Origin of the sequence: Frigoribacterium sp. CFBP 13707 (assembly GCF_014842245.1) — a bacterium.
Lineage (GTDB): Bacteria > Actinomycetota > Actinomycetes > Actinomycetales > Microbacteriaceae > Frigoribacterium > Frigoribacterium endophyticum.
The window spans coordinates 55,063-108,222 of sequence record NZ_JACYVL010000007.1 but is presented as its reverse complement, the minus strand read 5'-3'; the positions used below and the strand labels follow the sequence as shown (position 1 = coordinate 108,222).

Sequence of the window (53,160 nt, the reverse complement as noted above, 5' to 3'; positions counted from 1 at the left end):
CCGACAAGCCGTGGTCAACATGAACGTGTTGATCGTCAACACCGAGTGCTTTAAGACCGTCACGTTGTGCTGCGAGATCCTGTCCAGAGGTCGACACACGCGCGTATCCGATGAGCATCCGCCGACTGTAGCGTTTAAACCCCCCGTCACCGGGCATTTTTGCGGGACAGGCATACGCGAATCCGCAGGCCAGGCATCACTTGACCTCCCGCGACGTTAATGGGCCCGAGAAGGTGTCCCGATGAACGACCGCTCATTGAAACGGCAACAGCCGCCCCGGGGCAGTACTCGTTCGGCATCGGCGGAAGACGACTACGGGTGGCCTGGAAACAGGGCCCCCGGCACTCAGCCGCGCGCGACCGCGTCCGGGCCGAGGAGCTTCCGCAGGGCGATCAGGGCGTCGCGCGTGCGCGTCTTCATCGTCCCGAGCGGCACACCCGCCTCGCCGGCCGCCTCGGAGTGGCTCAGGCCGCCGAAGTAGGTCAGCTCGAGCGCCTGCCTCTGGGCAGCGGTGAGGCCCTTCATCGCCCGGCTCACCCGCGCGTGCTCGATGTGCACGGCAGCGGTCTCGGCGACGTCGTCGCGGACGTCGTCGAGGTCGCGGATGCCGACGGTCATGTCACGCACCCGGCTCGCCTGCGCCGAGCGGACCCGGTCGATCGCACGACGACGAGCGCGGACGAGCAGCCACGACACCGCCCTGCCCTTCGCGGGGTCGAACTGCGCCGCCTCCTGCCAGGCGGAGAGGAAGACCTCCTGCGCGACCTCCTCCGACTGCGCCGGGTCGACGAGGATGCGCCGCACCAGCCCCAGCACCCGCGACGACGTCATGTCGTAGAGCTGGGCGAAGGCCCTCTGGTCACCCTGCGCCGTCGCGAGGACGAGGTCGTCCTCGCTCGGGTCCTGCCGGAGCAGGAGTTCTGAGGTGAGGGTCACGGGGGCCGTCCGGTCTGGGCGTGGGGGCGAGGAGTACAGGAATGCTCCCCCCGGCGCTGTGGCCACTGTATGCGCCTGCATCCTCTCCGGTACCCCCACTTCGGGCCGCCGCCGAGCCCCCGGCGGCCCGACCGGGTCAGATCGCCGACCAGCCGCCGTCGGAGGGCAGCACGACCCCGTTGACGTTCGTCGCGTCGTCGCTCGCGAGCCAGGTGATCGACGCGGCGAGCACGTCGGCCTCGACGGGCGTCGGCACGGTCGTCTGCATGATCGGGCCGAGGGCCGCCGCGGCGACCTGCGACTTCATCGGGGCCTCGATGTTGGTGATCGTGGCCCCGGGTGCGACGGCGTTGGTGCGGATGCCGTGCTTCGCGTAGACGACTGCCGTGTTCTTCGTGATGCCCGCGACGGCGTGCTTCGAGGCCGTGTAGGCCACCCCGGCGGCTGAGCCGCGGAGCGCCGCCTCCGACGCGACGTTGACGATCGCACCCGAGCCGGCCTCGATCATGAGGGGCAGCACGGCCCGCGTCAGGCGCACGACGGCCGTGACGTTGATCGCGAAGACGAGCTCCCACGTGCGGTCGTCGACCTCGGCGGCGGGCAGGAAGCCGTCCATGATGCCGGCCACGTTCGCCAGCGCGTCGACCCGGCCCTCGGCGGCGGCGACGACCGCCTGCACGCCCTCCTCCGTCGTGATGTCGCCGGTCACGGGCACGAGGTCGAGCTCGGCGTTCTCCGCCACGAGCGCGTCGAGGCGCTCGGCCACGACGTCGGCGGCCACGACCCGGGCGCCCTCCCGCGCGAAGCGGAGGGCGGACGCACGGCCGATGCCGCTGCCCGCCCCGGTGACGATGACGGTCTTGCCGCGGAAACGGTCGGGGGTGGTGGTCAGGTCGGCCATGGCTGCCTCTTTCGTCGGGACCGGCCTCGGTGCCGGTCCCGAGCATTGTGACACGCGGTGTCAGAAAGAGGCTGCGCGTCGGCCGGGAGGGGCCGCGCGGCACGACGAACCACGTCGTCGCACGGGAACCATGCCGCGGCGTGGTTCGGGTGCGAGAACGTGGTTCGCGGCACGAGCGGGCGCTCGGGGCGGGCGCGGGGCGGGCGCGACCGGCCGGGCGGCACGAGCGGGCGCGCGGGGCGCGCGGCGCGGGCGGCGCGAGCTACGCCCCGAGCTCCTCCGCGACGCGGTCCCACCAGCCGGCGGAGGCGGTGCGCACCGAGCCGACCCGCGACTCCCACCGGGCCCGCACCTGCGCGGCGTCGTCCCAGGTCGCCAGCGCGAGCCGCGCCGCCGAGCCGAGCACCAGCGCCTCGACCGAGGCGACGCTCGTCTGGCCGAAGGCGCCGAGCGCCCCCGTGAGCTTCACGCGCGTGTACTCGTCGACCGAGATGCCGACCGTCGGCACCCCGCCGGCGACCGCGAACACGGCCGGGTGGTAGCGGCTCGTCAGGTGCAGGGAGGCGCCCCGCGCGAACCGTGCGGCGGCCACGGAGTCGGTGGTCGGCTCGATCCGCACCCGCGAGGTGGTCATCGCGTCGATGACCCGGCGGTGCAGCACGGAGTCGCCGCGCTCCTCGCCCTCGTTCAGCGAGGCCCAGTGCGCGAGGAACGCGATCTCGAGCCCCGTCTCGTCGGCGACGCGGTCGAGCAGTCGCGCGAGGGCGGTGACGACCTGCCGCCGGTCGGCGTCGCCGACGTGCGTCGAGAGGCTGACCGCGCAGTACGGGAAGGAGCCGGCTCCGACGAGCAGCGACCCGGGCCCGGCCGAGGCGCCCGCGTCGAGGCCGGTGACCGCGGGAGGCGCGGCGTCGGCCCCGAGGAAGCTCGCGTCGTCGACGTTCTGCACCACCTTGCGCGCGAGGTCGGGCGCGGTGTCGTCGGCCACGCGCCGCATCAGCGTGTGCGAGGCGCTCTCGCGCACCCCGAAGAGGCGCGCGTCACGGAGCAGCCCCGACACGAGCCGCTCGTCGTCGGCGACGAGATCGGGCCCGATCGTCTGGCCCGTCACGACCAGCGGGCGCCCGACCACGCGGGCGACGGCGCCGAGGGCGGCGCGCTCGAAGACGTGCAGCGACCAGCGGGAGGCCATGTTGCCGCCGCCGGCGACGGCGACCGCGTCGGCCTCGCGGACGGCCCCGATCACGGCGAGCGCCGGGTCGTCGTGGGGCAGCGCGGTGCGGCTGCCCCCGGCCGCGGCGAGTACGCGCTCGAGGCGCTCGACCTGGCCGTCGCGGCCGCCGAGCGGGCCGGGGGCGAAGCCGATCGGCCGGACGGCGTCGACGTCGTAGCGCGCGGCGGTCTCGTCGGGGGCGCTCGAGAGCAGCGTGACGGCGTCGACGCGGCGCCGGCGCAGCTGGACGACGAGCTCCTCGGTCATGGCCTCGTCGCCGATGTGGATCATGTCGTCGACGACGCCGACGTCTCCGATGGCGAGTGTGCGCACGCTGACCTCCGGGCCCGCGGGCCGTCCAGGGACAAGGGGAAGGAGGCGCGGACCGGGCCCGCGCCTCCTCGACGGTAGTGCACCGCAGGTGGCCCGCCGCACGGGCCCCGGGCGCTGCGCGGCCGGCTACCCCACGCGGTCGGCGAAGACGACGCGGTTCTGGTCGTAGTGGCCCGATCCGCGGTCGAAGACCCCGCCGCAGGTGATGAGCCGCAGCTCGTCGGTCGGCTGCGCCCCGAACACCCGGGCGGTGGGGAACTCGGCCTTCGGCACGTCCACCACCTCCGAGACGACGTAGCGCGCGACGCCACCGTCGACGTCGGTCAGCACGACCTCGTCGCCGACGACGAGCTCGTCGAGCCGGGCGAACACGGCGGGCCCCGAGGCGGAGTCGACGTGGCCGGCGACGACGGTCGGACCACGCCCGCCGGGGCGCCCTCCCCCGGTGAACCAGCCCACGTCGTCGGCGTCGACGGGCACCTCCATCGCGCCCGAGGCGTCGAGCCCCAGGTCGATCAGCGGCTCGGAGAGCCCGATCGCGGCGACGTCGACGCGCGCCGGCGCGACGCCGACGGCCGGCACGGCCACGGCCTCCGCCTCGGCCGGCGGAGGCGTCGCCGTCGCCGCACTCGGTGACGAGGCGGGGTCGGGCGCCGGGGCGGGAGCCGACGGAGTCGCGGTGCGGGCCCCGGCACCGGTCGCGTCAGCGGCGACCCCGGCCCCCGTGCCCGAGCACCCGGTCAGCACGCCCAGCACGACGACCGCCGCGGCGAGCGCCGGCAGCGGCCGTCGCACGCGGGTCAGCCTTCCTGGGCGTGACGGCGGCGGACGGCGATCCACGCCGCCGTGCCGAGGACGCCGACCAGCCCGAGTGCACCCGCGCCGAGCGCGAGGCCGGAGCCGGTGCCGGCCTGCGCCGCGCCTCCGAAGCCGGTGTCGACGCCGCCGACGGGCACCTGCGTCAGCTGGCCGCGGACGACGCCCGAGGTGAACGCGGCGGTGTGCGAGTCACCGGTGAACGACGCCGGGTCGGCCTCGATCTGGGCCAGCGTGAAGCCGGTGCCGGTGTCGGCCCCCGCGTCGTTCATGACGCCGGTGGTGAAGGGGCCCTGCAGGCAGCCGCTGCTGGTGCGGGTGCCGTCGCCCTGGTCGACGGGGTTCGCGAAGGCGATGCGGGGCGGGCCCGACTTGCCGACCGCGGCCTGGTGGAGGTGCGTCGCCGTCTTCGCCGGGCTCATGTAGTCGCCCGTCACGCCCGTGAGGGTGATGTCGTAGCAGATGATCTCCTGGTCGCTGTTGATCCGGAAGTCGAACGTGCCCGTCGCGCCGGCCTCGCCCGGCGCCGGGGCGCCCGCGGTCGAGATGACCTGGTCGGGCGTCGCCATGACGGTGAACGCGCTGGTGAACGTGGACGGGGCCTGCACCTCGGTCTCCGCCGACGCGGGCGCGGCGGCGAGCAGGGTGAAGGCGGCCGCGGCGGCTCCTCCGATGGTCAGGATGCGGATGGATCGCTTCTTCGACATTCGTCTGCCTCTCGACGGGAGCGGCCCGGTCGGGCGCGCTTCTGCAGGGAGGTACGCCGGAGGGCGGGGCCGCGTTCACCCGAGTCCCGAGAATTCTCGGAACCGTCCTGGGGGCGGGTGAACGGAGCCGCCCGGTCGGTCGTATCCCCCTCGAGGGCGACGACCGGTGCGCCCCTACAGTGGGAGGCACCCGATGACGCTCGCGCTGACGCGTCCCGCACCCGCACCCGCACCCGAGTGGAGCCCGATGAGCACGCCCGAGCCCGGCGTCGACGTGCACCCCGTCGACCTGCCGACCTTCGACGTGCCGTCGGCGTTCGCCGAGCACGGCTCGGCCCTGCTCGGCTTCGCGGTCAACGCGCTCCGCGACCGCAGCGCCGCGGAGGACTGCGTGCAGGAGACGTTCCTCCGCGCCTGGCGGTCGCGCGACTCCTTCGACCCGGCCCTCGGCAGCGAGCGCACCTGGCTCTTCACCATCCAGCGACGCGTCGTGCTCGACGCCCTCCGTGCCCGGGCCCGCCGGCCGGCGCTCGTCGAGCACGACGACCAGCTCGACGTGCCGGCCGAGACGGGGGCGGACCCGCTCGACCGGCTCGGCATCGTCGAGGGGCTCGCCCGCCTCAGCGCGGAGCACCGGGAGGCGGTGGTCGCCGTGCACCTGACCGGCCTCAGCTACCAGGAGTTCTCGGCCGCCACCGGCGTGCCGGTCGCCACGCTCCGCACCCGTGTCTTCTACGCGCTCCGCGCGCTCCGCTCGCACCTCGACGAAGGGGACCAGACCGATGCCTGAACCGATGCCCGGGACCCCCGGCTCCGACGACCGACGGGCCGAGCTCGTCGCCGCGGCCCTCGGCGACGACCTCAGCCCGGCCGAGGCCGACGAGTTCGCGCGGCTGCGGGCGGCCGACCCCACGATCGACCGCGAGCTCGCCGAGCTGGGCGGGCTGCCCGGCGCCCTCGCCGGCCTCGGATCGTGGCAGGACGTCGAGCCGAGCGCCGAGCTGCGCCGCCGGGTCGAGGGAGTCGCGGGGCCGGAGGCGCCCGGAGCGACCGCCTCGACGACGGGGCCGGCCCCGGTCGCCGGCACCGCACCTCCGGCACCCCGGGCCCCCCAGGCACCCGGCCACGCCTCCGCACCCGCGCCCACGGCGCCCTCGGCACCCTCGGCCCCGGTGACGCCGCTGCGGCCGCGGCGCCGACCGCTGCTCACCGTGCTCGGCGCCGCCGCCTGCCTCGCGCTGGGAGCGGGCGTCGGCGCGCTCGTGGCCGCCCCACGCGACACGACGCCCGAGGGGCCGGCCGGCACGCTCGGGGCCGTCGAGCCGATCGACTTCGCGGGGGCGCCGACCGGCGTGCGCGTCGAGGGCGACCTCGTCGCGCACACCTGGGGCACCGAGACGCTGCTGACCGTGACGGGCCTGCCCGTGGGCACGGCGTTCTCGGTCGTCGTGATCGACGACGAGGGCGGGGAGCACCCCTCGGGCGCCTTCCTCGGCACGGAGGTCGAGATCGACTGCCAGCTCAACGCGGCGGTGACGCGCGACCACGTCCGGTCGGTGGAGATCCGCGGGGCCGACGGCGAGCTCGCGGTCGCCGCGGTGCCCGCGGTCGCCTGAGCCGTCCGTCGGTCGGTACGTCCGGCCGTCCGAACGGGGGGGGTGCAAGGGCGGGTCGGCGGGTCGAGGTCCTCGTGGGCGGGTCGGGGCCGACCCGCCCACGAGGACGGCGACCCGCCGCACTCCGGGGGGGAGAGCACCCACGAGGACGGCGACCCGCCCGCTGCGGCGGGTCGAGGTCAGCGCAGGTCAGCGCTCCGCCGCGGGCGGACCCTCCCGCAGCCCCTCGAGCTCGCGCACGACCGCGGCCGCGACGGCGTCGGCCCGCTCGTGGTCGTCGGCGGTGATCGTGACGACCGCGTCGTCGACGACGAGCACCAGCTGGCCGAGCGCGCCGTGCAGGCGCCAGGCCGAGCCGGGGCCGCTCCACGCACCGAGGCCGTAGCGCTCGTAGCCCGGGCTCGTGCCCGCCGCGACCCAGCCCGAGTGCACGGCCGCGGCGGTCTCCTCCGACACGACGCGCCTCCCCCGCCAGGCCCCGCCGTCGCGGAGCAGCCGGCCCAGCCGCGCCACCTCCTCCGTGCGGAGCGCGAGCCCGTCGCCGGCGGTGACGAAGCCGATCGGGCAGCGCTGCCAGGCCACGTCGTCGAGGCCGAGGGGGCCGAGGAGTCGCGGGCGGAGGAAGTCGACGACGTCGCCCACCCGGGTCGTCAGCACCCGCATCGCGGTGTACGTGCTCGCGTTCGAGTACTGGAACACGCGGCCCCGCGACGGTCGGCCGACGAACTCGAGCGCGAGGTCGGGCCAGTCGGTCATCAGGGTGGGCGACCACGGGAGGTCGACGCCGCTCGTCATCGAGAGCAGGTGGCGGAGCGTGACACGGTCGACGCCCTCGCCGAGCTCGGCGCCGGGCAGCCACGCCGCGACGGGCTCGTCGAGCGAGAGCCGGCCCTCGTCGGCGGCGATCCCCGCCGCGAGCGCGCAGACGGCCTTGGCGACCGAGTGCACCTCGCGCCGGACGTCGGGCGACCAGCGGTGCTCGGCGACGTCGTCGCCGACGAGCACGTGCAGCCCGTGCGCGCGGAAGCCCGCGAGCTCGACCTCGGCGACGAGGTGGTCCCGGACGATCTCGGCGCGGGTCCGGGCGCCGGTCGGGGCGCGGTCGGGGGTGCGGGTCACCGCCCGAGTCTGCCGTGCCGGGCACCGGGGCACCAGGTGGGGCGGGCCGCCCCGCACGGCGTTCCCAGGCCACGCACCGCCCGCTCCCCGCTATCGTCGGATCGGCCCCGCACCCGGAGCCGGCGAGCCGGACGACCCCCGGCCGCGAGAGGGGCTCCCGTGGGCATCCAGACTTCGCTCGACGCCGTCCACCAGGCAACCGGCCTCGTCGAGTCCATGCGCCTCGCCGACGACCTCGCGTTCGAGGCCGCGCGCACGGGCGGCACCCGCACCATCCGCCTGCTCACCGGCGCCCTCGGCAGCAGCGACCAGCTCGTCGCCATCGCCGCGACGCACGCGCTCGCGCAGGTGCACGACGAGCAGGCCGACCTCGCGCTCAGCGCCGTGCTCTCGAGCGAGCGCGCCTTCCTCCGCGAGCACGCCGCCTGGGCGCTGTCGTCGCGACTCCCCCGCCCCGAGACCGTCGGCCGCCTGCTGGCGCTCGTCGTCGAGGGCGGCTTCGTCGGCATGCTCGCGCAGCGCACCCTCGAGCAGTGGTCCGACGCCGCCCCCGACCTCGTGGCCGTGTCGGTCGAGGGAAGCCTGATCGGCGTGCGGGACGCGGAGGCGCGCTACCGGCTGGTCGAGACGCTCGGCCTCGTGCGCGACCGGATCGCGACGCGCCCGCTGCTCGCCGTCGCCGGCGACGAGGGCGAGTGCGAGCACGTGCGCGTCGCCGCCGTCTCGGCCCTCGGCCAGCGCCGCGGCGCCCCCGGGGTGGCCGTCGCGCTCGAGCGCTGGGCCGACGGCGAGGGCTACCTCGCCGACGTCGCCCGGCTCGCCCTCGTCGACCTGGCCGCGGGCCCCGGCTCCGCCGCCGGCGCCGACGACGCCGCCGAGCGCGGCCTCACCGTCGCCCAGCTCTTCCTGCACGCCGACATCGACGCCGACCTCACCGCGGCGGGCAGCGGCGACAACGGGGGCATCGCGACCCTGCTGGTGCGGCTCGGCGACGCGCTCGTGGCCGACACGGCCGAGCACCCGGTCGACGTGCGGCCGGAGGCGGTCTCGCCCCGCGACTCCTCGACGGCATCGCGGCTGCCCACGTCGGCGGGAGGCGCGGTGCACGACGGCCCGCCGCTCACCGTCAGCCGGGTGGTCACCCTCTCGCGGGGCTCGTCCGCCGGGGCGCTCGAGAGCGTCAGCGACCTCGCCGGCTACGACCGCGGCCACGTCTACGGGCGGGTGCCGCTGCTGAGCGGCCCCGTGCCCTCCGCCGCCGCCTGGCCGCTGCGGGTCGCGGCCCGCCGCGGCATCCGCCGCGTGCTGCGCGCCAGCGGCGGCGTCGACGTGCTGCACCTGCGCATGGCCGACGTCGGCAGCCTGGCCGCCGCCGACGTCGCGCGCGAGCTCGACGTGCCCGTGGTCTTCACGGTCGCGCCCGACCCGCACGCCGTCATCCAGTCGATGGACCTCGCGGGCGGCCTGACCCGCGAGAACTTCGGCGACGTCGACGTCAAGGAGCACTTCTGGTTCCGCGCGAGGCTCGTGCAGCAGCTCGCCTCGAACGCGTCGCACACCGTGCTCTTCCCCCGCCCCGAGCTCGCCGCCGACCTGCGCGACCTCGTCGGCATCGACATCACGTCGCACCCCGAGCGCCACACGATCGTGCCCGAGGGCATCGACCTCGCGGTGGTCGACCGGGCGGTCGCCGAGGCCGCCGCCCACGCCGCCGGACAGCCGGCGACCCCGCCCCTGGCGGAGCTGCGCGAGCTGCTCGAGACGCTGCCCGCCGAGCGCCGTGACCTGCCGCTCGTCGTCAGCGTGGGGCGCTTCCACCGCGTCAAGGGCATGGCGACGATCGTCGACGCCTGGGCCCGCGGCCCGCTCCGCGACCGGGCGAACCTGCTGCTCGTGGGCGGTGACCTGACGAACCCGTCACCGGACGAGCGGGAGCAGCTCGAGCTCATCCACGCGACCCTCCCTCGGGAGACGCACCGCGCCTCCGGCCTGCTGCTGCCGGGGCACCGCCCCAACGACACCGTCGCCCGCTGGGTCGCCGCCGCCCGCTTCGGCGTGCCCGGCCTCGCCGCCCCGCGCGGCGTCTACGTCTGCGGCAGCCTCAAGGAGGAGTTCGGCATCGCCCTGCTCGAGGCGATGGGCTCGGGCCTGTTCGTCGTCGCCCCCGACGGCGGCGGCCCGTCGACCTACGTCGAGCGCGACGTCACCGGCGTGCTGACCAGCACCTGGGACGTCGACGCGCTCTCCGCCGCGATGGCCCGCGCGGTCGGGCTGGCGGCGGGCGAGCCCGACGACCAGAGGGCGGCGCGGTCGCGAGCCACCGTGGAGCGCAGCTTCACGATCCAGGCGATGGCGTCGGCCCTGGCGTCGGTCTACGGCGGGGTGCACCTCGACGAGGTCGCGGCCCTCGACACGGCGTGGCTCCGATGACGCTCCTGGTGATCTCGCCCGACTACGCGTCGCACCTGCTACCGCTGGCGACGCTCGCGACGGCCTGGCGCGACCGCGGCGAGCGCGTCGTCGTCGCGACCGGCGAGGCGACGGCAGGCATCGTGGCGTCGTTCGGGTTCGAGCGGGCGCACCTGCAGCTGGCGCGCGGCTCGAACCCCGGCGTGATCCGCGCCGAGGAGCAGCCTGCGGGCGAGGACGACTCGCTGCGCGGCTTCTTCGACGCGACCCGGCGCGGCGGGGTCGAGACCCTCGCCTACCAGGCGCGCGAGCGGCTCACCGACCTCATGTGGCAGCCCGTCGAGACCGCGCGCGCGGTGCAGGCGGTCGTCGCGGAGGTGCAGCCCGACGCCGTCATGGTCGACCACCTGGCCTTCAGCGCCCGGCTGGCGCTGGTCGCCGGGCACGTGCCGCACACCGACGTGGTGCTCGGGCACCCCTCGGCGCTGCCCTTCGGCGACGAGGTCTACGGCCTGCCGCCGGAGTGGCCCGCGGGCTGGGAGGCGGGGCTCGACCCGGCCGCGCTGGCCGACCTGCGCTCCCTCTGCGACCGGGTGAGCGCCTCCTTCACCCGGGAGTGGAACACGGCCCTGGCCGAGCTCGACCCCGCCGCGCCCCCCTCGGCGTCGGCGTTCTCGGAGCACGGCGACCTGCTGCTCTACAACTACCCGGCCGAGCTCGCCGACCCGGAGCGCACGCCGCTGCTGCCGCCGCACGCCCACCTGGGCTCCGCGGTGCGTGAGGAGCCGCTCGACCCCGAGGTGGAGGAGTGGCTGGCCTCGAGCGACGAGCCGTTCGTCTACGTGAGCTTCGGCAGCTTCCTGTCGGTGCGGTCGGACGTGCTCGCCCGCGTCGCCGCGGCGCTCGACGGGCTCGGGGTGCGGGCCGCGATCGCGACGGGCTCCGCGGTGCCCGCCGACCTCGGCGAGCTGCCCGCGTCGTGGCTGGTGCGGGGGTTCCTGCCCCAGGTGCGGCTGCTCTCGCGGGCTGCCGCGGGCGTGACGCACGGAGGCAACAACAGCGTCACGGAGTCGATGACGCACGGGGTGCCCCTCGTAGTGCTGCCGTTCTCGACCGACCAGTTCGCGGGCGCCGCGGCGCTCGAGCGCACCGGCGTGGGCGTCGTGCTGCCGCCCAACACGGCCTCGGTCGACGAGCTGGCTGACGCGGTCGCGCACGTGCTCGACCTGCCGGAGGGCCCCCGGGAGGCGCTGGTCGCGCTCTCGGGGTCGCTGCGGCGGGAGCCGGGCCGGCTCCGTGCCCTCGCGGCGGTGGACGCCGCGGCGGCGGGCCGTCTGCGCTGAGCCCCGGGGCTGGGCGCTCCGCGCTGGGGCGGGCCTCAGGCGGCGGGGACCTGCAGGAAGGCGCGCATCGTGGCCTCGTCGACGGCGGCCTCGCGGTAGGCCTGCATCAGCGCGGCGTTGGCGTCGTACTGGGGGCCCTCGCGCGACTCCGCCTGGTGGTGCAGCGCGAAGACGGTGCCCTCGTGGCGCACGGGGGCCTCGCCGAGCAGGGTCTCGTGGGCGAGGTACCAGGCGGCGTCCTCGAAGCCCCAGCCGCGGAAGCGCTCGTCCTGCCCGCCGTGGCTGCGCCAGGTGGCGGGGGTCGTCACGTAGACGCCGGAGCAGGCGCCGCGGACGAGCTCGTGGTCGCACTCCTCGAGCGGGGTGCCGGCGGCGAACTGGGCGCTGCCCGTCGCCCCGAGCCAGTGGTAGGCCGTGTAGGGCAGGTGCACGCGGCCGGAGGTGCGGGCCGCGGCGACCGCGGCGAGCAGGGGCTCGAGCTGGGGCAGGGTGTCGGCGTCGGCGATGACGGCGACCTCGTCGGCGGCCACGCGGGAGACGCCCACGTTGCGGCAGCGTGCGAGGTTGAAGAGCTCGTCGTCGGTGTCGACGGGGACGATCTCGGCGTCGGGCAGGGCACGCCGCCACCAGGCGACGACGGTCTCGAAGGCCGGCACACGACTGGGCTGCGGACGCCACGGGATCACGACGGTCACCATGGGCGCGAGCTTACCGGCGGTGCGCGGTGCCGTCGTGCCGACCGGGCACCGGGGCGCCGGGGCGCCGGGGCGCCGGGGCGCCGGGGCGCCGGGGCGCCGGGGGCGGAGCGCCGGGAGAACGCCGTCCAGGATCGCTGATCCACTCCGGAGTGGATCAGCCCGCCACGCACGCGCGCCATGCCAGGACCCTCGCTCCACTCCAGAGTGGAGCGACCGCACGCGCCGCGGAGTGGACATCGATCCGCTGATCCACTCCGGAGTGGATCAGCGGATCTGGACCGCACTTCCTGGTCGTGGCGGCGTCAGCAGGCAGGACCCGACGCTCGGCCGGGTCCCGCCTGCTCAGCTGCCCGTCGACGAGTCGTCGGCCGGCGCCTCGGGCGCATCCGTCGGAGCGGTCGGCGGCGTGGGCGCCGAGCCGTCACCGGGCACCGGGGGCGTCGAGCCGTCGGTCGGCGGCGCGGGCGGCGTGGGCCGGCCCTCGCCGAGCGGCCCGGCGGGCCCGTCGGCACCGTCGGCACCGGCCGGGCCGGCTCCGGGCCCGCCGGTCGCACCGGGGCCGCACTCCCCCGGCGCGGGCGGGGTCGGCTCGTCGGCGTCGGCCTCGTCCCCGGCCGGAGGCGCGGGCGGCGTGGGCGCTCCCGTCGCGTCGCCCCCGGCCTCGTCGCCCGTCGCCGACCCGCCCTGGTCGGGGCCGGTCGTCGACGGTGCGGTCGGCGTCGCCGAGCCCGTGCTCGGCGACGACGTGGCCGCCGAGGTGGCGCTCGTCGACCCGGAGCCGGACGAGCCGGGGCCCGCCGCGAACGCCGCCGTCGACCCGAGCGCCGCGACGCCGAGCGCGCCGACGGCGAGCCCGATCACGAGGCGGGGGCGGCGCCGGCGGAGCGAGCTGCCGGGGCCGGCGTCGGCGCGGCCGTCGCCGGGCACGGGCTGGAGGGGCTGGGTGGGGGTGTCGTCGTGGCTCATGTCGTCTCCTCGTCCGGCGGGCCCTCGGGGCGGGGCCTCTCGACCGGTTCTCCACCAGGTTCATCAGCGGTCCTGAAGCGGTGCTTAAGAACAGCGTTCGCCCAGGTGACCGGCTGCTCGCCCATGGACGGCCCGCCTACGGTCGAGGGATGCTGCCTCCCGCCCGCGTGCTCGTCGTCGACGACGACGACGCGATCCGCGCCTCCGTCGTCTCCGCCCTCGCCGCCGAGAGGTTCGCCGTCCGCGGCCTGGTGTCGGGCGAGCAGCTGGCCGACGAGCTCCGCACCTTCGTGCCCGACCTCGTCGTGCTCGACTGGATGCTGCCGGGGCCGAGCGGCATCGTGCTCGCCGAGCGCGTGCGGCGGGCGAGCGACGCCGGCGTGATCATGATGACCGCGCGCGACGGCGTCGACGACCGGCTGCGGGGCTTCGGCGAGGGCGTCGACGACTACGTCGTCAAGCCGTTCGTGGTCGCCGAGCTCGTCGCCCGCGTGACGGCCGTCCTGCGCCGCCGCGGCCGGATCGCCGCCGTCATCGAGATCGACGACCTCGTCGTCGACCCCGACGCCGGCCTCGCGCGGCGGGGCGGGCACGACCTCGACCTGACGGCCACCGAGTTCCGCCTGCTGGCCCACCTCGCGGCGAGCCGGGGCCGCACCCTGTCGAAGACCCAGATCCTCACGCAGGTCTGGGGCTACGACCACGTCGACCCCAACCTCGTCGAGGTGCACCTCAGCGCCCTGCGCAAGAAGATGGAGGCGCACGGCCCGCGGCTCGTCCACACCGTCCGAGGCCTCGGCTACCAGGTGAGCGCGTGACGCCGACCCGCTCGCGGGCACGGCCGGCGTCGGGGACCGCGCCCGCGCCCGCACCCGGGGCCCCGCTCCGCACCGGCTCGCTGCGGACCCGGACGGTCGTCGCCGTGACCGCCCTGCTCGCCGTCCTGCTGCTCGCCCTCGCGCTCACCGTCCAGGCCCTCGTCGGCGACCGCCTCCGTGCCCAGGTCGTCGAGCGCCTCGGCGACCGCGCCGCCGCGGCCGCCGCGCTCGTCGGCACGGTCGACGACGACGACCTCGCCGACCGACTGTCGGCGCAGGGCGTCTCCGTCGTCGTCACCAGCCCGGACGGAGGCGCGGTGACGGCCGGGCCGAGCCCCGACGACCTGAGGGCGGGGCCGGGAGCCGACCCCCTCGGGGAGCTGCCGGGCCCGGCGGGCGGGCCCCGCGACTCCGGCAGCGCGACCGGCGGGACGACCGGCTCCGGGGGCACGACGCCGCCCGACCCCACCAGCACGGAACCCACCAGCGGCGACGCGACGGTGTCGGTGACGTCGAGCTCGGTCGTCGACGACGGCGACCTCATCCGCTACGAGGCCGTGCTCAGCGACGGCACCGAGCTGGCGCTGACCGCGGGCACCAGCTCGATCGACGACACGCTCGCCACCCTGCGCGGGGTGCTGCTCGGGGCGTCGGCGGCGTTCCTGCTGCTCGCGGCGGGAGCGCTCGTGCTGGTCGTGCGACGGACGCTCCGGCCCCTCGAGCGCATGACGGCCGTCGCCCGCTCCATCTCCGGCGGCGACCGCGGTCGTCGCCTGCGGCCCACACGCCCGACCACCGAGCTGGGGCGCACGGCGGCCGCCTTCGACGAGATGCTCGACGACCTGGAGCGGGCCGAGGGGGCGGCGCTGGCCGCGGAGGCGCGGCTGCGGTCGTTCGTGTCGGACGCGGCCCACGAGCTGCGCACCCCGGTCGCCGGCATCCAGGCCGCCGCCGACACGCTCGTGCGGGCGCAGCTGGACGACGACGAGCGGGAGCGCCTCACGGTGCACGTGGTGCGGGAGTCGCTGCGGGCCGGTCGGCTGATCGGCGACATGCTGCTGATGGCCCGGCTCGACGAGGGTCTCGCGCTCGACCCCCGCCCCCTCGACGTGGCCGAGGTGGCGCGCGGGGCGGCCGAGCGTCAGCGGGTGCGCGGCGGCGACGTGGCCGTCGAGGTCGTGACGGACGGGCCGGTGCCGCCGGTGGCCGGCGACCCCGACCGGCTCGGGCAGGTCGTCGGCAACCTCCTCGACAACGCCGTGCGCCACGCGAGGTCGTCGGTGCGGGTCTCGGTGGTGAGCCGCGGGGTCGACGACACGGCCGAGGTGATCGTGCGGGTCGACGACGACGGTCGGGGCGTGGACGACGCCGACCGCGAGCGCGTCTTCGATCGGCTGGTGCGCCTCGACGAGGCCCGGGCGCGCGGCGACGGCGGGTCGGGGCTCGGGCTGCCCATCGCGCGCGCGATCGCCCGGGCGCACGGAGGCGACGTGGTGTGCCTGCCGCGGGCCGCGGGCGGCGGTGCCGACCCGGGGCTCGGCGGTGCCGACCCGGGGCTCGGCGGCGCGCGCTTCGAGCTGCGGCTGCCGGCCACGGCCCGGTCGGCCACGCAGTCGGCGGCGGCCCAGAGCTCTTCAGCACAGACGGAGACGCCCCTCCATGCACACCCGACGTGGCATGGAGGAGCGGAGAGGAACAGACCCGAATGACCGTTCCTCTCGGGCGCCACCCGAAGGCGCCCTGTGGACGATGCCCACGGTCACCTAGTCTACCAGGGACTAGCCGAGGAGCCTGGCGACGGCGGGGGCTCCGCTCTCCGTGCCCCGCGCGTCCGGGTCGGCCCGGCCGGCCTCGGCGGCGATGAGCTCCGCCGTCCACCGACGCTCGTCGTCCAGGACGGCCACGAGGCGGGCCGCGGCGAGGTCGCGGTGGCTGGCGGGCGAGTGCGCGTCGTGGGCGGCGACGAGCTCGCGGGCGGTCGCCAGCTTGTGCTCGACGGCGGACAGGCGCTCGCGCAGCACGGCGACCCGCGCCTCCGGCCCGACCTGGTCGAAGAGGCCGAAGCGGACGGCGAACTCCTCGTCGTTCGCGGCCTTCTCGGCGGGCAGCGTCGAGATGCGCTCGACGAGCTGGCGGCGGCCCACCTCGGTGAGGCTGTAGGTGCGACGGGCCGGGCGCCCCTCCTGCTGCTCGACCGCGACGGTGACCGCGCCGCTCTCCTCGAAGCGCCGGAGCGCCGGGTAGAGCGAGTTGTTGCTGACCGTCGAGAAGCTCGGCCGCACCACACGGCGCTTGAGCTCGTAGCCGTGCAGGGGCCCCTCCTGGAGCGTCGCGAGGACGAGGATGTCGAGGACCACCCCTCCAGTCTGTCGACGGCCGGCCCCGCTCTCCGGGCTCTGGGGGCGTGGACGCCCCTGTCCACCCGCGCTTTCACCCGTGCAGCCCGCGCGCCGCCGCCTGCTCGTCCACAGGGCGCACGGGGTGTCCCCGAGGCGCGGCGGGCCCCGCGCGCCCCTCGCCGGCCCCGAGGAGGCGCGGTGCCGGCCACCCGCCCCGGTGCGGCAGAGTGGGTGACCGTGACCGACGACATCCCCGACATCCGACTCGTGGCCAGCGACATGGACGGCACCCTGCTCGACGGCGACGGGAACGTGCCCGACGCCTTCTGGCCCCTGCTCGACGACCTCGAGCGGGCCGGCGTCCTGTTCGCCCCCGCGAGCGGGCGCCAGTACCAGACGCTCGTCGAGGTGTTCGGCGAGCGTCCGGGCCTCGTCTTCATCGCCGAGAACGGCACGAACGTCGTGCGGGAGGGCGTGACGATCGCGATCGAGCCCCTCGACCGGGAGAGCGTCGAGCCGGTCGTGGCCTGGGCCCGCGGGGAGGCGGGCGTCGGCGGTGCGGGCGACGCCCAGCCGGCCGCCGGGCTGGTCGTCTGCGGGGCCAGGTCGGCGTACATCGAGCGGGTCGACCCCGAGTTCGTCTCGCACGTGCAGCGCTACTACGCGGCCCTCGAGGTCGTCGACGACGTGCTCGAGGCCTCCCGGCACGACGACGTGCTGAAGCTCGCGGTCTACGACCACGGCCGCGCCGAGGAGCGCACCGGTCCGGCGGTCCGGGCCCTGGGGCTCGACGTCGACGTCGTCGTCTCCGGTGCGAACTGGGTCGACGTCATGCGCCGCGGCGTGAACAAGGGCCGCGCCCTCGAGCGGCTGCAGCGTGAGCTCGGCGTGACCCGCGAGCAGACGATGGCCTTCGGCGACTACCTCAACGACCTCGAGCTCGTCGAGGCGGCCGGCTGGTCGTACGCCGTCGAGAACGCCCACCCGCTCGTGCGCGAGCGCGCCCGCCACGGGGCCCCCGCGAACACCGAGGGCGGCGTGCTGACCACGATCCGGGCGGTGCTGCCCCACCTGGGGCGCTGAGCCCGGCCGGTGCGGGGCCGGTGTCGGACGCCGCGGCTAGCGTGACGCCGTGCCGGAACCGATCGCGAGGTGGTGGGCGCGACGCCAGTGGTCGCGCGGCACCGACGTGCCCTACGAGGTCGGGCGGTTCCGCGAGGCGTGGGCGTCGTTCCCCGTGCTGATCCGGCAGTACCGGCCCGAGTTCAACGGCGGCGTCGTGCTGACGCAGATCCCGCCCGCCGCCGACGTGTGGCTCACCTGGCTCTGCGACGCCGGCCACCTCGTCGTGGCGACGCCCGACGAGCAGCGGTCGCGGCCGGGCCGCGAACGTCGACGGTCGTCGTGGTGCCCCGACTGCACCGAGCTCGCCCGACCCCGCACGCCGAGCCTGCCCATGGCGGCGACGGTGCGCCTGCCGGGTGACAGCCCCCTCGTCACGGGGCCCGTGGCGCAGCCGAGCGGAGGGTCGACCCGGGGCCGCGAGCTCGAGGCGACCTGGGCGAAGCGTCGGTCGACGGCGGGCGCCTCGGGCGGGCGACCGGTGCGGTCCCGCGTGCCCCGCGCCTCCCCCGGGCTCTGCCGCGCGACGCCCGACCTGCCGCCCGGCGAGGCGTTCGTCAGCAGCTGCGCACCGCCCCCGGCCTCCGCCGTCGAGGCCCAGCTGCGGGCCGACCTCACCGAGCGGCTGGAGTTCACGCCGGGGCAGAACGCCGTCCGGCTCGGCAAGCCGTTCTTCGACCACGTCGAGGCCTGGCCCGACATCGTGCTGCCCGAGCTGCGGGTGGCGATCGAGTACGACAGCACCGGGCGGCACGGGCTCGAGCACGTGGGGAAGCGCGAGGACGCCGACCGCCGGAAGGACCGCGCCCTGCGCGGCGTCGGCTGGGAGGTGGTGCGCGTGCGGACGGGCAAGCTGCCCGCGCTCGGGCCGTACGACCTTCAGGTCGGCGGCCTGGGGCGCACGACGGTGCCGCTGCTGCTCGACCGGCTGCGCGAGATCCGCGGCGATCTCCTCGTCGACGCCTGGCTGCGCCGCTGACGCTGCGCGCGGCGTCACGTCGCGTCGCGTCGCGGACATCGAGGTGACTCGTCCTGGGCCTTCGCCGCGGCGGAGGGGCCAGGTCGAGTCACCTCGACGCGGCTGCAGCTAGGCCGCGACGACCTCGTGGCTCGTCGTCTCCGTCGCGGAGGCGGTGATGCCGACCGAGGCGAGGTACCGCTCGGCCGTGCGCAGGCCGAGCGCCATGATCGTCAGCGCCGGGTTCGCGACGACGGCGCTCGGGAACACCGAGTTGTCGCAGACCCACAGGTTGGACACGTCGAAGCTGCGCCCCTCGGCGTCGACGACGGCCTCGGCGGGGTCGGTGCCCATGCGGCAGGTGCCGATGGTGTGCGCGGTGCGGGCCAGCACCCGGACGTCGCGCCCGCCGGCGGCCTCGACGATCGCCGTCATGGTGCGGACGGCATGGCGGTCGAGCGCCTTCTCGTTCTCGCCGGGGGTGAAGGTCACGACGACCTTGGGCACGCCGAAGGCGTCGAGCTCGTCGGTCAGCTCGAGGGTGTTCTGCTCGTACGGCAGGCACTCCGCGTTGATGCCCACGCCCGCCATGTAGCGGTACGAGTGCATCGCGTCGACGAGCTCGCTGCCCCAGAGGCCCGCCCCGCGGGCGAGGGTCGTCGCGAGGGTGAGAGGCATGACGCCGAGGCTCTGGATGAGGTAGCCGCCGACGAAGTCGGCGCCCTCGGGCCGGTAGAAGTCCTCCGAGATGATCGACGACGGGTAGCCGCGGTGGCCGCGCATCTCGTCGTCGAACGTGGCCCAGACCTGCGTGGCGCCGTGCGCCATGAAGTTCTTGCCGACCTGGCCGCTGCTGTTCGCGAGACCCGTGTGGAGCAGGAGGCGGGGCGTCTCGACGCCGCCGGCGCAGAGGAAGAGGGCCGCCGTGCGCTGGCGGTGCTCGACGCCGTCGCGGACGTAGACGACCGCCGAGACCTCGCCCGCGTCGTCCAGCTCGATGCCCGTGACGACCGAGTCGGCGCGGATCTCGGCGCCGTCGCGGACGGCCTTGGGCAGGTAGGTGGTGTCCATGCTGACCTTGGCGCCGTTGCGGCAGCCCTGGTGGCAGCCGCCGCAGTTCACGCAGGCCTGGCGGAGGCCGCCGCCCTCCTGGCTCCAGTCACGGGTGACCAGCGCCGCCGGGGCGTCCGTCGCGCGGATGCCGAGGGCCTCGCAGCCGCGCAGCATCATGTCGCTCGACGCGTTGCGCGCGGGCGGCGGGAGCTCGTACGACCGCGAAGCGTCCCACGGGTACTCGGCGGGGCCGGAGACCCCGACGAAGCGCTCCACCCGCTCGACGTAGCCGATCAGCTCGTCGTGGTCGACGGGCCAGTCGACGCCCTGGCCCGTGAGCGAGCCCAGCGTGAGGTCGCGCGGGTCGGGGCGCGGCGTGAAGGCGCCCCAGTGCAGGGTCGAGCCGCCGACGCCCTTGCCCGAGTTGTTCTGCCCGAAGGCCGTGGGGGTCTCGCCGCCGCTGAGGCGCTCGTCCATCCAGTTGATGACCACCGCCTCCGCCTCGTCCGACGTGTAGTCGGCGGGGCCGAGGTTCGAGCCGGCCTCGAGGGCCACGACCCGCAGCCCGGCCGCCGCCAGCTCGGCGAGGATCGGCGCTCCGCCCGCGCCCGTGCCGATCACCACGGCGTCGACGACCTCGTCGTCGGCGTACCTGGTCATGTCGTCCAGCTTCATCGGACCACCTCCATCCGGGGCTCCCAGCCCTCTCGTTCACCGGCGGCGAGCCGCCGGAATCCTTGCATGCGGAGGCCGTCGCCGCCGTTGGCGAAGCCGTCGAAGCCGATCTCCTCCATCGTCGCCGGGTGGGCGAGCCACTGGCGGACGAGGTCGACCCGGACGTCTTCGAACCAGGCCGTGAGCTGCGCGACCGTGAACGGGTGCGCCTCGTCGTCGCGAGGCGGCCCGTCGTCGCCGTCGGCGCCGTGGTGCGAGCTGCCGCCGCCGCTGTCGCCGTGGGCCACCAGCTCGGGGTCGGGGTCGCCGGCCACGATGGCCGTGACGAGGTCGGACCGCTGCTCGGCGGTCATCGCGGTGACGCCGACCAGGGCGTCGAGGCCTGTGCGGTACGCCTCGGGGTCACTCGGCAGGTCGGCGTTGCGCCAGCCGTCGCCCTCGCCGCGGGCGAGCTGCGCGTCGACGCGGGCCGCCAGGTCGATGGCCGCGCCGCGCTGCGGCACGACCAGGTCGGCCAGGGTGCGGAGCGTGGTCAGCTGCTGGTCGTCGAGGACGACCGGGCGGTAGTCGGTGTCGTCGGCCACGGCGCGGCGCGCGAGGATGCCGCGCGTCTTGGCGGTCGTGCGTGCGGAGGCGAGGGTGGCCACGAAGTCGGGCGAGGGCGTCGGGCCCACACCGGCCTGCTCACGCCAGAAGGTCGCGACCGCGTCGGCCACCTCGTCGGGCCGCTCGAGGGGCAGCAGGTGGCCGGCGCCGTCGAGCACGAGGTGCCGGGCCCGCGCGTAGACGGGGCCGTTGACCCGCCGCTGGGCGTCCGGGCCGAGGTCGCCGTCGGCGCCGCCCGCGACGATCAGCGCCGGCAGGTCGAGCACGCCGACCTCGGCCGACCAGTCTTCGCGGCTGCCCTGCTCGAGCCAGGCCTGCCAGGCCTCGCCGGAGGCGCGGCGCACGTCGGCGACGGCGGCCGCGTCGGCCGCGGGGTCGAGGGGCGCACCGACGTTGGCGTCGACGAACTCGCGGGCGGCGGCCTCGTCGAGGGCGCCCGTGCCCGCGCCGCCGCCGACGGCCTCGCCGTCGCCGCCGGTCACCCAGCCGATCATCGCCTCCCGGCGCTCCTCCTCCATCGGCTCGGGCGACGGCGGGGAGGCCGCGAGCAGCACGACGCCGGCGAGGCCGAACACCCCGCCCTTGCCGGCCAGGGTGCGCGACGCGACGATCGAGGCGATCTTGCCGCCCATGCTGTGGCCCACCAGGAACCAGCGCGAGGCGCCGCTCTCGCGGATGCGCCGGGTCACGAGCCGCACCATGTCGTCGACGGTGACTCCGTCGCGGGTGTCGGCGTCGCCGAAGCCGGGGAGGTCGAGGGCGACGACGTCGACCACGCCGCGGAGCCGCTCGGCCACCCCGTCGAACTCACGCGCGCTCGACCCGAGGGCGTGCAGGCAGAAGGCCACCGGGAGGGGGCGCGTCTCGGTCGACGTCATGGGTTCTCCTACTGGGTCGCGAGAGGGAAGTACAAGCCCCTTGACAGTACGGACGACCCCCGACAGAACTCGCAGCCGGGGTACGGGCTCGGCCCCGGCCGCTCCGGGAGCGGCCAGCCGGCGGAGAGGGGCCCTGACAGGGCGCCCTCCCGGGGGCCGTCCCGTCGTACCGTCGTGGGCATGGACATCGACGCGACGAGCACGGAGACCGAGATCCGCGACTTCCTCACCAGCCGGCGCGCGCGCGTCCGGCCCGAGCAGGTCGAGCTGCCGGGCGGCCCCGGCCGTCGCGTGCCCGGGCTCCGCCGCAGCGAGGTCGCCCTGCTGGCCGGGGTCAGCGTCGAGTACTACACGCGCCTCGAGCGAGGCCGGCTCGGCGGCGCCTCCGCCGCCGTCCTCGACGCCCTCGGCACGGCCCTCCTGCTCGACGACGCCGAGCGCGCGCACCTCGCCGACCTCGCGCGGGCCGCCCGGGAGTCGCCCCTCGCGGCGCGGCGCCGCCCCCGGCCGCCGAGCCGGGTCTCGCGGGCGATGCAGCTCACCCTCGACTCGGTGACGGCGGGCCCGGCCTTCCTGCGCAACGGCCGGATGGACGTCCTCGCCGAGAACGCGCTCTTCCGCGCCCTCTACAGCGACCTCTACGCGCTGCCCGAGCGCCCGGTGAACCTCGCCCGCTTCGTCTTCCTGCACCGCGACCTCGCCGAGCGCTTCTACCCCTCCTGGTCGGTCGCGGCCGACATCAACGTCGCCATCCTCCGCACCGAGGCGGGCCGCGACCCGCACGACCGCGCCCTGCACGACCTCGTGGGCGAGCTCTCGACCCGCAGCGACGAGTTCCGCGTCCGCTGGGGAGCCCACGAGGTGCGCCACCACGTCTCCGGCCAGAAGCGGTTCACGCACCCGGTCGTGGGCGACCTCGAGATGGTCTACGAGGCCATGGAGCCGATGGGCCAGCCGGGGCTGAACCTGCTCGTCTACGCGGCCGAGCCGGGCTCGCCCACGGAGGAGCGCCTCCGCCTGCTCGCCAGCTGGGCGGCCACCGTCGACGCCGACGAGGGCCCCGCGACCGTCACCCCTGACCCCGCCCACCCGACCAGAGCCCCTGAGGAGGCACGCCGTGCTGAGCGTCCCCGACCGCCCCGCTGAGCCCGGCTGCGGCGACGCCCGCACCGCCGCCTCCCCCCTGCCCGTCCGCCACGGGCTCGGCGCCCGTCTCGCGACCTGGTGGGCAGCCACGGCCGAGATCACCGAGCTGACCCGTGACCGGGAGCAGGAGGCGCGGGTGCGCGACGAGATGGCGGTGCGACTCGCTCCGGGCCCCGGGGCCTTCGCCGACCTCTTCCGTCGCCGCTGACGACGCGCGCCGCGGAGGAGCGGGCAGACCCGGGCCGGACACGGCAGGATGGTCGTCGTCCGCCCGCCCGGCGGCCCCGCCCCGACCGTCGAGGAGAAGCCCGTGCCCCGTCTGACCTCGGAGGAGCTCGACGGCTGGGTCCGTGAGTTCCACGCCCTCGAGCAGGCCCACCCCTCGTCGCCGCAGGCCGTCGACGCCTCGTGGGACGAGTCGATGGTCGACACCGCCCTCATCGTCGTGCGGCTCGAGACCTCGGGCACCGAGGTCTTCCTCCGTCGCGAGATCGGCGGCTCGCCCGAGTGGACGGTCACCTTCGAGGCCCGCGAGCGCGACGCCCGGGCGACCGCCGACCAGGTGCTCGCCCTGGCCCTGGAGGTCGGCTCGGTCGCTAGGCTCTGCGCCTTCCTCACCGAGAAGACGACCGCGCACATGGAGCGCCTCGCGCGCTGACCGGCGCGGCCGGCCGACGCCGCCCGTTTTCCCACTTGGGCCCCACTCGTGACATGCTCAGGGGAGAACGAGGCCGCAGGACGCCGTCTCGCCGGCGAGCCGCGGTCACGACCGGGCCTCCGCACGACACCCGCCCTGCACCTCACGGCCGTGCCGGTCTCCTCACGGGAGCCGCCCACGGCCCGCACCACACGGCGTCGTCGCCCTGCCTCCACGGCCTGCGACCACGCCCTCCACGACATCAGGGAGACCGGCAGAACGTGCCGGCTCCCGACCGCGAGGCCCGCTCGACCGCGTGCTCCGCTCAGCGACACCCCTCCGACGGAAGAAGACCGATGTCCACGATCAAGCACGAGCTCGACCTCAAGAAGCCCCAGCCCCTGAAGCGCGGCGCGCTCCGCGTCACCCCGATGGGCGGCCTCGGCGACGTCGGCCGCAACATGACCCTCTTCGAGCACAAGGGCAAGCTCGTCGTCGTCGACTGCGGCGTGCTCTTCCCCGAAGAGACCCAGCCCGGCATCGACGTGATCCTGCCCGACTTCACGGCGCTGCGCGACCGCCTGAAGGACGTCGAGGCGATCGTGCTGACGCACGGCCACGAGGACCACATCGGAGGCGTGCCCTACCTCCTCAAGGAGCGCCCCGACATCCCCCTGGTCGGCTCGAAGCTGACGCTCGCCTTCATCACGGCGAAGCTGCAGGAGCACAAGATCACGCCGATCACCCACGAGGTCGCCGCGGGCGACCACCACCAGGCCGGCCCGTTCGACCTCGAGTTCGTGGCCGTGAACCACTCCATCCCCGACGGCCTGGCCGTCGCGCTCCGCACGAGCGCCGGGCTCGTCCTGCACACGGGCGACTTCAAGATGGACCAGTTCCCGATGGACAAGCGCATCACCGACCTCAACCACTTCGCTCGCCTGGGCGACGAGGGCGTCGACCTGTTCATGACCGACTCGACCAACGCCGAGGTGCCCGGCTTCACGACCGCCGAGAAGGACCTCGGCGCCGCGATCGACCGCGTCTTCCGCGAGGCGCCCAAGCGCATCGTCGTCTCGAGCTTCGCCAGCCACGTGCACCGCATCCAGCAGGTGCTCGACACCGCCCACAAGCACGGCCGCAAGGTCGCCTTCGTCGGCCGCTCGATGGTGCGCAACATGGGCATCGCGTCCGACCTCGGCTACCTGAACATCCCGCAGGGGCTCGTCGTCGACCTCAAGCAGCTCAGCAAGATGCCCGACAAGAAGATCGTGCTCATCTGCACCGGCTCGCAGGGCGAGCCGATGGCGGCGCTGTCGCGCATGGCCAACCGCGAGCACATCATCAAGGTCGGCGAGGGCGACACCATCCTGCTCGCCAGCTCGCTGATCCCCGGCAACGAGAACGCCATCTACGGCGTCATCAACGGCCTGATCCGCTGGGGCGCGACGGTCGTCCACAAGGGCAACGCGAAGGTGCACGTCTCCGGCCACGCCAGCGCCGGCGAGCTCACCTACTGCTACAACATCGTCAAGCCGAAGAACGTGCTGCCCGTGCACGGCGAGTGGCGCCACCTCACGGCCAACGCCGACCTCGCCATCGCGACCGGCGTGCCGGAGGACCGCGTGCTCGTCGTCGAGGACGGCGTCGTGGTCGACCTCGACCGTGGCCGCGCCAGCATCGCCGGCCGCATCCCGGCGCCCTACGTCTTCGTCGACGGCGCCACGATCGGCGTCGCGACCGAGGACGCCCTGAAGGACCGCCTCTCGCTCGCCGAGGAGGGCCACATCACCGTGCTCGGCATCTTCGACGAGGGCGCCCAGAAGCTCGTGGACCCGGTCGAGTTCATCCCCCGCGGCTTCGTCGAGGCCGCCGGCTGGGAGAAGCAGGCCGAGGACGTCGCCGAGAAGGCGCTGCAGCAGGCCACGGCCCGCGGCAAGATCGACGGCGAAGCCGCCGAGCAGGCCATCGAGGACGGCCTGAGCCGCTGGTTCCTCCGCCGCCACCGCCGCACCCCGGTCATCACGACCGTGGTCGTCGACGCCGACTGAGCCGACGGCACCCTGCACCACCCGCCCGCACGGGCGCCCGAGAGCCCCGGAGGTCACGACCTCCGGGGCTCTCGGCGTGCGCGCCCTACCTCGCGCACCGCCCCTCCGGCAACCCCCCACGACGGTCAGGCTCGTCGGCGTAGCGTCCACATCAGCCCACCGGTGCGTCGACGAGGACGCCCCCGAGGGCGGAGGAGGCGCGCATGAGCACCACGGACCACATCACGTCGACCACGGCCCCGGGCCCCACCCGCGCCCGGGAGCTGCCCTCGCGCGACTGCCCGTCGTGCGGCGGCCCCCGCACGATGAGCGGCCGCGTCGTGCCGCACGGCATCCACGTCGTGCGCTGGCGCTGCCACCGGTGCGGGACGTCGATGACGACGCAGGGCCGCGACTGCTGACGCCTCCCCGGCACCTCGTCGAGCGACGGTGCTACCCGACGGGCGGCCGTGCCCGGCGTGTCCTCGGGGGCTCCGGGCGGTCGCTGGCCCAGTCGACCTGGGCGCCCGCCGACCCCGGCAGCGTCGTGCTCGGGTCGAGCTCGGGCTCGGGCTCCGGGCGCAGGCCCCGGCCGGAGGCGGCGCCGGCGTAGAGCGCGTCGAGCCATGTCGGGTTGATGTCGATCGCTCGACTGCCGGCGAACTTGAACCGCAGCCCGATGGTGGGCGCGAGCCAGACGGTCGACCGGCCGTCGCCGGTCTCGATCGGCTCCTTCCAGGAGAAGACGAACGACTCGCCCGCGCGGAACTTGTTGACGATGACGATCTGGAGGTGGGCGAGGAGGCGGTCCTCGACCTTGAACTCGAGCTGCTCACCGTCGTAGACGATGTAACCCATGGGGTGCTCCGTTGATGAGGCGCACGGACCGTGCTGGGCAGCGGGGTCCGGGCTGCGGTGGGGTGTGTCCGTGCGGGGCACCCCGCACTGCGCCAGCCCGTTCAGCGGTGCCGCCCTCGGCGGCGTGGCCACGTCGGTGACGCGCCCGCTCGGCTCTCCTCAGGGGATCAGGCTAGCGGTCTCGACGGGACGTGGCGGCAGGGACCCGACCCGAACGGGGCCCTGCCGCCGCTCCCCCGGGCCCGACCGGCGAGAGCACGCCTCGGCCACCTGAACCCCGGCCGAGACTCCCTCACGATGCCGGAGCGTGACCGGCCCAGGTAGTTCTGGACATAAGGCGCTCCGCGGGGTAGGGCTGCGTCACGGACGTCGTCGTAGGCTCGTGCTCGTCGTTCCGCCCGCGCGGCCGCCGCCCCCGCCCCCCGACCCCCGGAGGAGACATGCACGCCGACTCGCTGCAGGAGCGCGCCGCCGCCCGCGCAGAAGAGCTGCCGGGCGCCGGCCTCGAGCACCCCTTCGGCCCCGACTGGGAGGTCTGGAAGGTGCGCGGCAAGGTCTTCCTGCTCATGGCCGAGGTCGCCGGCCAGCCCGTCGTGACGGTCAAGGCCGCGCCCGACGACGCCACCGCGCTCTGTGCGCAGCACGACGACGTGTCGCCCGGCTGGCACATGAACAAGCGGCACTGGATCACCGTCCGGCCCGGCGACGACGTGCAGGCCGACCTGCTCGACGACCTCGTCACCGAGTCGTACCTCCTCGTCGTCGAGGGGCTCCCCCGTGCCCGGCGCCCCGTCGACCCCGCCACCTTCGCGGGCGGCGTCGGCTGAGGCGGCGAGGCCCGGGGCAGGACGACGGGAGGCGCGGTGCCGTCGGGCACCGCGCCTCCTGTGGTCTGCCGGTCGCCCGGCCCGTCCGCTACAGCTGGGCGCCGGAGTGGTCGAGCACGGAGCGGCGGCGACGACGCGCGACCAGCACCGCACCGGTGCCCGCGAGCAAGAGCGCGAGGAGCAGCGCGGGGACCATGTCGGAGCCGGTGAAGGCCAGCGGGCCGGAGCCCGAGGCCGTCGTGCCGGCGCCGCCGGCGCCCGTGCCCGAGCCGCCGGGGACGGCGGCGGGGGTCGGCGAGGCCGAGGGGGCCGGGGTGGGCGCACCCGCCGCGACCAGCACGTCAGCACGGAGCTCGACGCCAGACTGCACGCCGATCAGCGTCACCGAGCCGGCGCCGAGGGCGGTCGGGGCCGTGACGGTGAAGGTCGCGACGCCGTCGACGACGTCGACGTACCCCAGGTCGACGGGGTCGCCCGACGCCGGGGTGTAGACCCCGGAGACCTGGCGGTCGCCCTCGACGCCCGAGGCGGTGACGGTGAAGTCGGTGCCGGGGGCGACCTCGGCAGGGGCCGAGATGGTGCCGTCGCGGCTCAGGCCGTCGAGGTCACGGTCGAGCTCGAGCGCGTTCACGATGGTGAAGAAGTTGTCGGTCTGGTCGATCAGGCCGACGACGTTCGCGGCGCCGGGGCCGTAGCCCGCGACGCGGAGCTGCGTGCCCGTGTGCTGCTGCGAGCCGCCGGCCGCGGCGGTGCCGTAGGCGATCTTCATCGTGCTGCCCTCGGTGGTGAGGAGCGCGGTGCTGAGGGTCGCGGGGGGCGTGCTGTCGACGATCTGGCTGGTGTGCGCGTGGTCGGCGGTGACGATGACCATCGTGTTCCCGTCGGCCTTCGCGAACTCGAGCGCGGCCTGCACGGCCTCGTCGAGGTCGAGCACCTCGCCGATCTGGCCGCAGGCGTCGGCGCTGTGGTCGCGCTTGTCGATGGAGGCGCCCTCGACCTGGAGGAAGAAGCCCTGGTCGCCGTCGAGCAGGTCGATCGACTTCTCGGTCAGCGAGCGGAGCGAGAGGTCCGTCGACAGACGGGCGGGGTTCGGCGTGCACGCCTGGGGCGCGAGGTCGGCGCCGCCGACCGTCGCCGTGCTGGGCGCGAAGCGGGTCGGGAAGTTGCCGTCGGTGAAGGTGCCGAGCACCGGCGAGGCCTGGTCGGCCGCCGTCAGGGCACCGAGGCCGGCGGCGTCGCCGACGACCTGGTAGCCGCGGTCGGCGGCCTGGTCGAAGAGCGACTCGCCCTGGTACTGGCCCGCACGGGCGGTCTGGCGGAACGACGCCGAGCCGCCGCCCAGGGTGAGGTCGGCGCGCGTGCCGATGATCTGCTCGCTGATCGAGCCGAGCCCGCCCTGGTCGAGGGCGTCGGCGCCGCACTGGGTCACCGAGTCGGGGCCGTAGCAGCTGCGGGCGGCGACGTGGGCGGCCTGCACGGCCGGCGTCGCGTCCTGGATCTCGGCGGTCGACACGTTGCCGGTCTTCTTGCCGTTGGCCTTGGCGATCTCGACCAGGGTGTCCTGCGGGGTGCCCGCGATGTCGACCGAGACGGCGTTGTCGTACGTCTTGGTGCCGGTGGCCCAGGCCGAGCCGGTGGCGGCGGAGTCGGGCACGTAGTCGGGCTTGCCCGCCTTCGTCAGCGAGTAGGTCGTGTACTGGCCGGTGAGGGGCAGCGCGTCGATGCCGGGCAGCTCGCCGCCGGCGCCGTACTGGTAGTTGCGGGCCGAGGTGATCTCGGAGTCGCCCATGCCGTCGCCGATGAGCAGGATGACGTTCTTCGCGGGGCCGGCCTGCACGGAGTCGAGCAGGGCCTGCGTGCTGTCGTCGGAGCTGCGGGCGGCGCCGCCGTTCTCGGCGACGTCGGCGGGGGTCGCCGCGAACGCGGCTCCGGGGAGGAGGGCCACGGAGGCGGCGAGCGCCATCGCTCCCGTGGCGAGGGCCGCGCGGGTGCGGCGGGTGGTGGATGACATCGTGTGGTCCAGCTCCAGGTGATCGGTGGTGCGGAGGGAGGTCGTCACCCCCTGATCGGGGGACCGTCACAGTGCAGTCGGGCAGGGTGAACGGCCGGTGTCGCCGCGGCGTCGCCCGGGTGACGCCAGCCCGACGAGTTGCACGCTGTGCACCGACACGGACGCCCCGCGTCCCCGCGCCCCGCCCGTCACTCGCCCCGGAGCACGACCTCCAGCTGGGCCCTCAGCGCCGCCACGATCTCGGGCACCTCGAGCGACTCGTCGACCGCGGAGGCCATCGCGACCATCAGCACGGCCGAGACGACGCGGGCGAGCACGGCGGCCTCCTCGGGGCTCCGACCGGCACGGTCGGCGACGATGTCGGCCAGCGCCTCCTCCGTCCTGGCCACGATCGCGAGCGCCGCCGCGTGGTGCGGCTCGGCGGCGTCGCCGAAGACCATCTCGCGCAGGTAGGTGCGGCCGTTCTCGACGTGGCTGCGGTTGCACTCGACGATCGGCGTGACGAGGGCGACCACCGCGTCGACGAGCGCCGCCTCGCCGGCCGCCGCGGCGAGGCCCCGCTCGAGCGCGCGCTCGTAGGCCGCGTTCTGCGCCAGCAGCAGCAGCTCGCCCTTCGAGCGCGCGTAGAGGAAGAGCGTGCCCGCGCCGACGTCGGCGGCCTCGGCGACCTGCTGCGTGGTGACCTCGTCGACGCCGTGCCGCGAGAACAGGTCGGACGCGGCCCGGGTGATGCGCTCGAGCTTCTCCTGCTTGTTGCGCTCTCGACGGCCGAGCGGGGCGGATGTCGACGACATGGGAACTCCTGGAATGAGAACTGACTCTGCTCAGTTGTGACGAGGGTCAGTCGCTGGCGATCGGGTACGCGCACCGCATCATCCCACTCACGAGCGACGACGACCCGCCCGGGGCGACGCGACCGCACCGCCCCGACCCCCTGGAAGGAACCCCATGACCACCATCCGCGACTCCGTCGTCCTCGTCACCGGCGCCAACGGCGGCATCGGCACCCGCTTCGTCGAGGCCGCCCTCGCCCGGGGCGCCGCGAAGGTCTACGCCACGGCCCGCACCCCGCGCAGCTGGAGCGACGAGCGCGTCGTGCCGCTCACCCTCGACGTCACCGACGCCGCGTCGATCGCCGCCGTCGTCGAGGCGGCCCCCGACGTCACGGTGCTCGTCAACAACGCCGGGGCGAACGCCCCCGAGCCGGGCATCCTCGCGAACACCGACGCCGAGATCCGCGAGAACGTCGAGACGAACTTCTTCGGCCCCCTCTTCCTGGCCCGCGCCTACGCGCCCCTGCTCCGCGCCCACGGCGGCGGCACGGCGATCATCGACATCCACTCCGCCCTCTCCTGGTTCGCGGTCGCCGGCATCTACTCGGCGACGAAGGCCGCGCTCTGGTCGGCGACGAACTCGCTCCGCCTCGAGCTGCAGCCCGCGGGCGTGCAGGTCGTCGGCGTGCACGTCGGCTACGTCGACACGGCGATGGCCGCCGGCGTCGACGACGCGAAGACCGACCCCGCCGTGCTCGTGGCCGACGTGCTCGACGCCCTCGAGGCCGGTGAGCACGAGGTGCTCGCCGACGAGACCTCGCGCCAGGTGAAGGCCGCCCTGTCGGCGCCGCTGGAGGTGCTCTACCCGCAGCTCGCCCGCGGCTGAGCGACGGCGCCTCCGGGCCGGCCCGCGCGACGTCCGGCGCCGGCCCGGGAGGCGCGGGCCGAAGACCCGAGCGAGGCGCGGCCGTGTCTCCGAGCACGCTGGGAACGGGGTACGATCGCTCGTCGACGACGGACGCCCGGGGGCGGGGCCGGACGCGCCTCCCGCCTCCTACTGGGGGCAGCACGCGGAGGGCTCCGTGACGCACCATCGTCTGACGCACCCCGCCGTGACACCCAGGAGAACCGCATGACCACGCCTGTCGCCCCGCAGACGCCCGAGCTCGCCGCCCCCGACGCCGCGACCGCCCCGGCCCACGCCCCGCGCCGCCCGTCGTACCGCGACGACGACGTCGCCCCCGCCGTCTGGGACACCGCCCGCGAGGAGCGCCTGCGCCTCGCGCCCCCGGCCGCCGCCCCGATCGGCTGACGCCCGGCGGCCCGCCCCGCTGCCCCGACGACGACGAGACGCCCCGCAGCGGGCGACCGTGGTCGTCCGCCGCGAGGCGTCTCGGGGAGTGCGGGGGTGAGCCCGGCCTGATCAGGCCTGGACGTCACCGCGCCAGGCGCCGTCGGCCTGGCCCTGCGACTCGATGTACTCCTTGAAGTTCTGGAGGTCCTTCTTGATCGCGCGGTTGTCCTGGCCGAGCGACGAGCCGACCTTCTCCAGGAAGCCCTCGGGCGTCCAGTCGATCTGCACCGTGATGCGGGTCTCGGAGTCGCTGAGCTTGTGGAAGGTCACGACGCCGGCGTGGTCGACCTCGCCGCCCGTGCTGTTCCAGGCGACGCGCTCGTCGGGGTGCTGCTCGGTGATCTCCGCCTCGAACGTCTTCTCGACGGGGCCGACCTTGACCTTCCACACCGTGAGGGTGGGGGTGGTCTGCGTGATGGACTCGACCTCGTCGAGGAACTTGGGGAACTCCTCGAACTGGGTCCACTGGTCGTACGCGACGGAGACGGGGACGCTGACGTCGACGGTCTCGATGGCCTGTGCCATGGTGTGCTCCTTGATCGATGGGGTGGTCGTCGGCTCGGCGCTGCTGCGCCTCCCCGACTTCTCCCTCGACGCTAGGGAGGCCTGCCCGACGAGGGCCAGATGCACGACGGACGGTCAGGTGGGGGACGGCGCCGAGCGCTCCGGCTCCTCTACACCCGCCGCGACGAGCACGCCCGCCGACTCGTCCCGCTCGGCGCTCGTGTCGGCCCGCACGGCGACGATGCCCGCCACGATCAGCGCCCCGCCGACGAGCTGCAGCGCGGTGAGCTGCTCGTCGAGCAGCACCCATGCCCAGATCGCCGCCGCCGCCACCTCGAGCAGGCCGACGAACGAGGCGAGGCGCGAACCCAGCATCGAGCTGGCCGTGATGCTCGTCGCGTAGGCGAGGCTGGTCGCGACGAGGCCGACGACGAGCATCGGCACCCACCAGGGCACCGTGCTGCCGAGCACGACGACGTCGTCCGCCGTGGCGGTGAAGGGCACGAGGCCGGTGAGCCCCAGCAGGCCGAGCAGCGCCGAGCCGACGAGCAGCCCCGAGGCGGCCAGCGCCACGGGCGGCAGGCCGTCGGAGGGCAGGGCCGCGATGACGAAGTACCCGGCGCAGCAGACCATCGCCGCGACGCCGAGGGCGATGCCGACGGGGTCGAGCGCTCCCCCGCCGCCGGGCGAGACGACGAGCAGCAGGCCGGCCGCCGCGACGGCCGACCCGACGAGCACGACGGCGGCGGGCCGTCGCCGGGTGGCGACCCACGCGACGGCGACGAGCAGCAGGGGCGCCATGTACTCGAGCAGGATCGCCGTGCCGACGGGGATGTGCTGGATGGCGGCGAAGTAGAACACCTGCGTGCCGGCGACCCCGATCACGGCCATGCCGAGCACCCGTCGTCGCGCGCGCCAGACCGGGGCGAGGCGGCCCCGCAGGGCGACGAGCGCGAACGGCGCCAGCACGACGCCGCCGACCAGGGCACGCAGGGCGACCGCGGCGACGGGGCTCCAGCCGCCCTCGAGCAGCGGCTTCACGAAGGGCCCGGAGACCCCGAAGGAGGCGGCGGCCACGACCGCGACGAGCAGGCCGGTCGAGAGATGGCGACGAGACACGGGGTACCCTCCAGTCAGGGCCGTTCGGCCTGTTGATCCTGACGTTAGAGCGGGAGACGACAAGGAGTCAAATTGCTTTTCGCCCCTGACACGGAAGACGTCCTCGACTTCAACGCGGCCCTGGTCAACACGACGGCCGGGGCGTCGCGCTCCGGCGGAGACGAGCTCGCGACGCCCGCCCAGCTGGACGCGCTCATGACGACCTTCGGCTTCTCGGGGCGGCGCGACCGCGACGAGGCCGAGCTCGAGGCGGTGCGGCGGGCCCGCACGCGCCTCCGTGAGCTCTGGCTGCTGCCCCGCGACGAGATGGTCGGCCCGGTCAACGAGCTGCTCGAGCGCCTGCACGCGGTGCCCCGGCTCGTCCGCCACGACGACCTCGACTGGCACCTGCACGCCACCCCGCAGAGCGCGCCGCTCGCCGACAGGATCCTGGTGGAGGCGGTGCTCGCCCTCGTCGACGTGGTCCGGTCGGACGAGACGGCGCGGCTGCGCCCCTGCGCGGCCGACGACTGCGACGGGCTGCTGGTCGACCTCTCGCGCAACGGCTCGAAGCGGTTCTGCAGCGTGCGCTGCGGCAACCGGATGAACATGGTCGCGTTCCGCGAGCGTCGGGCCGCCGAGGAGGCCGACCGGCCCGTCGACCGCTGAGCCGTCGCCCGCGCGGAGCGCATCCGAGCCCGTTCGTCAAGGCCCTCCGGGCTCCGCGGAGGCGGCCTACCGTCCCCCGGACCGCACACCATCGACCTCGGGGAGAACTCATGTCTCAGCGCAACACCTTCGTCCGCAGCCTGCACGACCTCGGCGCCGCCGCCTGGTTCGGCGGCACGCTCATGGGCGCCGTCGGCCTCAACGGCGGCACGGCGGAGGCGAAGGACCCCGTCGAGCGCCTCCGCCTCTCGTCGGTCGGCTGGGCCAAGTGGGCGCCCGTGCAGTGGGCCGCGATCATCGCCCACGGCATCGGCGGGGTCGGCCTGATCGTCGGCAACGAGAGCCGCCTCGGCGGCCAGCCGTCGTCGCGCCGCAACACGGTCGTGAAGTCGGTCGTCACCCTCGCCGCCGTCGGCGCGACCGTGTGGTCGGGCATCGAGGGCGGCATCATGGCGAAGAACGCGGAGCAGGGCGCGGAGGGCGTCACCGAGCCCGACGCCACCGCCTCCAAGACCCTCGCCGCGGCGCAGAAGAAGCAGAAGGCGCTGCAGTTCGTCATCCCGGTGCTGACCGGCGTCGTGCTCGTCATGGGCGCCCAGCAGGGGGAGCAGCAGCGCCCGCTCGCCGGGCTGCTCGGCTGGCGCCGCTAGGTCACCAGACCGCCGGACCGCCCGGCCGGACGGGTCCCGGTGCGGGCGGGGGCGCCTCCCCGGCTCCTCCGCCCGCCCGTCAGTCGCCGTCGCCGGACCGCTTGCCCCGCATCACGATCAGCGGGTCGGGCTGTCCGACGACGGCGCCGTCGCGCCCGTCGTAGTCGAACTGGCCGAGGAAGAACCGCATCGCGTTCAGCCGTGCCCGCTTCTTGTCGTTCGACCGCACGATCGTCCACGGCGCGTGCTTCTTGTCGGTGCGGCGGAACATCTCGTCCTTCGCGGCGGTGTAGTCGTCCCAGCGGCCGAGCGACTCGAGGTCCATCGGCGAGAGCTTCCAGCGACGCACGGGGTCGAGCTGCCGCATCGCGAAGCGCGTGCGCTGCTCCTTCTGCGACACCGAGAACCAGAACTTCGTGACGTGCACGCCCGCGTCGACCAGCATCTTCTCGAAGACGGGGGCCTGCTGCATGAACGTCTCGTACTCGTCGTCGGTGCAGAAGCCCATCACCCGCTCGACGCCGGCCCGGTTGTACCAGCTGCGGTCGAAGAGGACGAGCTCGCCGGAGGTCGGCAGGGCGGCCACGTAGCGCTGGAAGTACCACTGGCCCTTCTCCCGCTCGCTCGGCGTGCTGAGCGCGACGACCCTCGCCGTGCGGGGGTTGAGGTGCTCGGTGAAGCGCTTGATCGTGCCGCCCTTGCCGGCGGCGTCGCGCCCCTCGAAGAGCACGACGGCCTTGCGGCCCGTCTCCCCCAGCCAGTTCTGGCACTTGAGCAGCTCGACCTGCAGTCGGTACTTCTCCAGCTCGTACTCGCTCCGGTCGAGGCGCTCGTCGTACGGGTAGTCCTCGCGCCAGGTGTAGACCGGGTTGCCCGCCGGGTCGATCAGCTCGGGCTCGACGGTGTGGCCGCCCGACACGCGGTAGCCCTCGTGCCGGAGCTGCTCGATGTACTCGCGGAGCGACTGTCCTGTGGTGGGGTCGAGGGTCATGCCCTCGACGGTACCGAGCCGGGAGCGGGGCCGACCGGGGGTGGCGCTCGGCGCCTCCTCGTGGTCACGGGGCCCCGCGCACCGCCCACGACGCACCACGAACTCGCACCGGAACCACGTCGCGGCCTGGTTCGCGGGCGAGGACGTGGTTCCTCGCCGTAGCTGTTCTCAGCGAGGTCCGAGCGGGCTCGGAGCATCCGTTGAGGCACGAGCTAGCCCTCGTTCCTATCATCGTGTCATCGACCTTGAGTCGAGGTGACTCAAGGTCTCGACCACGACTGAGAGAGGAAGCACCCATGGCCCTGTCCTTCGACCCCTTCACCGAGCTCGACCGTCTCGCCGGCACCCTGCTGTCACAGCGCCAGGGCCCGAAGGCCATGCCCGTCGACCTGTACCGCGAGGGCGACCAGTACGTGCTCGCCGCCGACCTGCCCGGCATCGACCCGGGGTCCGTCGACGTCGACGTCGACGGCCAGCTGCTGACGATCACGGCCCGGCGCACGGCCGGCGACCACGCCGGGGCGACCTGGCTGGCACAGGAGCGCCCGCACGGCTCGTACCGCCGCCAGTTCAGCCTGGGCGACGGCGTCGACACCGAGGGCATCACGGCGAACTACGACAACGGCGTGCTGTCGGTGGTGATCCCGGTCAGCCAGCGGGCGAAGCCGCGGCGGATCGAGGTCGGCAGCGCCCGATCGGGCGACGGTGGGGCGCAGCAGCTGTCGGCCTCGCCGGAGGCGGCGACGGCGTAGCCGTCGACCCGCACCTGCCGCCCCTGCCCGCCCGTCGACCTCGGAGGAGGTGCACCATGCTCGAACGCCGCACGTTCCTGNGGGCGGGGCCCTCGTCGTGGGGAGGAGGGGGCAGAGGGCGCTGCGGCTCAGAGGGTGGTGCGGGTGAGGACGGTGGTCGAGTCGGCGGCCGTGATCTCGACGCTGCGCAGGCGGTCGAGCGGCAGCTTCGACGAGGCCGCGAGCCCGGCGGCGCCGCCGGGCGCGCTGTCCCAGGTGGCGACGACGGTGCGGGTGCCGTCGACCTCCTCGACGACGAGGTCGTACACGCCGGTGCCCTCGAGGTCGGCGGCGTAGGCGCACTCCCAGTCGAAGCGCGTGCCCCAGGGAGTCGCGGTGACGGAGAGGTCGGCGGTCACCGCGCCCCCCACCAGCGACGTCATCGCGACGGGGACGGCGGGCGTCGGCGTGGTGACCGAGGCCGTGGGCTCCGCGACCCGCCCCGACGACGAGCCCAGCGCGTAGCCGCCGCCGGCGAGCAGCACGACGGCGAGCACCGCGGCCGCGCCGACGAGGGCGCGCCGACGCGGGGAGGAGGGCCGGCCGGAGGCGCGGGGGCGTGGCGCAGGACGCCCCGGTCGACGTCGGGCCGGCGTGCGGGAGCCGCGCGACGGGTCGGCGACGGGGGCTGGCGTGCCGGCCCGCGACTCCTCGGGGGCGGGCTCCGGGGAGGCGACCCGCGCCTCCTCGGCGATCGCCACGGCGTCGTCGACGGGCAGCAGGCGGAGCACGGCGGGGAGCCCGGCGAGGTCGGCGACGGAGGCGGTGCACGCCTCACAACCGCAGAGGTGCCGCTCGAAGCGAGCGCGCTCGTCGGTGCTCAGGCCGCCGAGCACGTAGGCGGCGTCCCATTCGTGGACCGCGTCGTGCTCGCGCCGGAGCTCGGGCTCTCGGCGGGCGTCGGGGCGGCCGTCGCGGTCGGTCATCGGGTGACTCCTCGTTCTTGCAGGGCGAGCCGCAGGGCCTTCGCGGCGTAGTGCAGCCGCGACTTCACCGTCCCGGCCGGCACCCCCTCGATCTCTGCGGTCTCGGCGACGGTGCGACCCAGCCAGTAGCAGCTCACCACGACGCGGCGGTGCTCGCCCGAGAGCGAGCCCAGGGCGTCCGCGACGAGGAGGCGGTCGAGGACGGCGTCGGAGGCGTCGGTCACGGGAGCGCCCTCGGGCAGGTCGTCGGTGGGGAACTCGTGGGCGCGACGCGCGCTGCGGCGGTCGTCGATCACGAGGTTGCGGGCGACGGTGAAGAGCCAGCGGCGGGCGGGCTCGTCGTCCTCCGCGAGGATGGCGGCGCTGCGCCAGGCGCGCAGCAGGGCCTCCTGCGCGACGTCCTCGGCGAGGCCGTGGTCGCCGGTGAGGCGGTGCACGTAGCGCACGAGCACGTCGCCGTGCGCGTCGTGCAGGGCGCGCAGCCGGGCTGCTCCGTCGACGTCCATCGCCACCTCCTCACCTGTACGACGAGACGGGGGGCCGGATGGTTCACCGTCGCGGCATCTTCGCACCCCGGGCTGCCCGCTCCGCGGTCGCGGCGGACCTGACAGTGCGCTGGGAGGCTGAACCCCGGACAGCCGCCGCCCGTCGTTCCCAGTGACGGCACCTCCGTCGTCGCCGCCCTCGACCAGCAGGAGAACACCGTGAAGAAGAAGACCGGCATCATCATCGGAGTCAGTGCCGCCGTCGTCGTGGGCCTCGGAGCCACCGCCGCGTTCGCCGGCCCCGCCTTCTACCGCGACGTCGTCGTCGGCGCCCCCGAGGCCGCCCCGACCGTCGCGCCGACCGCCGGCGGCAGCACCCTCGACGCCAGCCAGCTGACCGGCGACTGGCAGGTCGGCGACGGCAGCACCGCCGGCTACCGCGTCGACGAGGTGCTCAACGGCACCGACGTCACCGTGGTCGGCACGACCGACCAGGTCACCGGCACCATCACCGTCGACGGCTCGTCGGTCTCGGCCGCCACGATCGACGTCGACGTCGCGAGCATCGCGACCGACAGCGGCAACCGCGACGAGTACTTCCGCGGCACGGCCCTCCAGACCGACCAGTTCCCGACCGCGACCTTCACCCTGACGCAGCCGATCGACGCCGCGGTGCCCGCCGACGGCGAGGTGGCGACGACCGAGGCCACGGGCGAGCTGACGATGCACGGCGTCACGCAGCAGGTCACCGTCCCGCTGCAGGCCGCGCTCTCGGGCGACGGGGTGCAGATCAGCGGGTCGATCCCGGTCACCTTCTCCGACTACGGGGTGCAGGCCCCCGACCTCGGCTTCGTCAGCGTGGAGGACAGCGGCACGGTGGAGTTCCTCGTGGCGGCGACCCCCGCCTCCTAGGTTCCCGCCCCCGCGGCGACCGGCCCCGCGGTGACCGCCCCGCGGCGGCGCACCGCAGCAGCACGAGGGCCCGGGCACGATCACGTGCCCGGGCCCTCGTGCGCCCCCGGCGCCCCCCCTCGTCAGTGCCCCCGGCACCGCCCCTCGTCAGCGCCCGAGCTCGGCCAGGGCCACGTTCAGCTCGAGCACGTTCACCGTCGGCTCGCCGAGGTAGCCGAGGTCGCGCCCCTGCACGTGCTGCTCGACGAGCTCGCGCACCTCGGCCACGGGCAGCTCGCGGGCGGCGGCGACGCGCTCGACCTGCTCGCGCGCGTACTCCGGGCTGACGTGCGGGTCCAGGCCGGACGCGGAGGCGGTGAGCGCGTCGACCGGGACGCTCGCCGGGTCGACCCCGTCGCTCTCGGCCACGGCCGCCCGGCGCTCCTCGATCGCCGCGATCAGGTCGGGGGCCTCCGGCCCCCAGTTGCTGCCGCTCGACGCGGAGGCGTCGTAGCCGTCGCCGGCGGCGGAGGGCCGCGACTGGAACCACTCGGGCAGGGCGGCCCCGTCGTCGTCGGTGAACGACTGGCCGATCAGCGACGAGCCGACGACCTGCCCGTCGACCTCGACCTCGGAGCCGTTCGCCCGGTGCCCGACGGCCAGCTGCCCGACCGCCGTCACGACGAGCGTGTAGGCGACGCCGAGCACGAGGGTGGCGACGACGACGGCCCGCAGGGCGGTGCCGTACTGACGCAGCGTGCTGCGTGCGTTCATGGTGAGTCCTTCTGTCTGTCTCTGGTGCTGCGAGGTGGGTGCTGCGAGAGGTGGTGCTGCGGGAGGCGCGGGCTCAGAACCCGGGCAGCAGGCTGACGACGAGGTCGATCAGCTTGATGCCGACGAACGGCGCCACGACGCCGCCGAGCCCGTAGACGAGCAGGTTGCGGCCGAGGATGGACGACGCCGACGCGGCCCGGTACCGGACGCCGCGGAGGGCGAGCGGGATGAGCGCGACGATGACCAGGGCGTTGAAGACGATCGCCGAGAGGATGGCCGACGACGGCGAGCTGAGCTGCATGACGTTGAGCAGCCCCAGCCCCGGGAAGACCCCGGCGAACATCGCGGGGATGATCGCGAAGTACTTCGCCACGTCGTTGGCGATCGAGAACGTCGTCAGCGCGCCCCGGGTGATGAGCAGCTGCTTGCCGATGCGCACGACGTCGATCAGCTTCGTCGGGTCGCTGTCGAGGTCGATCATGTTGCCGGCCTCCTTCGCGGCCGACGTGCCGGTGTTCATCGCGACGCCGACGTCGGCCTGGGCGAGCGCCGGCGCGTCGTTCGTGCCGTCGCCCGTCATCGCGACGAGCGCGCCGCCCTGCTGCTCGCGGCGGATCAGCGCGAGCTTGTCCTCCGGGGTGGCCTCGGCGAGGTGGTCGTCGACCCCGGCCTCGCGGGCGATGGCCGCCGCGGTGAGCGGGTTGTCGCCCGTGACCATGACGGTGCGGATGCCCATGGCGCGCAGCTCGGCGAAGCGCTCCCGGAGGCCCTCCTTCACCACGTCCTTCAGGTGGACGACGCCGAGGACGCGCGCCGCGCCTCCGGCGTCCTTGACCGCGACGACGAGCGGGGTGCCGCCCGCCGTCGAGACGGCCTCGACGCGGCCGGTCAGCTCGTCGTGCTCGGTGCTGGCCAGCCGGCCGCCCTCCTCCACCCACGCGATGACCGAGCCGGCGGCGCCCTTGCGGATCTCGGTGCCGTCGGGCAGGTCGAGCCCGCTCATGCGGGTCTGCGCCGTGAACGGCACGATCGTCGAGCGGTCGACGCCCTGCTCGTGCCAGCCGGTGGTGAGCGCGAGGTCGACGATCGACCGGCCCTCGGGCGTGGGGTCGCTGAGCGACGACGTGGCGGCCGCCTCCACCAGCTCGGCCTCGGCGACGCCGTCCAGCGGCGTGAACTCGACCGCCCGGCGGTTGCCGTAGGTGATGGTGCCGGTCTTGTCGAGCAGCAGGGTGGTGACGTCGCCCGCCGCCTCGACGGCGCGGCCCGACATGGCGAGCACGTTGCGCTGCACGAGGCGGTCCATGCCGGCGATGCCGATCGCGCTGAGCAGCGCGCCGATCGTCGTCGGGATGAGGCAGACGAGCAGCGCGATCAGCACCGGCACGCTCACCGACGCGTCGCTGTAGCCGGCGATCGGGTTCAGGGTCAGCACGACGACCACGAAGACGATCGAGAGGCTCGCGAGCAGGATGTTCAGGGCGATCTCGTTCGGCGTCCGCTGGCGCTTCGCACCCTCGACGAGCGCGATCATGCGGTCGACGAAGGTCTCGCCCGGCTTGCTCGTGATGCGCACGACCACGCGGTCGGAGAGCACGCGGGTGCCTCCGGTCACGGCGCTGCGGTCGCCGCCCGACTCCCGGATCACCGGGGCCGACTCGCCCGTGATGGCCGACTCGTCGACCGAGGCGATGCCCCAGACGACGTCGCCGTCGCCCGGCACGAGCTCGCCGGCCGTCACCACGACCACGTCGCCGAGCCCGAGGTCGGCCGACGAGACGTCGTCGACGGCGGCGTGCTCGGCCGAGGCGTCGCCGTCGGCGTCGTACGAGGCCACGCGTCGTGCCGTCGTGCTCGTCCGGGTGGCGCGCAGCGTCTCGGCCTGCGCCTTGCCGCGCCCCTCGGCGACCGACTCGGCGAGGTTCGCGAACACGACCGTGAGCCACAGCCAGACGGCGATGGCGACCGTGAACGAGCCGGGCACCGGCGAGCCGCCGGAGGTGGCGTCGCCCACGCCGAAGAGCTGGGCGACGGCGAGCAGCGTCGTGTAGGCGGCGCCCACCTCGACGATGAACATGACCGGGTCGTGCCACATGCGGCGCGGGTCGAGCTTGCGCAGGGCGCCGGGCAGGGCCGCGGCGAGCTGCGCCGGGCCGAAGGCCGCGGGGCGGCCCGCGGCGGGGGCACCGGTGCCGGCCTCGCCGGTCGGGTCGCCGGGGGCCCCGGCGGAGCCGGTCGTGCGGGAGTCGCGGGTCGAGGCCCCGGTGGAGGTGTCGGATGGTGTCGGCATGGTCTAGTTCAGCCCTTCGGCGAGAGGCCCGAGTGCGATGACGGGGAAGTAGGTGAGCGCCGTCACGACGACGGAGACACCGGCGAGGAGGCCGACGAAGAGCGGCCGGTGGGTGGGCAGGGTGCCCGCGGTGGCGGGGATCCTGTCCTGGGCGGCGAGCGACCCGGCGAGCGCGAGCACCAGCACGATCGGCACGAACCGGCCGAGCAGCATGGCGACCCCGAGCGCGGTGTTGAACCAGGGAGTGTTCGCGGTGAGCCCGGCGAAGGCCGAGCCGTTGTTGTTCGACGCCGAGGTGAAGGCGTAGAGCACCTCCGTGAAGCCGTGCACCCCGGGGTTCCAGATCGACGTCGCCTCGACGTCGGCCCGGACGGCGGGGATCGCGAAGCTCAGCGCCGTGCCGGTGAGCACCAGGGTCGGCGTGACGAGGATGTACAGGCTGGCCAGCGTGATCTCGCGCGGGCCGAGCTTCTTGCCCAGGTACTCCGGCGTGCGGCCGACCAGCAGCCCGGCGATGAACACCGTGATGACGGCGAGCACGAGCATGCCGTAGAGGCCCGAGCCGACGCCGCCGGGGGCGATCTCGCCGAGCATCATGTTCAGCAGCGGCATCATGCCGCCGAGCGCCGTGTACGAGTCGTGCATCGAGTCGACGGCGCCGGTCGAGGTCAGGGTGGAGGTCGTGCCGAACAGGGCCGATCCGATGATGCCGAACCGCGCCTCCTTGCCCTCCATCGCTCCGCCGGCCAGCTCGGGCGCCGTGCCCGCGCCGCGGAGCTCGAAGATCGTCAGCGCCGTGAGCGAGACGACGAAGAACAGCGCCATCACCAGGGCGATCGCGCGGCCCTCACGGGGCGAGCCGACCATGGTGCCGAAGGTGCGCGGCAGCGAGAACGGGATGACGAGCATGAGCACGACCTGGAGCGCGTTCGTCCACGGCGTGGGGTTCTCGAACGGGTGGGCGGAGTTCGCGTTGAAGAACCCGCCGCCGTTCGTGCCCAGCATCTTGATCGCCTCCTGCGAAGCGACCGGCCCGCCGGGGATCGTGGCCGTGCCGCCGGTCAGCGTGGTGACGTCGGTGAACCCGGTGAAGTCCTGCACGACGCCGCCGATCATCAGCGCGACGGCGCTCAGCAGCGCGAGGGGCAGCAGCAGGCGCACGACGCCGCGGGTCAGGTCGACCCAGAAGTTGCCGAGGGTGCCGGTGCGCACGCGGGCGAAGCCGCGGATCAGCGCGACGGCCACGGCCATGCCGACGGCGGCGGAGACGAAGTTCTGCACGACGAGGCCGCCGAGCTGCACGGCGTAGCCGAGCGTGAGGTCGGGCGAGTACGACTGCCAGTTCGTGTTCGTGACGAACGAGGCGGCGGTGTTGAAGGCGAGGCCCTCGGGCACGGCGGGGAAGCCGAGCGACTGGGGCAGCACGGCCTGCAGGCGCTGGATCGCGTAGAGCGCGAGCACGCCGGCGACGGAGAAGCTCAGCACGCCGCGGAGGTAGGCGGGCCAGCTCTGCTCGGCCGAGCCGTCGACCCCGATCAGCCGGTACACGACGCGCTCGGCGCGGAGGTGGCGGGTGCTCGAGTAGAGGCGGGCCATGTGGTCGCCGAGGGGGCGGTAGGCCACGACGAGCACCGCGGCGACGGTGGCGACCTGGAGGACGCCGAGGAGGGCGTCCATCAGAAGCGCTCCGGCTGCACGAGGGCCCAGACGAGGTAGACCAGGGCGGCGACGGCGAGCACGGCGGCGCCGATCTCGACGACGATCACAGCTTCTCGACCCCCTTCGCGACGAAGGCGATCACGGCGAAGACCGCGATGACGGCGAGCAGGTAGACGATGTCGAGCACGACGACTCCCAGGGAGGCTGACGGGGCGGGCCCGCTCGGGCCCGGTGCCCGTGGCGGGCACAGCGAGTCAGTAGACACCGGGCGACGGGGCCGGCCGGGGCTCCTCACGGCTTCCTCACGCCGCACGGCCCGATCCTCACGCGGCGCTGACGCGGGGGCCGCCCGGACGGTGCGGGGCCGAGGCCCGTTACCCCCCGAGCAGGGGTCGGCGCAAGCCCTGGACAGGCATCGGAGCAGGGCCGATAGGTTCGGGAGCAGCCTCGTTCCCTCCGGGGGCCAGGGCTCGTGGAGGGACGACCGGCCGGGCGCCCCCCCACCCCGCCAGCCAGAGGGGCAGACATGGGCAAGTTCGCGTACGACAAGGCGCTCAGCGTCGACTTCGACGACCGGACCCTCGCGCACCTGCAGATCGTGATCGGCATGAAGCTGCGCCGCGGGGAGTCGTTCTACTTCTCGTGGAAGGACGACCATGCCGTCGGCGACGGGCGCACCGCCATCTGGCTGCACCCGTCCATCCCGCTCGTCTACAAGTACTACGGCAGCCGCCTGCCGCGCATCGACCCCGAGTGGGTCCGGGCGCTCGAGATGACGGCCAACACCAACATCGGCCTGCAGGTCGTCGACGAGCCCGCCGGGCCTGTGGGAGGCGCGGGCACGGCCCCCGGGGCCGCCCCCGTCACGAACGGGGCCGCCTCGTGACCAAGCGCGTCGACGTCCACTACGACGGGGTGCTCTACACGCTGCCCGGCGACCAGCTCGACGCGGTGCGCGAGCGCGTGCTCGCCGCCGTCGCCGGGGGCGAGGCGTTCTGGCTCGAGGTCGACATCGGCGAGGGGCGCTACCAGCGGGCCGACCTGCTGGTCTCGCCGGGCGTGCCGATCAGCCTCGTCGCGATCACGGAGGAGTAGGCCGCCGGGGGCCCGTTCAGCGCGTCCTGCTCAGGCGTGCTCGGCGTCGGCATCAGCGGCAGTGCCCGCGCCCGCGCCCGCGATGTTCACCATCCAGTGGATGCCGAAGCGGTCGTCGACCATCCCGAACGAGTCGCCCCACGGCGCCCTCGCGAGCGGCACGTGCACGCGCCCGCCCTCGGCGAGGCCGTCGAACCAGCGCGTCAGCGCCGCCTCGTCGTCGGCCCCGCCGCTGAGCGACAACGAGATCGCGTTCTCCGACTCGAGCGGGATCTCGTCGGGACGGTCGGCCGCCATCAGCACGAGCCCGGCGTCGGTCTCGAGCTGGCCGTGCATGACCTTGTCGGCCTCGGCCGGCGTGCCCATACCGAAGTCGCCGAAGCGGGTGGTCGTCGGCGTGCCGCCGAGCACGGACGCCCAGAAGTCGAGCGCCTCACGCGCCTCCGAGCGGAAGGCGAGGTAGGGGGTGAGCTGCACGGACATGGTCGACTCCTCGTCGTCGAGGTCGGCCCCGGCGGGTCGCCGGGCGGCGCCGGTCGGCGCTCGTGCACATCGTGGCACCGGCCGGGCCCGGAGGGAAGGGCGCGTCGGCGGGAGGACGAGGGGCGGCCCCGGCTCCGGGAAACGAGTCGGGACCAGGAGCCGGCGAACCGGCCCCGGCAGGCGGGGCGCACCTGCTGGCGTCGACCGTACGCCGCGCACCTGGAGGGGTCACCGCCCGGGCCTCCCTCGGCTGCCCGGGAGTGCGTAGCGTCGACCGGGTGACGAACGACGCTCCTGCCCCCACCTCGCCCGGCTCGCCCTCGACGGCGACGATGACCCGGGGCCGCACCCTGCTCTTCGCGGTCGCGGGCGGCGCCGCGGTCGGCAACCTGTACTGGGCGCAGCCCCTGCTCGGCATCATCGGGGGCGACCTCGACGCCTCCCCCGCCTCCACCGGGCTGCTGATCACCGTGACCCAGGTCGGCTACGCCCTCGGGGTCTTCTTCATCGTGCCGCTCGGCGACCGGGTCGACCGACGGCGGGCCGTGCCGCTCATCATGCTGCTCTCCGCCCTGGCGCTCGCGGCGAGCGCCGCGGCCCCGAGCTTCCCGCTGCTGCTCGTGGCGCTGACGCTGGTGGGCCTCACGACGGTGGCCGGGCAGATGCTGACGCCGCTGGCGGGCGACCTCGCCACCGACGCCGACCGGGGGCGGGTGGTCGGCACGGTGGCCAGCGGGCTGATCCTCGGCATCCTCGTGTCGCGCGCGATCAGCGGCCTGGTCGCCGACGCCCTCGGCTGGCGGGCCGTCTACGTCGTCGCGGCGGTGCTGCTGGTCGTGCTCGCCGCCCTCATGGCGCGGTCGGTGCCGTCGCTGCCCCGCCGCGCGGCCGCCCCGTACCGGCAGCTGCTCTGGTCGGTGCTGACCACCGTGGCGCGTCGACGGCAGGTGCGGGTCTCGCTGGTGATCGGCGCCTCCGTCATGGCCGTCTTCACGATGTTCTGGACAGGCCTCACCTTCCTGCTCTCGGCCGAGCCGTACGGCTGGTCGCCGGCGCGGATCGGGCTCGTCAGCATCGTCGGCGTCGCCGGGGCCGTCGGGGCCCAGCGCGCGGGCCGCCTGTTCGACCGCGGTCTCTCGGTGCCCGCGATCGGGGTCGGGCTCGCGGTGACGCTCGTCTCCCTCGTCGTCGCCGGCCTCGGCGGCGGGTCGCTCGTCGTGGTGCTGATCGCCGTCGCGCTGCTGTCGGTCGGCATCCAGTCGTCGCAGGTGCTGCTGCAGACCCGGCTGCTGTCGCTCGACCCCGCGGCGCGCAGCCGGCTCAACACCGCGTTCGTCGTCGGCAACTTCGTCGGGGGCTCCATCGGCTCGGCGCTGGCGGGCACCGTCTGGCCGGTGGGCGGCTGGCCCGCGCTGATGGTGCTCTCTGCCGTGCTGATCGGCGTCGCCGGCACCGTCTGGGCCGTGCACCGCCGCCGCGGCCTCGTCAACGCCGGCTGAGCCCGGCGCGCGCCTGCCGCGACCCACGCGGCCGCGCCCCCTCACTCCGGGCACCAAGGTCCATCGCACCCCGTTCCGTTCAGCGCACCCCGCTGCATCGGGGTGCGGTGAACGGAACGGGGTGCGGCGCCCGTCCGCGGCGGGACGACGGGGCAGGGGCCGCTACTGCGCGGTGCGGGCGGCCCTGACGTACGCGACGACGGCGTTCGCGTGGCCGTGGCCCAGGCCGTGCTCGGCCTTCAGCCAGGCGACGACCTGCATGTGCGGGTCGACGTCGAGCCGGTCGGCGGCCAGGTCGAGCCACTCCTGCACCGGCCGGCCGTAGGTGGCCTCGATGCTCGGGAAGTACGACGCCGGCCCCTTCGGCCTCGACCCGTCGGCGGGCGGCGCGGGGGCGAGGACTCGGTCTCTGCTCACGGGCCCAGGCTAGTGAGACGCGCCCGGCGCCTCCACCCCTCCCCGCAGCCGGGCGGGCTGCGCGCCGTCGCCGGGCCGCGGTGAGCCACCGCGCCGGGTCGGGCTCACCGAGGCTGGGCGGGGTTGGTCGGGTCGCCCTGCGACGGCGGGTTCATCGCCGGGCCGGCCGTCGCCGGGCTCACGCGCGAGCCGCCCGCGGGCGCTCCGCCGACCGACGGCTCGGCGGCCGGGAGGCCGCCCGACGGCTCGGCACCGTCGCGGAGGCGGCCCAGCCGCGCCTCGAGCAGCTGCACGACCGGCAGCCGGTCGCCGTGCGCCCGCTCGTGCTCGAGCAGGGCCGCGACGGCGGGTTCGTCGAGGGCGTGCAGCCGGGTCTCGAGCGTGCCGAGCGGCAGGTGGTCGTAGTCGGGCAGGGGCAGGGCGGAGTCGTCGCTCACGGGGGTCCTCCTCGGTGCGGTCGGTCGGTGCGTGCGGTCGGTGCGTGCATGCTCACGGGTGCGGTCGGCGTGTGCGGGTGCGGTCGGACGGGTGCCGACCCGGCCGGCCGGCGCTCAGCCCGCGTCGGTGCCGGGCCTCGCGGGCCCGACGGGCCAGCGCAGCAGGGCGCCGAGGCCGGTGTCGCCGGGCAGGGCACCGGCGCTCGCGAGGACGACGCGGGCGTCGGTCAACAGCGCGGCCCGGGGCAGGGCCGAGGCGGCGGGCAGCTCCGCCAGCACCTCGGCCCTGAGCGCCTCCTCGAGGGCGGTCGCCACCCAGGGGGCGTCGCCGAGCGCGAGCAGCGTGCGGTCGTCGACCGCCGACGGATCGAGCAGCAGCGTGTCGACCTGCGCCGCGGCGAGCGCCGCGACGACCTCGCCGACCCTGCTCACCGCCGTGCCGTCGCCGCGCCCGAGGTGGGTGCGCAGCAGGTCGAGGGCGTCGTGCACCCGCTGGGCCACGACGCGGGCGAGGGCGACCTCGACCTGCGAGACGAGGGCGTCGTCGGCGGCGTCGGGCGCCCTGGTGTCGGTCGGCACCACCGACAGCAGGCCACGGGTCTCCTCCGACAGCTCGAGCTCGAGCAGCTGACGGGCCCGGATGTCGCCCGCGACCACGACCAGCCCGGCACGGTGACGTCGCACGGCGGAGTCGATCGCGTCGCCGAGCTCGCCGACGTTCTGTCGCCACAGCTCCTCCGTGTGCGACTGCATCCTCTTGTGCGCCCAGCCACCGCCCTGGATCTTGTGGAGAGTGTCGGTGCGGCCCTGCACCTGCTGCTCGCGCTGCACCTCGCCGTAGCCGAAGCGGTACACGCGGAACCCGCCGCCGTCGCGCCCCACCTCGACGACGAGGAAGGTCAGGTCGACCGGGCGGTGCGCCAGCAGCGGCAGCGCGTCGGGCACGGGGCCGTGGCCGAGCGCGTCGGCGGCCTTCGCCGGGCCGGGCAGCACCTCGCTGAGCACGACCTCGCCGCCCTGCACGAGCACGTACCGGCTGACCGGCGCGGGCACTCCGGGCGGGGCGACGAGCTCCTCGGCGAGCACCCGGGCGTCGTCCACCGGGGCGCCGGCCTGCACGAGCGCGTCGAGGGTCGCGGTGGCGAGGCTGTCGGCCCAGCCGCGCGGGTCCTCCCGGTCGGCCGAGACGTCCGCGTAGGCCCATGTCGTCGGCCGGTCGCCGCGCAGCAGCGGGGCGAGCGAGTCGCCGACCTCGGTGTCGGTCACGAGCCCGCTCCGTCGGCGGAGGCCCCCTCGGAGGCTCGTGCGTCGGCCCCGGCCACGTCGGTGACGGGCTGGCCGGGGGCCGACGGGTCCGAGCCGTCGGGCTCGGCGCGCTCGACGTCGGCTCCCTCGGGCGTCTCCGTGCTGACCGCGACGGGGTCGGCGCTGAGCCCCGCGGCGGTCTCCGTGAGCGTGTCCGTGCCGTCGCCCCCGGCGCTCGGCGGCTCCGGCGTCACCGCGGTCTCGACGTCGACGAGCTCGCCGTCGAGGCCCGCAGCCTGCTGCACCTCGGCGGAGTCCGTGTCGTCGGGCAGCGGCTCGGTCTGGCGGGCCTCTTGGACGTGGCCCACGCCTCCCCGGCCCTGCACGAGGCCCTGCGCCTCGTGTGCCAGCTGCTCGTCCTGCTCCGGATCGTGCGTCGTGTTCCCTCGTTCGATCACGATGTCACCTGCCTTCCCGTGGTCGTGGTGTCGGTCACGACCCACCGAACCCGGCGGTCAGGGCGACGTCCGGGGCTTGACAGCCGGCGGGCGCACGCGGCACGCTCCGTGCCCGCGGACGGGGACTAGCCGCGGTGCTGCTGCTCCCCGCGACGACGGAGGCGCGTGCCCAGCACGAGGGCGAGCCCGGCGAGCAGCGCGGCGGCCCCGACGGCCAGGGGCAGCGTGGCCTCCGAGCCGGTGTAGGCGAGGGCTCCGCCGTCACGGGCGGCCACGCGGCCGCGGTCGGCGACGGGCGTGATGCGAGTCGTCGTCGCCGGCGGGGTGGTGGCGCCCGGCGTCGTGGGCGTCCCGGGCACGACCGGCGTGACGGGCGGCGTGACGGGCACGACGGGCGGCGTGACCGGCACGACCGGCGGCGTCACCACGGCGGCCTCGAGGGTGGTGATCGTGTAGGTCGCGGTGTCGGCGGGCGCGACGCCGTTGGTGGCCGTCACGGTCACCGTGGTGGTGCCGGGCGTCGTGGGCGTGCCCGAGATGACCCCGGTCGTGGCGTCGAGCGAGAGGCCGGCGGGCAGCGTGGTCGACGTGAACGTGGGCGTGGGGCTGCCGGTGGCGGTCACGGTGAAGGCGTAGGGCGTGCCGGCGGTGGCGTCGGTCGGGGCCGACGAGGTGATCTGCGGGGCCTCGTTGCAGGAGGCGTCGCGGACGATGCGCGTCGTGTCGAGGGTGACGGCACCGGTCCGGGCGAGGAGGCGCCCGTCGACGGTCGAGGTCGCGACGACCGAGATGGAGGTCTGGGCCATGACCGTGCCGGCGAACGCCGAGCCGCCGCCGATGGTCGCGGAGCGCCCGACCTGCCAGAAGACGTTGCAGCCGCTGGCGCCGCCGGTGAAGACCATCGACGTGCCGCTGCCGATGGTGAGGTCCTGGGGCACCTGGATGACCCAGGTCGAGGCCGCGTCGCCGGCGAAGGTCAGCGCGGCGGTGTCGGGCAGCAGGGCGTCGACGCCGTCGGTCGCGTAGACGCCGGGCGTGAGGAGGCGGTCGGCGGGGTCGGCGAGCGAGATGCTGGCCTGCGGGCTGAGGCTCGCCGACTGCTCGTAGGCGCGCTGCAGCGACGCCTGCGCCCGGGCCGCGAGGGCGTCCGTGGCGTGCAGGGTCCCGTCGGTGACGACGCCGGGGCCGCCCTGGAACCCGGTGATCGACGTCCCGGGCGAGAGGCCGACGTCGCCCTGCACCACCGAGACGCCGGTGTTCGTGACGGTCTGGCCGCCGAGCACCGCGAAGCTCGTCGCGTCGCCGAGGTCGATCAGCCCGACGGCCCGGGCGGAGGGAGCCGTGGAGAGGGCCAGCGCGGCGGCGACGCCGAGCACGACGGCCCCGGCGAGCACCGGACGGGCGGAGAAGAGGGGGCGGGAGGAGGTCGAACGGGCCATGAGGCGCCTGACTGAGAAGAGGAGGCACCTGATCTCCGCGTGACTGCGTCGCGTGTTCCCCGTTACCTGTCGTTTATACGCCCACTCCGCCCGGAGCCACAAGAGCGGGGAGCATAGCTGACAATCTGCCCCCGTCCGACCATTCCGCGACCCAATGTGCAGATCACCCGTTCGGGGGCCACGCCCGCGGGGCCTGCTCCGGCCCTCCCGGCCGCCCTCGCGCCGAGTCCGGCGTCAGCGCTCGGAGGCCGACGGCCCGCGGTCGGCGTGCACGACCTCGACCGACCCGGCGGCGGCCGACGCCTCCCGCAGGCGCCGGACGAAGCCCTCGTCCTCGGGCTCGAGCTCGTCCTCCTCCGCGTCGGAGACGACGATCTGGCTGGCCGGCCCGATCAGGATGGTCGACGTCGTCGCGGTGCCGTGCGCGTCGAAGGTGGGCACGTGGACGGTGTCCGTGCCGCCGTTCGCGCCGAGCGCGGCCGCGTACTCGACCACCGCCTCCGCGATGTCGTCGCCGGTGGTGATCGTGCTGCCGTCGTAGCGGATGTGCTTCATCGCTGCCTCCCCCTGACAGTGAACCGCAGGAGGCGCGGGCGCGTCCCAGGGAAGGGCCCGCGCCTCCTGCCCCCCACCGCGCCGCCTCGCAGGCCGGGCGGCTACGGTCGACCGATGTTCATCCTCTTCGGCACCACCGTGAAGAGCCGCGTGCTCGCCGTGGTCGTCTTCGCCTGCCGGTTCTGCGACAAGACGGTGCCGCAGCAGGTCGAGGAGCACGCCACGAAGGCGACGCTCTTCTTCGTGCCGCTCGTGACGCTGCGGAAGCGCTGGCTGAACCGGTGCAGCAACTGCGGCGGCCTCACCGAGCTGAGCCGCGAGCAGGCCGACCACGCGGTCGCGCAGTCGGCCGCCCGCGGCTGAGGGTCGTCCGCGCCGGCCTCCGTGTCGTGGTCCCGGTCGCGGTCGGCGGTGCTAGAGCAGGACGGTGCTGCTGCGCCAGGAGGCGGGGGCCCCGCCGTCGAGGCCGGTCTCCCACACGACGGTGAGGGCCGTCGGAGCCCCGTCGCCGGGCTCGACGTCGGCGGTGAACTGGCGCTCCGACCCGGCGGCGGCGCCGAGCTCGACGGGCACGGAGGTGCCGTCGACCCAGCCGTACAGGGCGTCGGGGTAGCCGACGGTCGACGGGACGTCGCTGCCACTGCTCGCCGGGCTGGCGAACGAGAGGGTCGCGGGGCGGCTCGGGTCGAGCGCGGCGGGGCCTGCCTCGTATCGGGCGTCCTCCGCGCCCGCTGCGGGGTTCCGCCACTCGTAGAGCGACCCGCCCGTCGGCGGGACGCCGGCGTCGTCGATGCGCAGGTCGGCGGGGTCGCCGTCGACGGCCCGCACGACCCAGGCGTCGGCCTCGGAGTCGGTGGTCACGCTGACGAGGGTGAAGGCGCCCTCGGGGCCCTCGCTCGACACCATGTCGCCGGCGAGCAGCTGGCCGGCCTCGTCGGCGGAGACCGTTCCGTCGCGGCCGAAGAGCCCCGCGAAGGTCTGCTCGGTCGAGTAGAGCTGCTGGGCCTGCGGGGTCAGGAGCTGCCAGGCGGCAGCCGCGTCTCCGGCGACGGCGGCGTCGAGGTACTCGGCGACGAGCGCCTCCTCCGGGCTGGCGGCCTCGACGGGCGTCGGCGAGGCCGTCGCGCCCGGCGTCGGGGCCACGTCCGTGGCCGCCGGGGCGGCGCTGACCTGGTCGTCGGAGGTGCACCCGGCGGCGAGGCCGAGGACGCCGGCGACGAGGAGAGCTGTGGTGAGTCGTTCTCGTGTCTGGCTCATGGGCTGGACGGTAGTGGCGTGCGCACGACACGTGTCGCGACTCCCAGGAGACGTCCACCGGGGGGCGACGGTGCGAGAACTCGACCGCCGACGGGCTGGACGCGGCTCCGCCGGCCGCGGGAGGATCAGGGCACGACGAACGAGGTGAGGACGATGGAGCCGATCGAGCATGAGACGTCAGAGGGAGGGCCGCGACGCCTCGTGGTCTCGTACGACGCCCGTGTCGCCGCGGGCCGAGCAGATCCGATCACACCGGAGCAGCGGGCCATGGCAGCCAAGGTGCACGTGATGGTCAACGAGCGCCTGGGCGTTCCCACGGAGAACTGGATCAGGGAGCTCGCCGACAGGGTGTGAGGGCGAGCCCTTCCGTCGCGCGTCAGTCGCGGACGAGCTCGGCCGCCGGGCGATCGGGCGCGTCGCGTGCGCCCGGCAGGTCGTGCAGGCCCGGCGTGCAGGCGACGACGCCGAGCAGCAGCGACGCGACGGCGAGCGTGACGACGAAGTGGCGGGGCAGGGGCGGACGGCCGTCGGTCACGGTGGTCTCCTCTCGGGCGTCGACGCCGCCCGTCGGCGTCGACCTCCAGCACACCGTCTCGCGGGGCGCCGCGACAGGGGGCTGACCCCCGGGTCGCACCGGGGTCGACCTCACCCTCTCGCGCCGCGACGGCCGCGACGTCGTCCCTTCGGCTGATCTCCGGCGACCAGGGGACGATCCCCCGCCGACGAGCCCCGGCGGGGTGCGAGCATGCAGGCATGATCCGCTCTCCGTCACCGCGCCTCCCCCGCCCCGCCGTCCGCCGACTCTCCGCCGCGAGCGGTGCCGGGTTCGCCCTCGTCGTGGCGCTGGCCGGGTGCACGACAGCCGACGCCGGGTCGGGCGCCGGCTCCGGGGAGCCGACCCGCGACTCCTCGACGACGTCGACCAGTGCGGGGGCGACTCCCTCGCCGACCGTGCCGGCCACGACGGTGGTCGACGACCCCGAGCTCGACGCCGCCCTGGCCGCCCTCGAGTCCGAGCACGGAGCCCGCGTCGGCCTCAGCGTCGTCGACACCGGCACGGGCCGGGCCCTCGAGCACCGCGGCGACGAACGCTTCCTCTACGCCTCGAGCCTGAAGGCGCTGGCCGCCGCCGCGCTGCTCGACGCGACCGAGCCGGCCGACCTCGACGAGGTCGTGACCTGGACGGCGGACGACGTGGCGGCCGCCGGGTACTCCCCCGCCACGAGCGCCGCGACGGGCACCGGCCTGACCCTCGGGCAGCTCGCGGAGGCCGCAGTGCGGCAGAGCGACAACACGGCGCTGAACCTCGTCGTCGAGCACCTCGGCGGGCCGGCCGCCCTCGACGCGGCCCTCGCGGCCCAGGGCGACGACGTCACCGACGTGGTGAACGGCGAGCCCGAGCTCA

60 protein-coding genes (1 of these 60 only partly in view) are annotated in these 53,160 nt (G+C 75.0%); 26 read left to right on the top strand and 34 right to left on the bottom strand.

Annotation, left to right across the window (positions count from 1 at the left end; translation table 11 throughout):
* From IFT45_RS12780 to IFT45_RS12755, 6 genes are all read right to left on the bottom strand, one after another.
* A partial coding sequence (locus tag IFT45_RS12780; RefSeq protein ID WP_192128556.1) for a recombinase family protein occupies positions 1-118 on the bottom strand: 118 nt, incomplete at its 3' end.
* 227 nt (positions 119-345) lie between these two features.
* Positions 346-936, bottom strand: coding sequence for a sigma-70 family RNA polymerase sigma factor (locus IFT45_RS12775; RefSeq protein WP_307803258.1), 591 nt, complete (start codon positions 934-936; stop codon positions 346-348).
* 136 nt (positions 937-1,072) lie between these two features.
* A complete protein-coding gene (locus IFT45_RS12770; protein ID WP_167258063.1) occupies positions 1,073-1,837 on the bottom strand; it encodes an SDR family NAD(P)-dependent oxidoreductase in 765 nt (254 codons plus the stop codon).
* Positions 1,838-2,099: 262 nt separating this feature from the next.
* Positions 2,100-3,383, bottom strand: a complete 1,284-nt coding sequence (locus IFT45_RS12765; RefSeq protein ID WP_192128552.1) for a polysaccharide pyruvyl transferase family protein — start codon at positions 3,381-3,383, stop codon at positions 2,100-2,102.
* 126 nt (positions 3,384-3,509) lie between these two features.
* Positions 3,510-4,178, bottom strand: coding sequence for a sortase domain-bontaining protein (locus IFT45_RS12760; protein WP_192128550.1), 669 nt, complete (start codon positions 4,176-4,178; stop codon positions 3,510-3,512).
* A 5-nt stretch (positions 4,179-4,183) separates the two neighbouring features.
* Positions 4,184-4,906, bottom strand: a complete 723-nt coding sequence (locus tag IFT45_RS12755; RefSeq protein ID WP_192128548.1) for a CHRD domain-containing protein — start codon at positions 4,904-4,906, stop codon at positions 4,184-4,186.
* A 247-nt stretch (positions 4,907-5,153) separates the two neighbouring features.
* Here IFT45_RS12755 and IFT45_RS12750 point away from each other — a divergent pair, with 247 nt between their 5' ends.
* Together IFT45_RS12750 and IFT45_RS12745 are read left to right on the top strand one after the other, a co-directional pair.
* Complete coding sequence (locus IFT45_RS12750) at positions 5,154-5,696, top strand: sigma-70 family RNA polymerase sigma factor (RefSeq protein ID WP_244637984.1); 543 nt, start codon at positions 5,154-5,156, stop codon at positions 5,694-5,696.
* 4 nt (positions 5,697-5,700) lie between these two features.
* The gene (locus IFT45_RS12745; RefSeq protein ID WP_192128546.1) at positions 5,701-6,522 is read left to right on the top strand and encodes a hypothetical protein; all 822 of its coding nucleotides are present in this window, start codon (positions 5,701-5,703) and stop codon (positions 6,520-6,522) included.
* 189 nt (positions 6,523-6,711) lie between these two features.
* Here IFT45_RS12745 and IFT45_RS12740 read toward each other — a convergent pair whose 3' ends face one another.
* Positions 6,712-7,641: a serine hydrolase gene (locus tag IFT45_RS12740; RefSeq protein ID WP_192128544.1), complete on the bottom strand. Its 930-nt coding sequence runs from the start codon at positions 7,639-7,641 to the stop codon at positions 6,712-6,714.
* 159 nt (positions 7,642-7,800) lie between these two features.
* On the opposite strand from IFT45_RS12740, the gene IFT45_RS12735 reads away from it, so the two are divergent.
* Together IFT45_RS12735 and IFT45_RS12730 are read left to right on the top strand one after the other, a co-directional pair.
* Positions 7,801-10,071 (top strand): glycosyltransferase, encoded by a 2,271-nt coding sequence (locus IFT45_RS12735; RefSeq protein WP_192128542.1) that lies wholly within the window; start codon positions 7,801-7,803, stop codon positions 10,069-10,071.
* Positions 10,068-11,393, top strand: a complete 1,326-nt coding sequence (locus tag IFT45_RS12730; RefSeq protein ID WP_192128540.1) for a glycosyltransferase — start codon at positions 10,068-10,070, stop codon at positions 11,391-11,393. Before IFT45_RS12735 ends, IFT45_RS12730 begins: the two co-directional genes overlap by 4 nt.
* Positions 11,394-11,428: 35 nt before the next feature.
* Here the strand turns inward: IFT45_RS12730 and IFT45_RS12725 are convergent, their stop codons facing one another.
* Positions 11,429-12,091, bottom strand: coding sequence for a hypothetical protein (locus IFT45_RS12725; protein ID WP_192046674.1), 663 nt, complete (start codon positions 12,089-12,091; stop codon positions 11,429-11,431).
* Positions 12,092-12,433: 342 nt separating this feature from the next.
* Positions 12,434-13,057, bottom strand: a complete 624-nt coding sequence (locus IFT45_RS12720; RefSeq protein ID WP_192128538.1) for a hypothetical protein — start codon at positions 13,055-13,057, stop codon at positions 12,434-12,436.
* 149 nt (positions 13,058-13,206) lie between these two features.
* Between IFT45_RS12720 and IFT45_RS12715 the strand changes: the two genes are divergently transcribed.
* A complete protein-coding gene (locus tag IFT45_RS12715) occupies positions 13,207-13,875 on the top strand; it encodes a response regulator transcription factor (RefSeq protein ID WP_056052315.1) in 669 nt (222 codons plus the stop codon).
* Complete coding sequence (locus IFT45_RS12710; RefSeq protein ID WP_192128535.1) at positions 13,872-15,584, top strand: ATP-binding protein; 1,713 nt, start codon at positions 13,872-13,874, stop codon at positions 15,582-15,584. The genes IFT45_RS12715 and IFT45_RS12710 overlap by 4 nt, the downstream gene beginning before the upstream one ends.
* 69 nt (positions 15,585-15,653) lie before the next feature.
* Here IFT45_RS12710 and IFT45_RS12705 read toward each other — a convergent pair whose 3' ends face one another.
* Entirely contained in the window at positions 15,654-16,232 is a 579-nt protein-coding gene (locus tag IFT45_RS12705; RefSeq protein WP_192128533.1) for a PadR family transcriptional regulator, read from the bottom strand.
* A gap of 219 nt (positions 16,233-16,451) precedes the next feature.
* Here IFT45_RS12705 and IFT45_RS12700 point away from each other — a divergent pair, with 219 nt between their 5' ends.
* Both IFT45_RS12700 and IFT45_RS12695 read left to right on the top strand, forming a co-directional pair.
* Positions 16,452-17,297: a Cof-type HAD-IIB family hydrolase gene (locus IFT45_RS12700; RefSeq protein ID WP_371811001.1), complete on the top strand. Its 846-nt coding sequence runs from the start codon at positions 16,452-16,454 to the stop codon at positions 17,295-17,297.
* 49 nt (positions 17,298-17,346) lie between these two features.
* Positions 17,347-18,315: a hypothetical protein gene (locus IFT45_RS12695; protein ID WP_192128531.1), complete on the top strand. Its 969-nt coding sequence runs from the start codon at positions 17,347-17,349 to the stop codon at positions 18,313-18,315.
* Between the two features lie 108 nt (positions 18,316-18,423).
* On the opposite strand, the gene IFT45_RS12690 is transcribed toward IFT45_RS12695, so the two are convergent.
* Together IFT45_RS12690 and IFT45_RS12685 are read right to left on the bottom strand one after the other, a co-directional pair.
* Positions 18,424-20,007 carry a GMC family oxidoreductase gene (locus tag IFT45_RS12690; protein ID WP_244637983.1) on the bottom strand — a complete coding sequence of 528 codons (1,584 nt, stop codon included), beginning with the start codon at positions 20,005-20,007 and terminating at the stop codon, positions 18,424-18,426.
* A gap of 11 nt (positions 20,008-20,018) precedes the next feature.
* Positions 20,019-21,506 carry an alpha/beta fold hydrolase gene (locus IFT45_RS12685; RefSeq protein WP_192128527.1) on the bottom strand — a complete coding sequence of 496 codons (1,488 nt, stop codon included), beginning with the start codon at positions 21,504-21,506 and terminating at the stop codon, positions 20,019-20,021.
* A 180-nt stretch (positions 21,507-21,686) separates the two neighbouring features.
* Here IFT45_RS12685 and IFT45_RS12680 point away from each other — a divergent pair, with 180 nt between their 5' ends.
* The 5 genes from IFT45_RS12680 (at position 21,687) to IFT45_RS12660 (ending at position 25,741) form a co-directional block, all read left to right on the top strand.
* The gene (locus IFT45_RS12680) at positions 21,687-22,652 is read left to right on the top strand and encodes a helix-turn-helix transcriptional regulator (RefSeq protein WP_056052302.1); all 966 of its coding nucleotides are present in this window, start codon (positions 21,687-21,689) and stop codon (positions 22,650-22,652) included.
* Positions 22,624-22,860 (top strand): hypothetical protein, encoded by a 237-nt coding sequence (locus tag IFT45_RS12675; protein WP_192128526.1) that lies wholly within the window; start codon positions 22,624-22,626, stop codon positions 22,858-22,860. Before IFT45_RS12680 ends, IFT45_RS12675 begins: the two co-directional genes overlap by 29 nt.
* Before the next feature lie 102 nt (positions 22,861-22,962).
* Positions 22,963-23,310, top strand: a complete 348-nt coding sequence (locus tag IFT45_RS12670) for a hypothetical protein (protein WP_156369877.1) — start codon at positions 22,963-22,965, stop codon at positions 23,308-23,310.
* A 335-nt stretch (positions 23,311-23,645) separates the two neighbouring features.
* Positions 23,646-25,340 carry a ribonuclease J gene (locus IFT45_RS12665; protein ID WP_056052293.1) on the top strand — a complete coding sequence of 565 codons (1,695 nt, stop codon included), beginning with the start codon at positions 23,646-23,648 and terminating at the stop codon, positions 25,338-25,340.
* 203 nt (positions 25,341-25,543) lie between these two features.
* The gene (locus IFT45_RS12660) at positions 25,544-25,741 is read left to right on the top strand and encodes a hypothetical protein (protein ID WP_192128524.1); all 198 of its coding nucleotides are present in this window, start codon (positions 25,544-25,546) and stop codon (positions 25,739-25,741) included.
* A 31-nt stretch (positions 25,742-25,772) separates the two neighbouring features.
* Here the strand turns inward: IFT45_RS12660 and IFT45_RS12655 are convergent, their stop codons facing one another.
* On the bottom strand, positions 25,773-26,177 hold the full coding sequence (locus tag IFT45_RS12655; RefSeq protein ID WP_185231378.1) for an ATP-dependent DNA ligase: 405 nt from the start codon (positions 26,175-26,177) through the stop codon (positions 25,773-25,775).
* A gap of 440 nt (positions 26,178-26,617) precedes the next feature.
* On the opposite strand from IFT45_RS12655, the gene IFT45_RS12650 reads away from it, so the two are divergent.
* Positions 26,618-27,004: an MmcQ/YjbR family DNA-binding protein gene (locus IFT45_RS12650; protein ID WP_056052287.1), complete on the top strand. Its 387-nt coding sequence runs from the start codon at positions 26,618-26,620 to the stop codon at positions 27,002-27,004.
* Between the two features lie 88 nt (positions 27,005-27,092).
* Here the strand turns inward: IFT45_RS12650 and phoA are convergent, their stop codons facing one another.
* Together phoA and IFT45_RS12640 are read right to left on the bottom strand one after the other, a co-directional pair.
* On the bottom strand, positions 27,093-29,015 hold the full coding sequence (gene phoA, locus IFT45_RS12645) for an alkaline phosphatase (protein ID WP_192128522.1): 1,923 nt from the start codon (positions 29,013-29,015) through the stop codon (positions 27,093-27,095).
* A 188-nt stretch (positions 29,016-29,203) separates the two neighbouring features.
* Positions 29,204-29,809: a TetR/AcrR family transcriptional regulator gene (locus tag IFT45_RS12640; RefSeq protein ID WP_056052284.1), complete on the bottom strand. Its 606-nt coding sequence runs from the start codon at positions 29,807-29,809 to the stop codon at positions 29,204-29,206.
* Between the two features lie 154 nt (positions 29,810-29,963).
* Here IFT45_RS12640 and IFT45_RS12635 point away from each other — a divergent pair, with 154 nt between their 5' ends.
* The gene (locus IFT45_RS12635) at positions 29,964-30,674 is read left to right on the top strand and encodes an SDR family oxidoreductase (protein WP_192046662.1); all 711 of its coding nucleotides are present in this window, start codon (positions 29,964-29,966) and stop codon (positions 30,672-30,674) included.
* 246 nt (positions 30,675-30,920) lie between these two features.
* On the top strand, positions 30,921-31,100 hold the full coding sequence (locus tag IFT45_RS12630) for a hypothetical protein (RefSeq protein WP_056052278.1): 180 nt from the start codon (positions 30,921-30,923) through the stop codon (positions 31,098-31,100).
* Between the two features lie 111 nt (positions 31,101-31,211).
* On the opposite strand, the gene IFT45_RS12625 is transcribed toward IFT45_RS12630, so the two are convergent.
* Positions 31,212-31,667 carry an SRPBCC family protein gene (locus IFT45_RS12625; RefSeq protein ID WP_185231368.1) on the bottom strand — a complete coding sequence of 152 codons (456 nt, stop codon included), beginning with the start codon at positions 31,665-31,667 and terminating at the stop codon, positions 31,212-31,214.
* A gap of 114 nt (positions 31,668-31,781) precedes the next feature.
* Entirely contained in the window at positions 31,782-32,765 is a 984-nt protein-coding gene (locus tag IFT45_RS12620) for an EamA family transporter (protein WP_192128520.1), read from the bottom strand.
* Between the two features lie 72 nt (positions 32,766-32,837).
* Between IFT45_RS12620 and IFT45_RS12615 the strand changes: the two genes are divergently transcribed.
* Together IFT45_RS12615 and IFT45_RS12610 are read left to right on the top strand one after the other, a co-directional pair.
* Positions 32,838-33,413 (top strand): CGNR zinc finger domain-containing protein, encoded by a 576-nt coding sequence (locus tag IFT45_RS12615; protein ID WP_082514186.1) that lies wholly within the window; start codon positions 32,838-32,840, stop codon positions 33,411-33,413.
* Positions 33,414-33,523: 110 nt separating this feature from the next.
* Positions 33,524-34,063, top strand: a complete 540-nt coding sequence (locus IFT45_RS12610) for a hypothetical protein (protein ID WP_192128518.1) — start codon at positions 33,524-33,526, stop codon at positions 34,061-34,063.
* Between the two features lie 79 nt (positions 34,064-34,142).
* On the opposite strand, the gene ppk2 is transcribed toward IFT45_RS12610, so the two are convergent.
* Positions 34,143-35,054 carry a polyphosphate kinase 2 gene (gene ppk2, locus IFT45_RS12605; protein ID WP_185234307.1) on the bottom strand — a complete coding sequence of 304 codons (912 nt, stop codon included), beginning with the start codon at positions 35,052-35,054 and terminating at the stop codon, positions 34,143-34,145.
* Between the two features lie 296 nt (positions 35,055-35,350).
* Here ppk2 and IFT45_RS12600 point away from each other — a divergent pair, with 296 nt between their 5' ends.
* Positions 35,351-35,806 carry an Hsp20/alpha crystallin family protein gene (locus tag IFT45_RS12600; protein WP_056052267.1) on the top strand — a complete coding sequence of 152 codons (456 nt, stop codon included), beginning with the start codon at positions 35,351-35,353 and terminating at the stop codon, positions 35,804-35,806.
* A 128-nt stretch (positions 35,807-35,934) separates the two neighbouring features.
* Here IFT45_RS12600 and IFT45_RS12595 read toward each other — a convergent pair whose 3' ends face one another.
* Together IFT45_RS12595 and IFT45_RS12590 are read right to left on the bottom strand one after the other, a co-directional pair.
* Positions 35,935-36,771 carry an anti-sigma factor gene (locus IFT45_RS12595; RefSeq protein WP_192128516.1) on the bottom strand — a complete coding sequence of 279 codons (837 nt, stop codon included), beginning with the start codon at positions 36,769-36,771 and terminating at the stop codon, positions 35,935-35,937.
* Positions 36,768-37,277, bottom strand: coding sequence for a sigma-70 family RNA polymerase sigma factor (locus IFT45_RS12590; protein ID WP_056052262.1), 510 nt, complete (start codon positions 37,275-37,277; stop codon positions 36,768-36,770). The genes IFT45_RS12595 and IFT45_RS12590 overlap by 4 nt, the downstream gene beginning before the upstream one ends.
* Before the next feature lie 198 nt (positions 37,278-37,475).
* Between IFT45_RS12590 and IFT45_RS12585 the strand changes: the two genes are divergently transcribed.
* Positions 37,476-38,168 (top strand): YceI family protein, encoded by a 693-nt coding sequence (locus IFT45_RS12585; RefSeq protein ID WP_185231354.1) that lies wholly within the window; start codon positions 37,476-37,478, stop codon positions 38,166-38,168.
* Positions 38,169-38,315: 147 nt separating this feature from the next.
* On the opposite strand, the gene kdpC is transcribed toward IFT45_RS12585, so the two are convergent.
* The 5 genes from kdpC to IFT45_RS12560 all read right to left on the bottom strand — a co-directional run bounded on the left by kdpC (position 38,316) and on the right by IFT45_RS12560 (position 43,135).
* Entirely contained in the window at positions 38,316-38,921 is a 606-nt protein-coding gene (gene kdpC / locus IFT45_RS12580) for a potassium-transporting ATPase subunit KdpC (RefSeq protein WP_056052256.1), read from the bottom strand.
* A 73-nt stretch (positions 38,922-38,994) separates the two neighbouring features.
* On the bottom strand, positions 38,995-41,211 hold the full coding sequence (gene kdpB, locus IFT45_RS12575; RefSeq protein WP_192128514.1) for a potassium-transporting ATPase subunit KdpB: 2,217 nt from the start codon (positions 41,209-41,211) through the stop codon (positions 38,995-38,997).
* Positions 41,212-41,214: 3 nt separating this feature from the next.
* On the bottom strand, positions 41,215-42,888 hold the full coding sequence (gene kdpA, locus IFT45_RS12570) for a potassium-transporting ATPase subunit KdpA (protein ID WP_167258003.1): 1,674 nt from the start codon (positions 42,886-42,888) through the stop codon (positions 41,215-41,217).
* Positions 42,888-42,977: a potassium-transporting ATPase subunit F gene (locus IFT45_RS17895; RefSeq protein WP_167258001.1), complete on the bottom strand. Its 90-nt coding sequence runs from the start codon at positions 42,975-42,977 to the stop codon at positions 42,888-42,890. The genes kdpA and IFT45_RS17895 overlap by 1 nt, the downstream gene beginning before the upstream one ends.
* The gene (locus IFT45_RS12560) at positions 42,974-43,135 is read right to left on the bottom strand and encodes a hypothetical protein (RefSeq protein WP_192128571.1); all 162 of its coding nucleotides are present in this window, start codon (positions 43,133-43,135) and stop codon (positions 42,974-42,976) included. Before IFT45_RS12560 ends, IFT45_RS17895 begins: the two co-directional genes overlap by 4 nt.
* A gap of 261 nt (positions 43,136-43,396) precedes the next feature.
* Here IFT45_RS12560 and IFT45_RS12555 point away from each other — a divergent pair, with 261 nt between their 5' ends.
* Both IFT45_RS12555 and IFT45_RS12550 read left to right on the top strand, forming a co-directional pair.
* Positions 43,397-43,756, top strand: a complete 360-nt coding sequence (locus IFT45_RS12555; protein WP_192128512.1) for an ATP-dependent DNA ligase — start codon at positions 43,397-43,399, stop codon at positions 43,754-43,756.
* Positions 43,753-43,965 carry a hypothetical protein gene (locus IFT45_RS12550; protein WP_056052249.1) on the top strand — a complete coding sequence of 71 codons (213 nt, stop codon included), beginning with the start codon at positions 43,753-43,755 and terminating at the stop codon, positions 43,963-43,965. Before IFT45_RS12555 ends, IFT45_RS12550 begins: the two co-directional genes overlap by 4 nt.
* 30 nt (positions 43,966-43,995) lie before the next feature.
* On the opposite strand, the gene IFT45_RS12545 is transcribed toward IFT45_RS12550, so the two are convergent.
* Complete coding sequence (locus IFT45_RS12545; RefSeq protein WP_192128510.1) at positions 43,996-44,448, bottom strand: VOC family protein; 453 nt, start codon at positions 44,446-44,448, stop codon at positions 43,996-43,998.
* Between the two features lie 278 nt (positions 44,449-44,726).
* Here IFT45_RS12545 and IFT45_RS12540 point away from each other — a divergent pair, with 278 nt between their 5' ends.
* Positions 44,727-45,947: an MFS transporter gene (locus IFT45_RS12540; RefSeq protein ID WP_371811000.1), complete on the top strand. Its 1,221-nt coding sequence runs from the start codon at positions 44,727-44,729 to the stop codon at positions 45,945-45,947.
* A gap of 162 nt (positions 45,948-46,109) precedes the next feature.
* Here IFT45_RS12540 and IFT45_RS12535 read toward each other — a convergent pair whose 3' ends face one another.
* The 6 genes from IFT45_RS12535 to IFT45_RS12510 all read right to left on the bottom strand — a co-directional run bounded on the left by IFT45_RS12535 (position 46,110) and on the right by IFT45_RS12510 (position 50,498).
* Positions 46,110-46,364 (bottom strand): DUF4287 domain-containing protein, encoded by a 255-nt coding sequence (locus IFT45_RS12535; RefSeq protein ID WP_192128508.1) that lies wholly within the window; start codon positions 46,362-46,364, stop codon positions 46,110-46,112.
* 104 nt (positions 46,365-46,468) lie between these two features.
* Positions 46,469-46,801, bottom strand: a complete 333-nt coding sequence (locus IFT45_RS12530) for a hypothetical protein (protein WP_192128506.1) — start codon at positions 46,799-46,801, stop codon at positions 46,469-46,471.
* Between the two features lie 114 nt (positions 46,802-46,915).
* Positions 46,916-48,067, bottom strand: coding sequence for a Vms1/Ankzf1 family peptidyl-tRNA hydrolase (locus tag IFT45_RS12525; protein ID WP_192128504.1), 1,152 nt, complete (start codon positions 48,065-48,067; stop codon positions 46,916-46,918).
* The gene (locus tag IFT45_RS12520) at positions 48,064-48,504 is read right to left on the bottom strand and encodes a hypothetical protein (protein WP_192128502.1); all 441 of its coding nucleotides are present in this window, start codon (positions 48,502-48,504) and stop codon (positions 48,064-48,066) included. The genes IFT45_RS12525 and IFT45_RS12520 overlap by 4 nt, the downstream gene beginning before the upstream one ends.
* Before the next feature lie 125 nt (positions 48,505-48,629).
* Positions 48,630-49,943 carry an ice-binding family protein gene (locus IFT45_RS12515; protein WP_192128500.1) on the bottom strand — a complete coding sequence of 438 codons (1,314 nt, stop codon included), beginning with the start codon at positions 49,941-49,943 and terminating at the stop codon, positions 48,630-48,632.
* Positions 49,944-50,177: 234 nt separating this feature from the next.
* Positions 50,178-50,498, bottom strand: coding sequence for a hypothetical protein (locus tag IFT45_RS12510; RefSeq protein ID WP_192128498.1), 321 nt, complete (start codon positions 50,496-50,498; stop codon positions 50,178-50,180).
* A gap of 114 nt (positions 50,499-50,612) precedes the next feature.
* Between IFT45_RS12510 and IFT45_RS12505 the strand changes: the two genes are divergently transcribed.
* Positions 50,613-50,861 (top strand): zinc-ribbon domain-containing protein, encoded by a 249-nt coding sequence (locus tag IFT45_RS12505; RefSeq protein WP_056052225.1) that lies wholly within the window; start codon positions 50,613-50,615, stop codon positions 50,859-50,861.
* A gap of 51 nt (positions 50,862-50,912) precedes the next feature.
* Here the strand turns inward: IFT45_RS12505 and IFT45_RS12500 are convergent, their stop codons facing one another.
* The gene (locus IFT45_RS12500) at positions 50,913-51,755 is read right to left on the bottom strand and encodes a hypothetical protein (protein ID WP_192128496.1); all 843 of its coding nucleotides are present in this window, start codon (positions 51,753-51,755) and stop codon (positions 50,913-50,915) included.
* Between the two features lie 153 nt (positions 51,756-51,908).
* Between IFT45_RS12500 and IFT45_RS12495 the strand changes: the two genes are divergently transcribed.
* A complete protein-coding gene (locus tag IFT45_RS12495; protein WP_156369873.1) occupies positions 51,909-52,109 on the top strand; it encodes a hypothetical protein in 201 nt (66 codons plus the stop codon).
* Between the two features lie 22 nt (positions 52,110-52,131).
* Here IFT45_RS12495 and IFT45_RS12490 read toward each other — a convergent pair whose 3' ends face one another.
* Positions 52,132-52,290, bottom strand: coding sequence for a hypothetical protein (locus IFT45_RS12490; protein ID WP_167257980.1), 159 nt, complete (start codon positions 52,288-52,290; stop codon positions 52,132-52,134).
* Between the two features lie 218 nt (positions 52,291-52,508).
* Here IFT45_RS12490 and bla point away from each other — a divergent pair, with 218 nt between their 5' ends.
* Positions 52,509-53,160 carry the 5' portion of a class A beta-lactamase gene (bla, locus tag IFT45_RS12485; protein ID WP_192128494.1) on the top strand. 365 nt of this gene lie beyond the right edge of the window, so 652 of the gene's 1,017 nt are visible here — the first part of the coding sequence; its start codon is at positions 52,509-52,511; the stop codon falls past the right edge of the window.

Bases quoted from the DNA above. Each gene is read 5' to 3' on its own strand.
- IFT45_RS12690 (WP_244637983.1), bottom strand. From the start codon at position 20,007: ATGACCAGGTACGCCGACGACGAGGTCGTCGACGCCGTGGTGATCGGC.
- IFT45_RS12515 (WP_192128500.1), bottom strand. From the start codon at position 49,943: ATGGCCCGTTCGACCTCCTCCCGCCCCCTCTTCTCCGCCCGTCCGGTG.
- IFT45_RS12510 (WP_192128498.1), bottom strand. From the start codon at position 50,498: ATGAAGCACATCCGCTACGACGGCAGCACGATCACCACCGGCGACGAC.
- IFT45_RS12630 (WP_056052278.1), top strand. From the start codon at position 30,921: ATGACCACGCCTGTCGCCCCGCAGACGCCCGAGCTCGCCGCCCCCGAC.
- IFT45_RS12650 (WP_056052287.1), top strand. From the start codon at position 26,618: ATGCACGCCGACTCGCTGCAGGAGCGCGCCGCCGCCCGCGCAGAAGAG.
- IFT45_RS12500 (WP_192128496.1), bottom strand. From the start codon at position 51,755: ATGAGCCAGACACGAGAACGACTCACCACAGCTCTCCTCGTCGCCGGC.
- phoA (WP_192128522.1), bottom strand. From the start codon at position 29,015: ATGTCATCCACCACCCGCCGCACCCGCGCGGCCCTCGCCACGGGAGCG.
- kdpB (WP_192128514.1), bottom strand. From the start codon at position 41,211: ATGCCGACACCATCCGACACCTCCACCGGGGCCTCGACCCGCGACTCC.
- IFT45_RS12680 (WP_056052302.1), top strand. From the start codon at position 21,687: ATGGACATCGACGCGACGAGCACGGAGACCGAGATCCGCGACTTCCTC.
- IFT45_RS12665 (WP_056052293.1), top strand. From the start codon at position 23,646: ATGTCCACGATCAAGCACGAGCTCGACCTCAAGAAGCCCCAGCCCCTG.
- IFT45_RS12685 (WP_192128527.1), bottom strand. From the start codon at position 21,506: ATGACGTCGACCGAGACGCGCCCCCTCCCGGTGGCCTTCTGCCTGCAC.
- kdpA (WP_167258003.1), bottom strand. From the start codon at position 42,888: ATGGACGCCCTCCTCGGCGTCCTCCAGGTCGCCACCGTCGCCGCGGTG.
- IFT45_RS12545 (WP_192128510.1), bottom strand. From the start codon at position 44,448: ATGTCCGTGCAGCTCACCCCCTACCTCGCCTTCCGCTCGGAGGCGCGT.
- IFT45_RS12655 (WP_185231378.1), bottom strand. From the start codon at position 26,177: ATGGGTTACATCGTCTACGACGGTGAGCAGCTCGAGTTCAAGGTCGAG.
- kdpC (WP_056052256.1), bottom strand. From the start codon at position 38,921: ATGAACGCACGCAGCACGCTGCGTCAGTACGGCACCGCCCTGCGGGCC.
- IFT45_RS12625 (WP_185231368.1), bottom strand. From the start codon at position 31,667: ATGGCACAGGCCATCGAGACCGTCGACGTCAGCGTCCCCGTCTCCGTC.
- IFT45_RS12495 (WP_156369873.1), top strand. From the start codon at position 51,909: ATGGAGCCGATCGAGCATGAGACGTCAGAGGGAGGGCCGCGACGCCTC.
- IFT45_RS12720 (WP_192128538.1), bottom strand. From the start codon at position 13,057: ATGAGCCACGACGACACCCCCACCCAGCCCCTCCAGCCCGTGCCCGGC.
- IFT45_RS12635 (WP_192046662.1), top strand. From the start codon at position 29,964: ATGACCACCATCCGCGACTCCGTCGTCCTCGTCACCGGCGCCAACGGC.
- IFT45_RS12730 (WP_192128540.1), top strand. From the start codon at position 10,068: ATGACGCTCCTGGTGATCTCGCCCGACTACGCGTCGCACCTGCTACCG.
- IFT45_RS12600 (WP_056052267.1), top strand. From the start codon at position 35,351: ATGGCCCTGTCCTTCGACCCCTTCACCGAGCTCGACCGTCTCGCCGGC.
- IFT45_RS12590 (WP_056052262.1), bottom strand. From the start codon at position 37,277: ATGGACGTCGACGGAGCAGCCCGGCTGCGCGCCCTGCACGACGCGCAC.
- IFT45_RS12745 (WP_192128546.1), top strand. From the start codon at position 5,701: ATGCCCGGGACCCCCGGCTCCGACGACCGACGGGCCGAGCTCGTCGCC.
- IFT45_RS12750 (WP_244637984.1), top strand. From the start codon at position 5,154: ATGAGCACGCCCGAGCCCGGCGTCGACGTGCACCCCGTCGACCTGCCG.
- IFT45_RS12595 (WP_192128516.1), bottom strand. From the start codon at position 36,771: ATGACCGACCGCGACGGCCGCCCCGACGCCCGCCGAGAGCCCGAGCTC.
- IFT45_RS12555 (WP_192128512.1), top strand. From the start codon at position 43,397: ATGGGCAAGTTCGCGTACGACAAGGCGCTCAGCGTCGACTTCGACGAC.
- IFT45_RS12725 (WP_192046674.1), bottom strand. From the start codon at position 12,091: ATGGTGACCGTCGTGATCCCGTGGCGTCCGCAGCCCAGTCGTGTGCCG.
- IFT45_RS12640 (WP_056052284.1), bottom strand. From the start codon at position 29,809: ATGTCGTCGACATCCGCCCCGCTCGGCCGTCGAGAGCGCAACAAGCAG.
- IFT45_RS12715 (WP_056052315.1), top strand. From the start codon at position 13,207: ATGCTGCCTCCCGCCCGCGTGCTCGTCGTCGACGACGACGACGCGATC.
- IFT45_RS12610 (WP_192128518.1), top strand. From the start codon at position 33,524: ATGTCTCAGCGCAACACCTTCGTCCGCAGCCTGCACGACCTCGGCGCC.
- ppk2 (WP_185234307.1), bottom strand. From the start codon at position 35,054: ATGACCCTCGACCCCACCACAGGACAGTCGCTCCGCGAGTACATCGAG.
- IFT45_RS12505 (WP_056052225.1), top strand. From the start codon at position 50,613: ATGTTCATCCTCTTCGGCACCACCGTGAAGAGCCGCGTGCTCGCCGTG.
- IFT45_RS12660 (WP_192128524.1), top strand. From the start codon at position 25,544: ATGAGCACCACGGACCACATCACGTCGACCACGGCCCCGGGCCCCACC.
- IFT45_RS12770 (WP_167258063.1), bottom strand. From the start codon at position 1,837: ATGGCCGACCTGACCACCACCCCCGACCGTTTCCGCGGCAAGACCGTC.
- IFT45_RS12755 (WP_192128548.1), bottom strand. From the start codon at position 4,906: ATGTCGAAGAAGCGATCCATCCGCATCCTGACCATCGGAGGAGCCGCC.